Raw genomic sequence first — 56,122 nt, forward strand, 5'->3', positions numbered from 1 at the left:
CGAGCAAAAAGGATGGGCAGAACCGACAATCGTGATCCGGTTCTGGATCATTGCAGTCATTCTGGCCCTTGTGGGACTTGCGTCCCTGAAGTTGAGATAAAACATGATGGAAAGTCGCGCCTACAAGGATAAGAATGTTGCTGTTTTCGGCCTTGGGAAAAGTGGTTTCTCGACGGCTGTTCGGCTTCGGGATGGCGCGGCGCGGGTAACCGTCTGGGATGACAATGAGGGCCGCCGTGCGTCGGCCAGCGCCGCAGGTCTGGACGTTGGCGATCTTGTCGGGGGCGATTGGCAGGATGCCGATTATCTGGTCCTGAGCCCGGGCGTGCCGCTGACCCATCCGGCGCCCCATCCGGTGGTCCTGAAAGCCGAGGAAAACGGCACCGGGATCATTGGCGATATCGAGGTTTTCCTGAACGAGAAGACCGCCGGAAAGATTGTCGGGATTACCGGTACAAACGGAAAATCCACCACCAGTTCCCTGATCCATCATCTTCTTGCCGCCAGCGGGCGGGAGACGGCCCTTGGCGGCAATATCGGAACACCGGTCATGGACTTGCCCCAACTGGCAGGGGATGGCACCTATGTGCTGGAGCTTTCCTCCTATCAGTTGGACCTGACCCCGTCCTGGCACGGGGATATTGCTGTTCTGCTGAATATCACCCCGGATCATCTGGACCGGCATGGGGATATGGACGGCTACCGCGCGGTGAAGGAAAAGATTTTTGCGCGCCAGACCGCATCCGATCTGGCGGTGATCAATGTGGATGATCCGCTGTGTGCGGAGATGGCCCTGCGCCTTAAAACACAAGGCGAGGCCCGGGTTGTTCCCCTGTCCACCACCCGCGTTTTGGAAGATGGTGTTGCCGTTGTGGATGGGGTTCTTGTGGATCACAGCCGCGACGGGCAGGAATGGACTCTGGATATTTCCGGGATCGAGACCTTGCGCGGGCGGCACAACTGGCAGAACGCCGCCGCTGCGGTGGCGGTGGTGCGGGCCCTTGGCCTGACGGATGAGGAAATCGCGGCGGGTCTTGCCAGTTTTGGCGGACTGGCCCACCGGATGGAATTGATCCGAACCCTGAACGGTGTCCGGTTCGTCAATGATTCCAAGGCCACAAATGCGGAGGCCGCAGAAAAGGCCCTTGTTTCCTACGATAACATTCACTGGATTGTTGGCGGTCTTCCCAAGCAGGGGGGCATTGACGGGCTGGCGGATTGTTTCCCGCGGGTGACAAAAGCCTACCTGATCGGGCAATCCTCTGATGCCTTTGCCGCCGCATTGCAGTCCCGTGTCGATTTTGTTCCCTGCGGGGATCTGGAAACGGCGGTTCAGGCTGCTGCAAAAGACGCTTTCAAGGCCATCAATGAAGGGGGCGAGGCCGTGGTCCTGCTGTCCCCGGCAGCGGCCAGTTTCGATCAGTTCGCCAGCTTTGAAGCGCGGGGCGATGCCTTCCGCGAGATCGTGAACCAACTGGATGGGGAGGGCGCATGACAACCTTCACCCGTCTCGACAGATCGGTTGTTGGCAAATGGTGGTGGACGGTTGACCGCTGGACCTTGCTGGCCGTGGGCATTCTGGTGTTCATGGGCGGGATCATGGTTCTGGCGGCAAGCCCCTCGGTGGCGAACCGCATCGGCCTTGAAAATTTCCATTTCGTAAAGCGGCAGTTCCTGTATCTGCCCATGGCGATCACCATCATTCTGGGCATCTCGCTGTTGTCGCCGCTTTGGGTGCGGCGGTTTGCCGTGATCCTGTTTGGCGGGTGCGTTGTCCTGACCATTGCCACGCTGCTGATCGGGCCGGAAGTGAAGGGGGCCAGGCGCTGGCTGCAATTTGGCAGCTTTACCCTGCAGCCCACGGAATTCCTGAAGCCGTCCTTCGCGGTGGTGGCCGCGTGGATGTTCGCCGAGCAACGGAAAAGTGACGAATTGCCCGGCAACCTGATTTCCATGGCCCTGTTTGCGCTGGTGGTCGGGTTGTTGCTGATGCAGCCGGATGTGGGGATGACCCTTGTTGTATCTGCGGTGTGGTTTGCGCAATTCTTTCTGGCGGGCCTGCCGATTTTCTGGGTGGTCCTGTTTATTGCAGTCGGGATTGTGGGGGCGGCGGGTGCCTATGCCCTGTTCCCCCATGTGGCCAGCCGTGTTGACCGGTTTCTGGACCCGTCCGGCGGTGGAAACTACCAGATTGAACGGGCGATGGAGGCTTTCCAGACCGGTGGGTTCCTGGGTGTCGGTCCCGGTGACGGATCGGTCAAGACGGTGTTGCCCGATGCCCATACGGATTTCATCTTTGCCGTGGTGGGTGAAGAGTTTGGTGTGATCGTCTGCCTGATGGTGGTGGCGGTCTTTGCCTTTATTGTCCTGCGCGGGTTCAGCCGTTTGCTGGAAGAAAAGAATTTCTTTGTGGTCTTGGCCGCCGCCGGGTTGCTGACCCAGTTTGGCTTGCAGGCCATTATCAATATCGGGGTAAATCTGCGCTTGATGCCGACCAAGGGAATGACATTGCCGTTCATTTCCTATGGCGGGTCTTCCATGCTGGCCCTTGCGGTTTTGATGGGAATGCTGCTGGCGCTGAGTCGTCGCCGTGCCGGGGCAGGAGATATCTGATGAAAGACGCAGCCAAAAAGCAGACCATTATTCTGGCCAGCGGCGGCACCGGTGGCCACGTCTTTCCGGCGCGGGCCCTTGCGGGGGAGCTGATCGCGCGTGGGTATGATGTGGTTCTGATGACCGATGAGCGGGGCGACCGTTATGAAACCCTGTTTCCGGGGGTGCGGATTGAACAGGTTCCGTCGGCGTCTCCTTCTGTTGGGGGGATTTTCGGGAAACTTCGCGCCGGGTTTGTGATCAGCACAGGCATTGTGAAGGCATGGGCCCGGATGAGCCGCCTGCGTCCTGCGGCTGTGGTCGGCTTTGGGGGGTATCCGTCACTGCCGCCAGTGGCAGCGGGCCGTTTGGCTGGTGTTCCTGTTCTGCTGCATGAACAAAACGCCGTGCTGGGCCGGGTCAACCGATTGCTGGCCCGCTGGGCGAACACCGTTGCCGTGTCGTTTGAAAAGACCATCGGCGGTTCCACAGAAGTGACAGGGCGCATGGTCTTGACCGGGAACCCGGTGCGGGCGGAAATCATGGCCCTGTCCGGTCAGGGATATCAGGCCCCGAAAGAGGGCGAAGACCTGTCGCTGCTGGTTCTCGGCGGTAGTCAGGGCGCGACCATCCTGTCGGATATTTTCCCGGCGGCCATAGCCGCACTTCCCGAAGCGATGCAGGAACGGCTGGTGATTACCCAGCAATGCCGGGCGGAAGACTTGGATCGGGTCCGGGATGTTTATGCCGAAACCCGCGCCCGGACAGTGCTTGCAACCTTTTTTGACGATGTTCCCGGCCTCCTGGCAGGCTGTCATCTGGCGGTGACTCGATCCGGCGCCTCCACCCTGGCGGAGCTTTCCGTGGCAGGGCGCCCCGCGATCCTGGTGCCGTTCAAATATGCCATGGATAACCATCAGCAGAAAAATGCTGAAAATCAGGTGGACAAGGGCGCCGCAGAACTTATCCTGCAGGACGAATTCACCGTTGAGAGAGTTGCAGAGGATCTGACCCGTCTTCTGGCCCAACCGGAAAGGCTTGCCGCCATGGCGGAGGCCGCCGCCGGTAGCGGACAGGGGAACGCAGCAGCGAAACTTGCCGACCTCGTTGAAACATCATTGAAGAACCGGAATACCAAACCGTGCGTTACAGGAAAGGTTGCCGCATGAGAGCGCTCCCACTGGATATAGGAATTGTACATTTTGTCGGGATCGGCGGGATCGGGATGAGCGGGATTGCCGAGGTTATGCATAACCTTGGGTACGAAGTTCAAGGGTCCGACCTGTCTGAAAACGCCAATGTGGAACGGCTCCGCAATCTGGGGATCACGGTTCATGTGGGGCACCGCGCCGAAAATCTGGGCGATTGCCGGGTTGTGGTTGTCTCCTCTGCGGTCAAGGACGACAATCCGGAAGTGAAGGAAGCACGGAGCAACCTGATCCCCGTTGTGCGGCGGGCCGAGATGCTGGCCGAACTGATGCGCCTGAAATGGGCCATCGCCGTTGGGGGGACCCACGGCAAGACCACCACGACCTCCTTGCTGGCGGGCCTTCTGGATGCCGCAGAGCTGGAACCGACAGTGATCAATGGTGGCATCATCAATGCCTATGGCACCAATGCCCGCCTTGGCAATGGTGAATGGATGGTGGTGGAGGCCGACGAGTCCGATGGCAGCTTCGTCAAGTTGCCGGCCACGGTGGCCATCGTCACCAATATCGACCCGGAACATCTGGATTTCTATGGCGATTTTGACGGTGTTCGCGAAGCCTTCCGCACTTTCGTCGAAAACATCCCCTTCTATGGCTTTGCCGCGCTTTGCATTGACCATCCCGAGGTTCAGACCCTGATCGGCAAGATCACCGATCGCCGTCTTGTATCCTATGGCCTGACACCGCAAGCTGATTACCGGGCCACGGATGTCCGCTACGAGGAAGGCGGCGCCCGCTTCAACGTGACCATCAGTGAACGCGTTGGCGGTGAAACCCGTGTCATGAAGGGGTTCGAGCTTCCCATGCCGGGGGCGCATAATGTCCAGAATGCCATGGCCGCGGTGGCTGTTGGCAAGGAAATGGGGCTGGAAGAGGTTGTCCTGAAGCGGGCGCTTCGGGAATTTGGCGGCGTGAAGCGGCGCTTTACCAAGACCGGCATTGTGGATGGGGTCACGATCATCGATGACTATGGCCACCATCCGGTCGAGATTTCCTCCGTTCTGTCAGCGGCGCGTCAGGCCTATGACAAGAAGGTCGTGGCCGTGGTGCAGCCGCACCGCTATTCCCGCCTGCGGGACCTGTTTGACGGTTTCTGCACCTGCTTCAATGATGCGGATACGGTCATTGTCACCGATGTCTATGCGGCGGGCGAGGACCCGATTGAGGGGATTTCGCAGGAAAGCTATGTGGAAGGCTTGAAGATGCGCGGGCACCGGCGGGTGCTGGCCCTGTCCGGGCCGGAGCAACTGGCCGAGATGATCCGGGCTGAAACGGAGCCGGGGGATGTGGTTGTTTGCCTTGGTGCTGGGTCCATTTCGCTTTGGGCCAATCACCTGCCGTCCCAACTGGCAGCCCTTCAGGACATCGAGGAGGCAGAGGCGGAATGACTGTGCATCCCCAGCAGGTAAAGACCCTGGCCGACCGGCTGCCCAAGGTGAAAGGGCGGATCCGGCAGGATGTGGCGCTGGACAAGATCACCTGGTTTCAGGTGGGCGGTCCGGCGGACATTCTGTTCAAGCCGGAGGATGAGGCCGACCTTGCTGCCTTTCTGCAAGGGCTGGCACCGGATATGCCTGTCTTTACGCTGGGTGTGGGATCGAACCTGCTGGTTCGGGATGCGGGATACCGCGGTGTTGTCATTCGCCTTGGTCGGAAATTCTGCCTGATGGAGGTGGATGCGGAAACCCACCGCTTGACCGTTGGTGCCGGCGCGTTGGACCTGAATACGGCCCGCTTTGCGGCAGAGGCCGGATTGACCGGGGCGGAATTCCTGTCCGGTATTCCGGGAAGCATTGGCGGGGCCTTGCGCATGAACGCAGGGGCCTATGGCAGCGAGATCAAGGATATTCTTGTTTCGGCGGTGGCCTATGACCGGCAGGGGCAGCGCCATGAATTGACGCCGGAGGATATGGGCTTTTCCTATCGTCATTCAGACATACCAGGCGACTGGATTTTCACGGAAGCCGTTTTGCAACTGGCACCGGGCGATCGGCAACAGATCGCGGCCGAGATGGACGCCATTGCTAAGGCCCGCGGCGACAGCCAGCCGATCAAGAGCCGGACCGGCGGGTCCACCTTCGCCAACCCGGACGGCAAGAAAGCGTGGGAACTGATCGACGCGGTTGGGGGCCGGGGGCTGAAAATTGGCGGGGCGCAGGTGTCTGAAAAGCATTGTAACTTCCTGATCAATACCGGGGACGCCACCGCTGCCGATATCGAGGCTGTGGGTGAAGAGGTCCGGCGCCGGGTGTTCCGGGATCATGACACACTTCTGCGCTGGGAAATTGTGCGGATCGGGGATGCCACCGTCAATGAGGGAGAGGACGTATGACACATGTTGCCGTTTTGATGGGGGGATGGTCCGCAGAGCGTGAAGTGTCCATGTCCAGCGGGCTGGCCTGTTCGGAAGCCCTGAAACGCTGCGGCTATGAGGTGTCCGCCATTGACGTGGGGCGCAACGTGGCCTCGGTTCTGGAACAGGTGAAGCCGGATGTGTGCTTCAACGCCCTGCATGGCCGCTATGGGGAAGATGGCCTTATTCAGGGTATCCTTGAAATCATGGGCATTCCCTATACCCATTCCGGTGTGCTGGCCTCGGCGCTGGCCATGGACAAGCCGGTGGCAAAGCGGATTTTTGAAGCCGAAGGCCTGAAATGTGCGGATGGGCGGATCATGACCCGGCAGGAAGTGCTGGACGGGGCCACCTATCCGAAACCGTTTGTCATCAAGCCCCTGAACGAAGGGTCCAGCGTTGGTGTGACCATCGTCCTTGAGGATGAAAATATCAGCCTGCAGGATGTCCAGTGGACCTTCGGAAACGAGGTGCTGGTGGAAAGCTTTGTCCCCGGCCGGGAAATCCAGGTCGCGGTGATGGGGGATCAAGCGCTTGGCGCGGTAGAAATCAAGCCGCTGGGCCGGTTCTACGATTACGAAGCCAAGTATACAGAGGGCAAGGCCGATCACCTGATGCCGGCGCCGCTTCCCAAAGACCGCTACGAGGAGGTTCTGGAACTGGGCCTCCGGGCGCACAAGGCACTTGGCTGCCGGGGGGTTAGCCGTTCCGACTTCCGTCTCAATGATGTGGAAGGCGGGGATGGCGAATTCTATATTCTTGAGACCAATACCCAGCCGGGTATGACCGAGCTTAGTCTGGTGCCGGAAATTGCCGGTCATATGGGGATCACTTTTGAGGAACTGGTCCGCTGGATGGTGGAGGATGCCTCATGCGACCGATAGAAATATCAGATCGTGACCGCCCTTTAACGTCAAGGGAGCGGCCCAAGGCAATAAAAACCGGTCGGAGCCGGACCAGCCGGGGGCGGGCAAAGCGCAGTGAAATGCCTTCTGTCCGTGCGTCGCTGTCATCGGCAGCGCGCCGCCTTGCCGGGCTGCGGATTGGTTTTCCATCCATGCCGTCTTTTGCATTGCCGTCCTTGCCGGGCCGGGGGACACGGAAACGTCGTGGGCCGCTGTCTGTATGGCGGGGGCCTGTTGCGCTTGGCGGTGGTCTGGCGCTGGCGGCGGCTTTGCTGGGCGGCACCGGTTATTACGCCACACAGAATAACTGGCCGGATCGGGTGGCCGGATGGTTTGGTGATACCGGCGAGACTGTGGTTGTCGGACTGGGATTGACGGTTCAGGAAATCAGCGTGCTGGGGCGGGATCGGACCCCGGCGGCGGATATCATGAAGGTGCTGGATGTTGAGCGGGGCCAGAGCATCCTTGCCTTTGATCCGGAAGAGGCCCGCGCCCGCGTTGAGGCGCTTGGCTGGGTCGAAAGTGCAGCGGTCATGCGGCGCTATCCCGATGAGATTTTTATCCGCATCAAGGAACGCCGCCCGTTTGCCCGCTGGCAGATCGAGGGGCAGACCTCCATCATCGACCGGCATGGCGAGGTTGTGACCCAAGCGGACGACCCTGAATTCCGGTATTTGCCGAAAGTTGTTGGCAAGGGGGCGAATACAGGCGCGGATGACCTGTTTGACATGCTGGCAGAGACACCGGCCCTGTTTACGCGGTTGAAGAACGCGGTTCGGGTGCGGGACCGTCGCTGGAACCTTGAGTTCGACAATGGCGTGACGGTCCTGTTGCCGGAGGAGCGGGCCAAGGCGGCATGGGCGGAGCTTTATGCCATGCAGACGCGGGACGAGATCCTGTCGCGGGATGTGATGGCCATTGACCTGAGAGCGGCAGACAGGGTTTTTGTCCGTCTGAAGCCGGGTGAGGCGGCAGAGCGGCGCAAGCCGAAGAGTGAAACGTGATCGTAACGGGTAAGGACAGTTAGGAACATGGCAGCGGGGCGGAATGGACCATTGGCGGCACTGGATATCGGCACAACGAAAGTGTGCTGTTTTGTTGCTGTGGAGGAAGCTGGTGGCCTCAGAATAAAGGGGATCGGGCATCAGGTCGCACGGGGAATGCGGGCCGGAACGATCACCAATATGGAAATGGCTGAGGAATCCGTTCGTTCTGCCGTGGACGCCGCCGAACGTATGGCCGGCGAAACCATCCGTGAAGTGTTTCTCGGGGTCTCTGCCGGGCAACCGGTGTCCCAGACCGTCGAGGTGGACATGTCCCTTGGCGGGCAGGAAATCGGTGAAAAGGACCTGCAACGCACCCTGAAAGAGGCCAAGGCCAGTTACAAGCCGGAAAACAGGACGGTCATTCACGCCCTTCCCGTGGGCTACAATGTGGATGGCAATCGGGGCATCCGCGATCCCCGGGGCATGTACGGCGAAAATCTGGGGGTCAGCATGCATATGGTGTCCGTCCAGAACAACCATATCCGCAACATGACCAATCTGGTTGAACGGTGCCATCTGGGCGTTGCCAAGGTGGTGTCCGCGCCCTATGCGTCGGGGCTGGCCACGCTGGTGCAGGATGAAATGGACCTTGGTGTCACCGTGATCGACTTTGGCGGGGGATCGACCTCCTTCGCGGTCTTCTATGATGGCGAGATGGTCTATAACGAGGTGATCCCGGTAGGCGGCGCCCATGTCAGCAATGATATCGCCCGTGGCCTGTCCACGTCCCTTGCCAATGCGGAGCGCATGAAGACCCTGTATGGCAACGCCCTTGCCAGTCAGGCCGATGAAAAGGAAATCATCGATGTGCCGCTGATCGGTGAAACGGATCACGAGGTCGCCAACCATGTGCCCCGGTCCATGCTGGTCGGCATCATCAAGCCCCGGATCGAGGAAATTCTGGAAATGGTCCGGGACCGTCTGTCGGCGTCAGGCTTCGAGAAGGTTGCAGGCCGCCGGGCCGTTCTGTGCGGCGGTGCTTCGCAGCTTGCGGGCGTTCAGGAACTGGCCGGGCGTATTCTCGACAAGCAGGTAAGGCTCGGAAAACCCATACGTGTAAAGTCTCTGGCAGATGCAACCGGTGGTCCGGCCTTTGCAACCGCAGCCGGATTGCTTTCTTTTGCAGTGCGAGAAAATTTTGACGACGACCACGGTCTGTCGGCAGAAGCAAAAACCCCGAAAAACCGCCTTTTGCGAATCGGAAATTGGTTCAAGGAGAACTTCTGATGAAAAAAAATGGTGAAAATCTCATCAATATGTGAGATGCGGGGTTTCAATGTACACAATATTTGGTATTAATTAACTGTTAACAAGCGTTTTGAAGGAGGGTAGTACTGTGGGGATCAATTTATCAGTACCAGATCAAACAGAACTGAAGCCTAAGATCCTGGTTTTGGGTGTTGGTGGCGCCGGCGGAAACGCGGTTAACAACATGATCAGATCAGAGTTGCAGGGCGTTGAGTTCGTCGTTGCAAACACCGATGCACAGGCCCTGAAGCAGAGTCTGGCAGCCGACCGTATTCAACTTGGGGCTGAACTGACCGAAGGTCTGGGTGCCGGGTCCAAGCCGCAGATCGGTGCATCTGCTGCGGAAGAGGCGCTGGACGAGGTCGTGTCTCATTTCAACGGTGTGCATATGTGCTTCATCACTGCTGGCATGGGCGGCGGAACCGGGACCGGTGCTGCGCCTGTTGTCGCACGGGCCGCACGGGAGTTGGGTATCCTGACCGTGGGTGTGGTCACCAAGCCGTTCCAGTTCGAGGGCAACCACCGCATGCGCATTGCGGAAGCCGGCATCGAGGAACTGCAGAAATATGTCGATACGCTGATTATTATCCCCAACCAGAACCTGTTCCGTATCGCCAACGAGAAAACAACTTTCGCTGATGCCTTCAACATGGCCGATGACGTGCTGCATTCCGGTGTGCGTGGTGTTACCGACCTGATGGTGATGCCGGGCCTGATCAACCTGGACTTTGCCGACGTCAACACCGTCATGAATGAAATGGGCAAGGCCATGATGGGCACCGGTGAGGCTTCTGGCGAAAATCGCGCCATCGAGGCAGCCGAGGCCGCTATCTCCAACCCGCTTCTGGATGACGTGTCCATGAAGGGGGCGCGGGGCGTCCTGATCAACATCACCGGCGGTATGGACCTGACCCTGTACGAACTGGACGAAGCCGCGAACCGCATTCGCAGTGAAGTCGATCCGGAAGCCAACATCATCGTGGGTTCCACCTTCAATCCGGATCTGGACGGAACCATGCGGGTGTCTGTTGTGGCGACCGGCATTGATGGGCATGAAGTCCAGCAGCTCGCGCCGAATGTAACATCCCTGCGTCAGGTTGGCGGCGGTGACAGCCGACCGACGGCGTCTGCAGGGTGGACCGGTGCTCGTGAAGCCCCCTCTATCCCCGAGGTTGGCACCACATCTGCCATGACATCCGGTTTCGGTGCGTCTGTTCCCGAAGTTTCCATGGGGCAGCCCATGATGAGCGGTGAAACAGAAAGCGTCGATAGCGGCGAAGTTACCTATGGCACAGCGGAAGCCTCCGTCAGCCAGTCAAATCTGGCGCTGGATACAGACCGTGACCTGCTGACCGGTATTGAAGGCGAAATGGAGCCCAGCGAACAAGCCCTGTCCGAGCCGGAAGGGCGGGACGAGCCGTTCCGCGCACCGCCGGTTATCAAGGTGGAAAAGCGGGCTGAGGACCTTGTCAATCCGGCCGCAAGCCGGAGTGCGGAAGAAGCTGCGCAGCCGCGCAAGCGCCGCAAGGGGCCAAGCCTGTTTGAACGGATGACCGGCGTTGGTCGCCTGTCCCGCAAGACCGAAGAAGAAAAGAGCGAGCCGCGCACCGCGCCGCAGGCGCAGGCCCCTGTCCGGCAGGAGCCGGCAGCCCCTGTCAGTCAGCCTGCCGCACAGCCTGAGGCTCGCCCGGAAGAGGCCCTGTCTTCTTCTGTACGGATCGAGCAGAAACAGGAAGATGAGGACCTGCTGGACATTCCGGCCTTCCTGCGGCGTCAGGCAAACTAGAGAACAGAGTTTCGGGGCCGCTGACCCTGATATCCAAAGTAAAGACCGGGATGACCTTTTAGTTATCCCGGTCTTTTTTGTATATAAATATTACAAATATGGAATATTAGGGGCGGGTATTTGTTTCAGTCAGGAAATAATCGGTAACAAAGAGTGATTTGAGTTGTGGGGGCAGTCTGTTTAGATACAGCATGGAAAATGTAGTTACCGAAAGTGCTGAATTGATGATTACCTATCAGAAGACCTTGCGAAACAGCATCAGTTGTACAGGCGTGGGCGTGCATGGTGGTCAGTTGGTCAAAATGACCCTGAACCCGGCTCCGGCGGACACTGGTATTGTTTTCAGGCGGACAGACGTCGCGCCAGAGGTTGCTGATATTTCGGCACGCTATGACACGGTTTCTGACCTGATCATGTGCACCACGGTACAGAATGAAGCGGGCATCAAGGTTGCAACGGTTGAGCATCTGATGGCGGCCTTTTCCGGTTGCGGCATCGATAACGCCCTTGTCGAACTGGACGGACCGGAAGTCCCGGTAATGGATGGCTCTTCCGCGCCGTTTGTCTTCCTGATCGAATGTGCCGACACGGTGGAGCAGAAATCCCCGCGTCGCTATATCAAGGTCCTCAAAGAAGTTGAGGTTCGCGACGGGAATGCGGTTGCGACCCTGTCACCGGGCGACAACATGTCTTTTGCCTTCGAAATTGATTTTGACAATCAGCGGATCGGCAAACAGCAATGCGGCTTCACCCTTCGGCCGGGGACCTTCAAGAAGGAACTGTGCCGGGCCCGGACCTTCGGTTTCCTGAGCGAGTTGGAAAAACTGAAGGAAATGGGGCTGGCGAAAGGTGGCTCTCTTGAAAACGCCATTGTCCTCAGCGGTCAGGACATCCTGAACGAAGAAGGTCTGCGTTTCGATGATGAATTTGTCCGGCACAAGGCGCTGGACGCTGTAGGTGACCTTTATATGGCCGGTGCGCCGATCATTGGTCAGTTCCAGGGGTATCGTTCAGGGCACGCCCTGAATAACAGCCTGCTGAAGACATTCCTGGCGGATTGGGATGCGTGGTGCTACACGCTGGAAGCGCCGGTACGGTCTTCCAATGTGGGCGGCGCCCATTGGCCGGCCCAGAAAGCGGCGGCACCTGCCACGGCCTGATGGCCGTGTGAGGGAGCAGGGAGCCGGAAGAAAATCTACAGATAGAATTTTTTCTGAAACAAATTCTTTGAAATAAAAAGGCACGGTATGACACCGTGCCTGTTTTTACTATACATTAACTGAAAGTCAGGCTGACTGGCGTTTCCGCTCTTTTCCAGCAAGACTTTTAATAAGGCCGCTAACGGCTGACCGGATGGCCGGTTCTTCGATTTCGCCGTAATTGCGAACCAGTTCAATAGTGGAGCGGTTTTTCCCGCCATGCTCAAGCGGAGCACTGGAGGAAAGAGGCTCAAGGTTTTCAAAAAAATACGCGACGTCAACTTCCAGACGCTGTGCGATCTCGTAGAGACGGCCCGCACTCACCCGGTTGGCGCCAGTTTCATACTTCTGTACCTGTTGGTAGGAAATTTCCAGCGCTTGCGCCAGGTGTTCCTGAGTAAGACCCATCATGGTCCGCCTCTCCCTGATACGCTCACCCACGTGGTCATCAACCCGTTTTGCGAGTTTACTCATTTGCTGGTACCTTTCTGTAGTAAGGACCTCTGGTATGTCCTTCATTAAATAATACTTCAACTTAGCGGTAAGGGTGAAAGGCGCATTCCTGATCGGTCGGATCTCTTCACGTCGAAGAAGATCAGAAAATCCTAATTACCCTTATAAGTAATGTAGCACACAGACTCGAAAAAGAAAATTATCTAATATCACGAGTGTTTGTACACGTGCGATTATATTGAATTTGCCGGTTGGAGAAAATTGTTAAAATCCGATTTTTGCGAGAATGTTGTGAATTCGTTTCACATCTGAAGTGTTTACAACCTGCTTCCCAAGCGACCCCGGTTTATATAGAATGTCCGCTGATTTCCGACTGAGGATTGGACTGTAGGGATTATGGTGAAATTTTTGTCTGTCGTGCGTGCCAGAAATGTGGCTTCTGCCCTGTTGATTACAGCCTTTGTCGGGGCATGTAGTTCAGACACTGTAGACGAGTATCAGGAACAACCGGTTCAGGACCTGTATAACCGGGCGCTGGCGGAATTGAATAGCGAGAATTACGCCGCCGCGGCCCGCGCTTTCGACGAGGTGGAGCGTCAGCATCCATACTCTGTCTGGTCGACCAAGGCGCAACTCATGTCCTCGTTTGCCTATTATCAGCACAACAAATATGATCAGGCCATTCTGGCGGCGGAGCGGTTTATTGAATTGCATCCGGGCAACAAGGATGTGCCCTACGCCTATTACCTGATCGCCATTTCCTACTACGAGCAGATCACCGGCGTGGGCCGGGACCAGAAGGTGACCAGTCAGGCTCTCGATGCGCTTCAGACACTGGTGCGGCGTTTCCCGAATACGGAATATGCCCGGGATGCCAAGCTGAAAATCGACCTGACGCGGGACCATCTTGCGGGCAAGGAAATGGAAATTGGCCGTTACTACCTGAAGGGTGATCACTATATCGCGGCCATTAACCGGTTTCGCATGGTGATTGAGCGCTACCAGACCACCAGTCATGTGCCGGAGGCCCTGCATCGCCTGACCGAGGCGTATCTTTCCCTTGGTATCGAGGACGAGGCGCAGACCGCTGCTGCCGTGCTGGGGCACAACTTCCCGGGCAGTGAATGGTATCAGGACAGTTACGCCCTGCTGGATGCCAATTACCTCCGTCCCGAAGTGAAGCAGGATTCCTGGATCGTCAAAGCCTGGAAATCAGTCTTTTAGGATCGGCATTCATGCTCGCCACTCTGTCCATTCGCAATATTGTCCTGATCGACCGGTTGACCCTGTCGTTTGAGGATTGTCTGTGCGTCCTGACGGGGGAAACCGGGGCTGGTAAATCCATCCTTCTGGACAGTCTGGCACTGGCCCTTGGGGCACGGGCGGATGCGGGGCTTGTACGCGCCGGCGAAGACAAGGCTTCGGTGATTGCCGAATTTATCCTGCCGGACGACCATCCTGTCTTTGATCTGCTTGAGGATGTGGAGGTCACGAAAGGGGAGCCGCTGATCCTGCGGCGGAACCTGAACGCCGATGGGCGCAGCCGCGCCAGCATCAATGATCAGTCTGTCAGTGCGGCCCTGCTGCGGTCGGTCGGCGACATGCTGGTGGAAATTCATGGCCAGAATGCTGAGCGGGGGCTGCTGGATGCCAACGGTCACCGGCGGATTTTGGATCTTTATGGTCGGCTGATACAGGAAGCCCGGCAGGTTGGTACCCTGTATGAGACCATGCGACACACCGCTGCCGAGCTGGAGGAGGCCATTCGCCAGATCGAGCAGGCCCGTGAGGATGAGGAATATCTGCGGCATGTGGTTGGCGAGTTGGAAGAACTGGCCCCGCAGGACAATGAAGAAGAGGAGTTGTCCGAAAAGCGGTCTGAACTGATGCATGCCGAAAAAATTGCCGAGGCTTTGCGCGATGCGGAAAAGGCCCTCAATGACAATGGTGGGATCGAGGGCAAGATCCGCACGGCCGTGCGAGCCATTGAGCGAGTGGTCGAGAAGGCGGGCGGAAAGCTGGATCCGGTTCTGGACGGGCTGGAGCGGGCCTCCATCGAAATGGCAGAGGCAGCCATGACCATTACTTCGGTCGGGCAGGATCTGGATATTGATCCGTCCGGTCTTGAGGCTGTCGAAGAACGCCTGTTCGCCCTGCGTGCCGCCGCCCGGAAACATAAATGTGAGGTGTCGGGCCTGCCGGCGGTCATGGCGGCGTTTCGCGCCAAGCTGAATGCGGTTGAGCATGGCGAGGCCGAGGTTATTCGCCTGCAGGAAGCGGCCACAAAGGCCCGTCAGGATTATATCGTGGCGGCTTCGGCGCTTCGGGAAAAGCGGGTCGCCTCGGGGCAGGGGCTGGATCAGGCGGTGATGGCAGAACTGGAACCCCTGAAACTGGGCAGCGCCCGGTTCGAGACCCTTGTTCATGAATTGCCGGAAGAAAGCTGGTCGCCTGCCGGGATGGACAAGGTGGAGTTTCAGGTGGCAACCAACCCGGGAAGTGCCCCCGGCCCGTTGATCAAGATTGCCTCTGGCGGTGAATTGTCCCGCTTTATGCTGGCCCTGAAAGTGGTGCTGGCCCAATCCGGGTCCGCCCCGACACTGGTCTTTGACGAAGTTGACCGGGGGGTCGGCGGGGCCACCGCCGATGCGGTTGGCGAAAGACTGTCGCGGCTTTCCGAAGGGTTGCAGGTTCTGGTGATCACCCATTCCCCGCAGGTGGCTGCTGCCGGTGTCGCCCATTTCAATATTCGCAAGAGTGCCAGCGACGAGGTGACCACCACCGTGGTTGACCGGTTGACACAGGATGAGCGCAAGGAGGAAATTGCGCGCATGTTGTCCGGTGCCAATATTACCAACGAGGCGCGCGCCGCCGCACAAAGCCTGATAGAAGGATAATCATGATGCAGGACCCTGCCGCATTGTCGCTGGAACAAGCCCGCGACGAGCACCGCGAGCTGTCTGAATTTCTCGCCCAGCAGAACAAGGCCTATTATCAGGAAGATGCCCCGAATGTCACCGATGCCGAGTATGACGAGAAGATGCAGCGCCTCCGGGCGCTTGAGGCAGCCTTTCCATCCCTGATCACAAAGGACAGCCCCAGCCAGACCGTCGGTGCGGAACCCTCAAAGGGCTTTGCGAAAGTCCGCCATTCCGTGCCCATGCTGTCGCTGGACAATGCGTTCAACAACGAGGACCTGCTTGAATTTGAAGGCCGCGTCCGGCGCTTTCTGGGGCTGGACAGAACAGAGGAAGTGGCCTTTTTTGCCGAACCCAAGATTGATGGTCTGTCTGCTGCGCTTCGCTATGAGCGGGGCGAGTTTGTCTTGGGTGCCACCCGGGGCGACGGGCAGGAGGGGGAGGATATCACCACCAACCTGCGCACCGTCAAGGACCTGCCGTTACAGTTGCAAGGACCTGCGGCAGATATCCCCGACAGGTTTGAGGTGCGCGGCGAAGTTTATATGACCGGGCAGGATTTCCAGAACCTGAACGCCGCGCAGGCCGAAAAAGGGGCGAAGATTTTTGCCAACCCCCGGAACGCGGCGGCGGGGTCCATCCGGCAACTGGATGCGCGGATTACCGCGACCCGGAACTTGCGGTTCTTTGCCTATGCGTGGGGGGATGTGTCGGAAGTGCCGGGTAAGACCCAATCAGAGGTTCTGGCCCAGTTCGAGAAATGGGGCTTTTCTGTAAACCCCCTGTCGCGGGTATGCTCCAACATGCAGGAGGCCATTGATGCTTACCGCAAGATTGAGGAACTGCGGGCATCGCTGGATTATGACATCGACGGGGTGGTGTTCAAGGTGAACCGGCTGGACTGGCAGGGGCGGCTCGGGTTTGTCAGCCGCAGCCCCCGTTGGGCCATCGCCCATAAATTCCCGGCAGAGCAGGCCACCACGGTCGTCGAAGGCATCGATGTTCAGGTGGGCCGTACCGGGGCTATTACGCCGGTTGCAAGACTTAAACCGGTTAATGTTGGGGGTGTGGTGGTATCGAACGCCACCCTGCATAACGAGGAAGAGATCGAGCGCAAGGACGTTCGCGTTGGCGATACGGTGGTTGTGCAGCGGGCGGGCGACGTGATCCCGCAGGTGGTTTCCGTTGTTCTTGATAAACGGCCGGATGACAGCGAGCCGTATGAGTTCCCGAAAACCTGCCCGGTATGCGGCAGCCATGCCGTGCGGGAAATCAACCCTGTCAGCGGTAAGGAAGATGTTGTTCGCCGGTGCACCGGTGGTCTGGTCTGTGATGCGCAGGTTGTGGAGCGGTTGAAGCATTTTGTTTCCCGCAACGCCTTTGACATTGACGGGCTGGGCGCCAAACAGATCGAACTGTTTCATAAACGGGGCTGGGTCAAAAGCCCGGCCGATATTTTCCGTCTTGAAGCCGAAGACAGAAACCGGCTTCAGAAGATCAAAAATCTGGAAGGGTTCGGGGACAAGGCCGTTCGCAACCTGTTTGAGGCGATCAATGATCGGCGGCGGATCGATCTGGATCGGTTTATCTTTGCCCTTGGTATTCGTCATATCGGGCAGGGGAATGCCCGCCTTCTGGCCCGGAACTATTTGTCCCTGACTGCGTTGATGGATGCGTTTGACCCTGACAAGAATGATCCGGGCAAGGCCTATGTGGAATTGCTGGGCATTGACGGGATCGGGGCGGCCGTGGCGGACGCGGTGAAGGCCTTCTTTACCGAACCCCACAACAAGGAAATGCTGGCGGCCCTGCTTGCGGAAATCCAGATCATTGATTTTGAGCCCCCGGCTGAAGACAGCGCCGTTGCGGGCAAGACTGTCGTCTTTACCGGATCGCTGGAACTGATGACCCGGGCCGAGGCCAAGGCCAAGGCGGAAAGTCTGGGCGCGAAGGTCAGCGGGTCTGTCTCTGCAAAGACAGATTATCTGGTCGCCGGGGCCAAGGCTGGCTCAAAGCTTAAAAAGGCGGAAGAACTGGGCGTCACGGTGATGACAGAGCAGGCGTGGCTGGACCTTATCGGCGGGTAGCCGATAAGGTCCGTTGTCACTTTATATATAGGGGGGCTTACAAGGGCGCGGTTGCCTGTTTCAGCCAGTCCTTGACCGTGCCTTCCACCTGCGGCGAGATTTTATCCCACACCGCAGCGTGATAATCATTCATCCACTGGATCTCCAATTCATCCATCAGGGACGGATCAATCAGGGCACGATCGATCGGTGCGAAGGTCAGGGTTTCAAATCCGAGCCGGCTCCGCTCCCCGCCGGGGGCAGGGGCAAGTTCCGTAACCGCCACCAGATTTTCAATCCGAATGCCATAGGCGTTGGTCTTGTAGTATCCGGGCTCGTTCGACAGGATCATGCCGGGCCGCAAGGCAACGGTGTTCGGCGCCTTGGAAATGCGCTGCGGTCCTTCATGAACGGAAAGATAGCTGCCCACACCGTGCCCTGTCCCGTGATCATAGTCCAGACCCCGCTGCCACAGGGGCAGGCGGGCAAGGGCGTCCAGTTGGCTGCCGGATGTTCCCTCGGGGAAGATGGCCCGTGCCAGCGCAATATGCCCTTTCAGGACCAGCGTAAAGCGTTCCCGCATTTCATCACTGGGGGTGCCAATGGCGATGGTGCGGGTGATGTCTGTGGTGCCATCCAGATACTGTCCGCCGCTATCGACCAGATACAGGGACCCCGGCTCCAGTTTGCGATTGGTGGCCTCGGTGGCGCGGTAATGAACAACCGCCCCATTGGGGCCAGCCCCTGAAATGGTGGAAAAGCTTACATCCCGGAATTTGTCACCGGTCTGCCGAAAGGCGCGCAACTGGCGTTCCGCCTGCAACTCGTCAATAGTGCCGGACGGGGTTTCCGTTGCCAGCCAGTGTAGAAACTTGACGATGGCGGCCCCGTCCCGAAGGTGGGCACGGCGGGTGCCATCCAGTTCGACGGCGTTCTTGGTCGCCTTTGGCAGCATACAGGGGTCATCCGCCCGGACAACGCGGGCCGCCGCCGCATCCAGCCGGTTAATAATCCACTGACTGGTGACGGAAGGGTCCACCTGTACCGTTTTACCTGCCAGCGCATCCAGACCGGACCCGAAGGCGGCCCGGTTGTGAATCCGCACCGCATTGCCAAGATGGGGGCGAAGGTCCGGGGACAGTTTTTCCTCGTCCATATAAAGGTCGACGGTACTGTCTTGATTAAGGATGGTAAAGCCAAGGGCGAACGGTGTGCTGGGCAGGTCCGCGCCGCGCAGGTTAAGCAGCCAGGCGGTGACGTCCGGCAGGGTGTGGATGACCGCATCCACGCCGGACGGTTTCAGGGCCTCGCAAATCGCCTGTCTTTTTTCGGTGGAGCTTTGCCCCGCATATTGAAGCGGATGCGGCACCACAAGGGCCAGCGGTTCCGGCGGGTGATCCGCCCACACCGTATCCACCGGGTTGGGGTCCGCAAAGGCCAGCGTGACATTCATGGCCTCACACAGCTTGCGGAGGGTGTTGACGTTGCTTTCCGTATGCAGCCACGGATCAATCAGCAGAACCTGTCCAGCCGTCATGTTTTCTTTCAGCCAATCGGAGAGGGGTTCGTCCGACACATGGCGGGGCGTGAACAGGTCTGCTTTTACTTCCTGCCGGACCTGCAAGGTATATCGACCGTCCACAAAGATGGCCGCTGTGTCCTGCAGAACGGCGGCCATCCCGGCAGAACCGGTAAAGCCTGTCAGCCATTTCAGGCGTTCCGATGCCGCAGGGGCGGCTTCGCCATGAAACTCGTCATTCAGCGGAATGATAAAACCATCGGCATTCTGCTTTTTCAGGGCGCCGCGAAGGGCTGTCAGCCGCTCTTGGGACTTTTCCCGGTCAAGGACAGAGGACTGAATGACCTTCCGAAGCGAATCTCGTGCGGCCTTCATCAGCCCCAGAAGCTCGCCGGGTGCGTCCGGAGCGATTTTTGACAGGACAAGATCGTTATCTTCCCGTTCGGGGGCCGCAGCGGCCGATTTAAGGGATGCAAGAAGCGCATCATAGGTCGGCGCGTTGTGCATGACTGCCAAATAGCCCTTCAGATCGTCCAGGGCGGGGATATTCATTGAAGACAAGGGAATTCCTCACTTTTCGAGCTTTTCTGCTGTTGAATATGGCGTATTTGGTTCCGGCTTGCAATCCAAGCTATGCGTTTTCTGCAATGCACCATTTCCTACATAGCGGGCTAATATGCCCTTTAAGTCATTGTTTTTTCACATGTGCGGTGCAATATAAGGAACATCAAGAACACTTGGTGAGGAGAGTAGCATGTTCAGTCGCAATGAAAAATATGGTCAAGCCCTGCATTTGCCGTATGGCTTCGACATCCCGGCTTCAAAAAGCGTTAAGGGCACGGACGGCCTGTTCGCAAAAATCCGGTCATTTTTCACAGCCGGTATGAATGTGAACCATGTTGCCGACCTTACCCCGGTGGTTGAAGTGGATCTGGATCGCAACGTGATCGAACAGGCCATTCTCACCGAACTTAGAAACACTGAATCAGCCGCCAACGAAAACCGGCTGCAAGGTATCAAGGGCAGAACTGCCTGACTGTTTAAAAGGAGCCCGCAAGGCTCAATCTGATCTTAGGAGGATTGGAAAATGATGAGTTTTACGAAAAAAGACATTGAATCCATTGCCATGCTGTACCCGACAATCGTCACCAATGACGATGTTCTCAACTATGATGTTGAAGAAGTCATGGCACAGGCTCGCCGGGCCCGCAGCGAATATATCGTGGGCATGATCAAGGGTGTGTTCGCAGGGATGACCAACACCATTCGGACCCGTTCTGAAAACCGCCGGGCCCTGAACGCCCTGTACAGCATGAGCGACCGCGAACTGTCTGATCTGGGCGTTTCCCGCAGCGAAATCAAGCATGCCGTTCTTGGCGAAGCCGCTGCGAAGACTTCAGTCTCTGCCGGTTTCAAAGGCAAGATTGTTGCTCCGCTGGTTGCCAAGTTCAAGGCATGGCAGAGCAGCCGCGCCGGTCTGGCCCAGCTGATGGCCATGGATGCCCGTCAGCTGAGCGACATTGGCCTGACACGGGGCGATATCTTCGCTGCGTCAAAGGGTGAAGGCCGCTTCGCCAACGACAACCGCGGTGCGGCTGTCAGCGGTAAAGGTCGGATCGCTTCCTGATCTTGTATCAATACCCCTGAAGCGGCCTCCGGTTCAGGGTAATCCTCCGAAAGCGCCTGTGCGATCCGATCGCACAGGCGTTTTTTTGTTATCGCTGCAGTATCAGGGTGTGCCATTCCCCGATGGGGATGCGCTTTACCAGATGTAGTCCTTGCTGCCGGTAGGCATTACGGACCATGTTTTCCTGTTTTCCCAGCAGGCCAGACAGGACCAGAACCCCGTCTGTTGCCAGACTGCGGGCAATATCCGGGGCCAGTTGTACCAGCGGGCGGGCCAGAATATTGGCTGTGATCAGGTCGAATGGCGCGGCTTTTCGCAGTTGCTGGCTGTTGAGGCCCGTTGCCTCACAGGCCCGGATCAACGGGGCAAGCTGGTTTTTGATGGCGTTCTCACGGGTGACCGTGACGGCATCCGGGTCAATGTCACTGGCCAGTACCGGACGGCCCCACGCCTTTGCGGTGGCCAGCGCCAGAACGCCGGACCCGCAGCCAAGGTCGAGGGCGTTGAAGATTTCCCGCGATTTGTGAATTTCATCGATGGCCTGCAGACAGCCAAACGTGGTTTCGTGTAGGCCCGTTCCAAACGCCCGGCCCGCATCAATGGTCAGGTCGTGCATGGAACTGACCTTGTGGGGGGCATCGTGGGACCCGTGTACATAAAACCGACCGGCACAGACAGGCGGCAGGCGTTTCTGGCTTTCGGAAACCCAGTCTTTCTGTTCCACCGTTGAGACAGCGATATCATATCCTTCCGGAATCCGGTCCAGATAGGCTTTCGGGGGTTCGGCCTCGAAGAACAGGATCAGTTCCCAAAGACTTCCATCCGGGACCGCCTCCGCCAGAGAGGAGGAGAGGGTGATGTCCTCGAACAGGGTTTCGAAAATATCCGACTCGGGCAGGGGCAGGGTGACAGCAAGCTGCCAAAGGGTGACATCAGACGGCTTTGACAAAATTTTCCATCACTTTCTTGATACCGGCCTTATCAAAGGCAATTTCCAGTTTGTTTCCATCCTTGGCGACGACGCGGCCATAGCCGAATTTCTGGTGAAAGACCCGATCGGCAAGCTGAATGCCGCCGCTGTCTCCCTTAACCGGTTTGCTGCTGTTATCCACCATCTGCCGGTTCTGGCGGGACCGCTTTTCCAGAATGCTGGCAAGATGCGATGTCTCGCTTGAGCTTCGCCATGCCGGGGTGGCGGTGTCGCTGTCCTGCCGCTGGCTGGAATAGACGCCCCGTTCGCTGTGCTCGATGATATGCTCGGCGGGCAACTCGTCCACAAACCGGCTGGGCAGGGCGGATTGCCACTGACCATGAATGCGCCGGTTGCTGGCATAGGAAATAAAACACCGTTTCTTGGCGCGGGTGATCCCCACATAGGCAAGACGGCGTTCTTCCTCAAGGGCCTGCTGGCCGTTCTCGTCAAGGGCACGCTGATGGGGGAACAGGCCTTCTTCCCATCCGGGAAGAAAGACGCTGTCATATTCCAGGCCCTTCGCCGAATGCAGGGTCATGATGCTGACCATATCGGCACTTTCGTCCGCGGTGATTTCCATGACCAGGGCCACATGCTCCAGAAACTGGTCCAGCGTGTCATATTCCGCAAGGGCCTTGACCAGTTCTTTCAGGTTTTCCCGCTTGCCTTCCGCTTCGGAGGTCTTGTCCTGTTTCCACATTTCAAGATAGCCGCTGTCATCCAGCACCGTTTCCACCAGTTCATCGGGGGGAATGATGTCCTTCTGTTCGCGCCACGAGGTGAAGCAGTCCACCAGATCGGACAGACCCTTGTGGGCCTTGCCTTTCATGACCTCGTTCTCGACGACAAATTCCGCCGCCTTGGACAGCGGCAGATGCAGGTCGCGGGCAATGGTTCGGAGCGTATCAAGGGCCTTGGCCCCAAGGCCCCGCTTTGGCAGGTTGTAGATCCGTTCAAAAGCCAGATCGTCGTTGGGCTGGTTGATCACCCGAAGATAGGCCAGAACATCGCGGATTTCGCGGCGTTCATAGAACCGAAGGCCGCCGATAACCCGGTACTTGATCCCCATGTTGAGGAAGCATTCTTCGAAGTCACGGGTCTGGAAGCTGGCCCGGACCAGAATGGCAATGTCCTGAAGGCTGGCCCCCTTGCGCTGCAGATTTTCGATCTCGTCAGCGATCCAGCGGGCTTCGTTCTGGCCGTCCCAGACGCCCTTGACGGTGACTTTTTCACCGCTGTCATCCTCGGTCCAGAGGGATTTTCCAAGCCGTCCCTCGTTATGGGCGATCAGGCCTGCCGCCGCACCCAGAATATGGGGCGTGGATCGATAGTTCCGTTCCAGACGGATGATGTCGGCACCGGGGAAGTCGTCCTCAAACCGCAGGATGTTGCCAACCTCGGCGCCGCGCCAGCCATAGATGGATTGGTCGTCATCGCCCACACAACAGATATTCTTGTGCTTCTGGGCCAGCAGGCGCAGCAGCAGATATTGCGCCACGTTGGTATCCTGATATTCGTCCACCATGATGTAGCGGAAGCGATTCTGGTAATAGGCCAGAATATCGGGATTGGCCTGAAGCAGGGTCAGCGGGTGAAGCAGCAGGTCGCCAAAGTCGCAGGCGTTTTGATCCAGAAGGCGTTCCTGATAGATTTTATAAAGTTCCGCCGCCCGGCCATGGGCAAATCCGTTTGTTTCCAGATTGACCACCTGATCCGGGCGCAGGCCCTTGTCTTTCCAGCGGTCGATCACGGCGGCAAGGCCCCGCGGCGGCCATTTCTTGGTGTCGATTTGCTGTTCGGTCAGGATTTGCTTGAGAAGTCGGAGTTGATCATCCGTATCCAGAATGGTGTAGCTGGGGCCAAGGCCGACAAGTTCCGGGTGACGGCGCAGCATCCACACCCCGATGGAGTGGAAGGTGCCAAGGCGGATATCGGCTGCAGTGGGGCCGACAAGGCCCGCGGTTCTTTCGCGCATTTCCGCCGCTGCCTTGTTGGTAAAGGTTACGGCAAGAATTTCCCACGGCTTGACGGGGCGGGTATTCAGGATATGCGCAAGGCGGGTGGTCAGGACGCGGGTTTTTCCCGTCCCGGCGCCAGCAAGCACAAGCACAGGGCCGTCCACGGCCTCAACCGCGGCGCGCTGCCCTTCGTTCAGCCCGTCAAGATAGGAGGTATCCACCGTCTGCTGAGGGGCAGGGTCGGTGTCGAAATTTGCAAAGTCAAAAGGATCAACCATGGGCCAAGATATAAAGCAACGGTCTCGGGGAAACCAGTCTTCTTAAACGAAATCAGGGAAACATTTTTCCGCTGGTTTCATCCTGTGAATTCAGCAACGCCTGATTATATTCCGACAGCAGTTTTCGGTAGTGAAGAAGGCCGACAATCCGGGCATCGGCGGCACTGTCAATCACCGGCAGGCATTCCAGACCCGACTTTTCCATGATCATCAGGGCGGATTTCAAACTGGATTCCGGAAAGATGACCGGAATATCCCGGGAGGTGATATCGGCCACCGTCAGGTCGCGGTCGATTTCATCGGCAAGGATATGGGCCTTCAGGTTGGAAAAATTGATCATGCCGACAAACGCCTTGTTGGTCGGGTCCACGGCAACCAGTTTCTGGTGCGGCAGTTGGCCAATGATCTTTCGGACCTCGGATAGCGGGCTGCTGGTCGGGATTTCTGAAAATTCCTTGTCCATGATACCGCGCACCTGACGGAACTTGAGATACCGAAGGGCGCGGCTTTCCCATACATCCACGTTGCGCCGCGCCAATTGGGTCTGAAAGATGCTGCGCCCGTAGATCTGCTTTGTGATCAGGGTTGCAACGGAAACGGCAACCATGACGGCAATCCCGATTTTATAATCCCCGGTCAGCTCAAAGACGATCAGGATGGTCGAGATCGGCGCCCCAAGAACGGAAGAGGCCACCGCCGTCATCCCGATAATGGCATAGAGACCATGACTGGCCGACAGTTCCGGAAAGACCGAGGTGGCGATAATGCCAAACGCGCCGCCGGTCATGGCACCAATGAACAGGGACGGGGAAAAGAACCCGCCGCCAAACCGGCTGCCCATGGTGATGCCGACAGCGATTGTCTTGATGATGATCAGGGACAGCAGCAGCAACAGGTCGTAATTTTCATTGAGGGCGTTGTCTGTGGCCTCATAACCGACACCGATGATCTGCGGAAAGAAAACGGCAATGCCGCCAAGAACCAGACCGCCCGAGGCCGGACGCAGGATTTCCGGAATCTTGAACCGGTCAATGGTGCGTTCGGCAAATCCCATGCTCCAGATGAACAGCAGGGCAACAATCGCGGAAACGATGCCAAGAATGGCAATCGCCGGTAATTCCCACCACGAAACGATGTTGTAGTTCGGAATGATAAACGCCGGGAAGTCGCCCACATGAATACGGCTGACCACCGTTCCAATAACCGAGGCCAGAACAATGGGGGCCACGGCCTGTGTGGCGAGCGAGCCGATCACCACCTCAAGGGCGAAGAACATTCCGGCGATCGGCGCGTTGAACGAGGCCGCAACGCCGGAGGCCACACCGCATCCGATCAGGGTCAGGTAATAGCTGGAGGGCAAACGCAGGCGTTGCCCAAGCTGGCTGGCCATTGTGGCGCTCAAGTGCACGACAGGGCCTTCCCGTCCGCCGGATGTCCCGGCCCCAAGCGACAGGGCGCTGACAAAGAAGGCGGCGATCCCGGGCCAGAGTTTCATCTTGCCCCGCTTGATCATGACCGCCTCGATCACGTCGGCCACGCCCTGACCGCGCTTGCCGGGCATACAATATTGCAGGAACAGCCCGACAATCAGTCCCCCGATGACCGGGGCGGCGACAATCTGCCACCACGGCAGTTCGGCAACGCCGGATACGACCAGTTCACTGTCGAAACCGTAAAACAGGTTCTGGATTTCCCCGATGGCAAAACGGAAGGCCAGCGCACCATATCCGCCAAGAAGGCCAGCGATCACGGCACAGATCATCAGCTTCAGCGAGACATTGCCGCCCGCAAGCCGGATGGAAGACAGAACCCCTTTTTTGGGAAGATTGTCGGATGAAAAAACCATTATTCAAGCATCCTGCCTAACTGCCTGTTTTCAGTTGTTTTTTACGGCGTCCTATCCGGTGTATACCTTTTATCAGGTTAGTTCAACCGAGCGGCGTTTGATTGGCAAGAAATTCCGTCGCCCAGCCAAGACTGGCCGTCATCGGGCGTGTTGGTTTGTATTCGCAGCCGATCCAGCCGTCATATCCCGCCTGATCGATCTGGTTCAGAAGAAAGCGATAGTCCAACTCCCCTGTATCCGGTTCGGCGCGAAGGGGTGGGTTGGCAATCTGCATATGGCCGGTTTGCCCAAGATGGCGTTCCAACCGGTTCGACAGGTTTCCATGGATTCGCTGGCAATGATAAAGATCGAACTGCAAGCGGACGTTCGGATGGGCAAGGGTGGTCAGGATATCGGCGGCCAGATCGAAATCATCAAGGAAATATCCCGGCATGTCGCCGGTGTTGATCGGTTCTATCAGAAGGGTGATGCCTTCCGGTGCGGCCAGCGCCGCCGCGTGGGAGAGAGAGGCAATAAACTGTTCTTTCTGGGCGTCATGGGAAAGGTTCCCATCCCGGAGGCCAGCCATGACATGCAATCGGCGGCACCCGAGCCGGGCGGCATATTCGAGGGCCTGATCAACAGAGGCCCGAAACGCATCCTGCCGGGAGGGTAGGGAGGCAAGGCCCCGCTCTCCGGTGTCCCAGTCTCCCGGTGACAGGTTGAACAGGACCTGCTGTAGATTGGTATCGGCAAGACGGGCGCGCAGGTCTTCCGGCGCCCAGTCATAGGGGAACAGGTATTCCACCCCCTTGAACCCTGCCTTTGAGGCCGCCGCGAACCTGTCCGGCAATGCCAGATCCTGAAACAGGAAAGACAGGTTTGCGGCAAGGCGGATCATGGCTTAGCGATGTTCCTCAACGATCGGCTTGGCGAAGGACGGGGCCTGATCCCACGGGAACAGGATCCATGTATCCTGACTGACCTCGGTAATGAAGGTGTCCACTCTCGGGCGGCCTTTCGGTTTCGCGTAAATGGTCGCGAAATGGGCTTCCGGAATCATGTCGCGGACATATTTGGCGGTGATGCCACTGTCCACCAGATCGTCAACGATCAGCCAGCCTTTGCCGTTGTTGGGAATGTCCAGCCCCTTGATGATGTTGACTTCGCCAACAGATTTATCGCTGCGATAGGCGGCGATACAGACGGTTTCAATGTTGCGGATGTCCAACTCGCGGGCAACGATCGCCGCCGGAACAAGACCGCCGCGGGTGACAGCGACAATGCCCTCGAACGGGCCCAGTTCCATCAGGCGCCATGCCAGGGCGCGTCCGTTGCGGTGGAGTTCTTCCCAGGAAACTGGAAAGTATTTCTGATAGCCTGCGTCTTCCGCCATCTGGGTATGTCCTTCGTTAATGTCAGATTTCTGTTTCTTTAGACCGCTCGTGCGGCTTTGAAAAGTCCCCGGCTGTCAAAAAAATGAAAAATGCGGTATTCTGCGTACCATGGGTCGTAAAAGTCCAACGCAGTCTCAATTGGAATACCTGTCCTTGGGGGTCGGACAACCGGGCGGGAAGTTGCCCCTGTTCGATCGGGAGGGACAGCAAATCCGAAAGGCAACCATCGAAAGCTGTATTCGGAACGGCTGGGCTGCGCCGTGGTTCGACAACCCGATCAAGCCGGACTGGCTGGTGTGCCGCCTGACCGACGAGGGATATGCCCTGTTGGGGGAGGGGGCCTTCCCGATCCAAAAGACGTGATCGCGGTAACATTCAGGAAAGGTTGTAGAAAATCGATCTGGCCATGATTGGCGGTTCGTGCCACATTTTCGCCGTCTGATAGAACAGGGGGAAAATCATGACCGGGACAATGTCTTCGCTTTGGCTTGCCAGCATTGCCTTTTTGGCGCTTCACATCATTCCATCCAGTTTTCTGCGGGAAAAACTTGTCTCCGGTATGGGGCTGAGGGCGTATCTGATCGGGTACAGTCTTTTGTCCGGCGCCGCGTTTGTGTGGATGATCATGGCCTTTGTCGCCGCCCCTTATGGCGATCTGCTGTGGCAGGTTGGCAACTGGGGGCGCTATGGTGCGATCGGGATCATGGTTGTGGCATCCATCCTGCTGGTATCTGCCTATGCGACCCGCAGCCCCACGGCCATTGGCGGGGAAAAGGCCCTGCAGGCCGATGCCGCCCGGCACGGGATGCACGCGGTGACACGCCATCCCCTGATGTGGTCCCTGGTGTTGTGGGCAGTGGCGCATTTGCTGAATAACGGGGATGTGAAATCCGTCATTTTCTTTGTTACCCTTGGTGGGCTGGCGCTGGCCGGAACTTTTCTGATTGATGTCCGGCGGGCGCGGGACCTTGGGGCGGATTGGCAGGATTACGCAGCCCATACCTCCAACATTCCGTTTGCCGCCTTGCTCACAGGGCGGGCCAGTATCTCCGTTCGGCGGGTCTGGTGGCAGGTGTTGTTGGGCCTTGTGGTCTTCATGGCCTTTTTCCACTTGCATACCCTTGTGATCGGGGTGTCGCCGTTCCCGCTGTAATCGTTACAGGATGACACAGGTGGTGTTACCGTGGGCGTAGATCTTGCCATCTTCGCCCACCAGACGGGCCTCGGCGGTGGCGATTTTGCGCCCCTTGTGGACGACCTCGCCGCGGCAGGTAACCTTGCCCATACCCGGCTTCATGGCACGGATATATTTCACGTTAAGATCGACGGTGGTGTAACTTTCCCCGGCTTCCAGCATGGTGTGGATGCTGCAGCCAAGGGCACTGTCCAGAAGGGTGGCGGCATATCCGCCATGGATGCTGCCAATCGGGTTCATGTGCTTTTCTGACGGATTGCCTTCAAAAACAGCCACGCCCTTTTCCACGGAGACCAGATCGAAATCCAGCGTTTCCCCGATTGAGGGGCGGTTTCCCTTGTGCTGGAAGGCCATCTGCATCTGCTCCAACCCGTTCAGGTTGGCATAGAGCTGATTGATATTCGGTTTGGAAACTGTTTTTGTCATGGTTCTTGTTCCGTTGCCAGAAAGATAGGGGGCCCAAAAGGCGCTGGACCTAAACTATCGAATATTCGATCAAACAAAAATATGCTAAAAATTTATAGCCTTCATACAAAAATGAATAAATATGAACTGGGATCAATATCGATATTTTCTTGCGGTGGCCGAGCTGGGCAGCCTGTCAGCGGCGGCGCGGGCCCTGTCTGTCAGTCAGCCGACTGTCGGCCGCCAGATCAGTGAGCTTGAGGGGCGGCTTGGAACTCGTCTGTTTGATCGCCTGTCCCATGGGTATCGGCTGACCCCGGCGGGGGAGCGTATTCTGGGCAAGGTCCGGGCCGTGGGGGATACGCTGCTGGGGCTGGATCAGCAACTGAAGGGTATCGATCAGGAATTGTCGGGGAATGTACGAATTTCCGCGACCGAGGGGTTCGGGGCCTATTGGCTGACCCCGCGACTGGCCCGCTACCAGCAGGACCATCCCCGGATTCGTTTCGACCTGATACTGGATGTGGCGGTGATGGATGCGCGGCACCGGCAGGCCGATATCCTGATCCGGCTTGCCGACCCCAAATCTGACAATCTGGTCGGGCGCGTGGCGGGAACGGTTGGCTTCGGGCTGTACGGATCAGAAGCCTATTTCAAGCGTTTTGGTCGTCTGCAGACCCTGGAGGATATCCCCCGTCACCGCTTTGTGGACTGGCAGTCCGTGAACGCGCCGAACCTGATGGCGTCTTTTGTCGGGCAATTCACAAGGGGGAATGCGGTCCCGTTTCGCACCAACACGGTGGCCGCCCAGATTGCCGCCGTGCAGCAGGGGATCGGCATGTTGTTTGCCCCGCATTATATGGCGGCGGCCACGGAAGGGCTGGTGCGTCTTCTGCCGGATGAAGTGGATGAGGCGGTCGACCTGTGGGTTCTGACCCATCGGGACCTTGTGGATGTGGCCCGTATCCGGTCGGTTATGGATTATCTTGTGGTGACCATTCGGGCGGAGGGGGAGAATTTGCGAAACGGGGGGCGGGGACCTGTTGGTCCGGGCCTGTGATCCCGTTTCGCAAAGATGGTGATTAGGCGTGTTCCAGCAGGGTCTTATTGCAGGAAATACTGGATAACCAGGAAAATGCCCCCTGCCAGCAGGGCCGCGCAGGGAACCGTGATGACCCACGCCGCCGCAATGGTCAGCATGTGGGACCGGCGCACCAGTTTCTTGCGCTTGTTGTTCTGGCTATTTTCCTCCGGGGTGGCGGGCAGGTTACTTTCCGGGTGCAGCTTCGTTGCCTGCTGTTCGGCACGGAACGCACGGGCGCGCTTTTCCGTATACCATTCCCGGAAGAAGCCGACGCCGAAAACCGCGCCAACCGCAATATGGGTGGAACTGACAGGCAGGCCAAGGGCAGACGCCAGAAGAACCGTGATCCCCGCTGACAGGGCCACGCAATAGGCCCGCATGGGGTTCATCTTGGTGATTTGCTCACCCACGGTTCTGATCAGTTTCGGGCCGAACAGGAACAGGCCCGCGCTGATACCCGTGGCACCGATCACCATAACCCAGAGCGGAATACCGACAGAGCCTGACACAGAGCCGCTTGAGGTGGTGCTGACAATGGCGGCCAGTGGGCCTACCGCGTTGGCAACGTCATTGGCGCCGTGGGCAAATGACAGCAGGGCCGCCGAGAAAATCAGCGGGATGGTGAACAGGCTTCGGATTGACCGGTTCCGGTTTTCCATGCCAATGGCGGCGCGGGCAACGATGGGCTTGACCGCCAGATAGGTGCCGACAAAAATCGCAATGGATAGCAGGGCAATGGTCTGCCAGTCCGGGCGCCAGATTTTCTTCAGCCCCTTCATGATCAGATAGGCGGAAAAGACACCGGACATGATGGCGACAAGCAGGGGGACCCAGCGTTTGGCCGCGGCAACCTTGTCCTCGGTATAGATGATGTTCGCCTTGATGAAGGCAAGGAAGATCGCTGCAATAACGCCGCCCATGACGGGCGAGATTACCCAGCTTGCGGCAATTTTCGACATGGTGACCCAGTCAACGACACCGAAGCCGGCCGCCGCAATGCCGGCCCCCATGACACCGCCAACAACGGCGTGGGTGGTGCTGACCGGGGCGCCGATCCAGGTGGCGATATTCACCCACAGGGCCGCTGCAAACAGGGCGGACATCATGGCCCAGATGAAAACGTCACTGTCGGCCATGGCGGCGGGATCAATGATGCCGTTCTTGATCGTATTGACAACATCCCCGCCCGCAAGGATCGCGCCTGCTGCCTCGAAGACGGCGGCGATAATCAGGGCGCCGAACATGGTCAGGGCGCGGGAGCCGACGGCGGGGCCCACATTGTTGGCCACATCGTTGGCGCCGATATTCAGGGCCATGTAGCCACCGATGATGGCTGCTGCGATGATCAGGGTGGAGTGTTCGCCGGACCCGACGACACTGGCCGAGAAGACCCAGACAATCAAAAGGAAAAGAAGGGCGATAGCCAGAGCCTTGTAGGTCTGAGCTGCCTGAAAAGTCTGGCTTTCAATCTGAACCAGCCGATCGAGGTCTTTATCTAGGGTTTGTTTTACCACAAAAACTACCTGCGATTGTTCCGCGGCGTGAAGTGTCGCAGAACTGTCATATTTCAGTTGCAGCCGAGTCTTAGAAAGAAAGCCTCGGAAACGCAATATCTGATTTCTTTTTTTAATAATTCATTATGTTTTTCTTTTAAATGTAAATTTCTTAGAATATTTTTCGGTATTGTTTGATTTTATCGGTAAATTTAACAGTCCTTTGGTTTGGGGAGGAAATAATGAAGGCGACCCTTGATGATCTGGATGCGCGGATATTGAACCTGCTGCAGGAAGACAGCCGCCGGGCATATGGCGATATCGGGCGGCAGGTTGGCCTGTCCACAACTGCGGTGAAAGACCGGATCGACAAGTTGCGGGACAGGGGGGTGCTGGAAAATTTCTCGGTTTCCGTCTCGGTGGGCAAGGCCGGGTTTGATGTGGTTGCCTTCATTCTGGTGGGCATCGATCGGCCTGCTGATTGCGCCCTGTTTGAAAAGCAGGTGCTGGCCGTGCCGGAAATACAGGAGTGCCACCATGTGGCCGGGGCGTTCAATTACCTGCTGAAGGTGGTGACCCGAAACCTGTCTTCCCTTGAACATCTGTTGTCCACACGGATCAAGATGCCGGATGTGGTCAGCCGGACAGAAACCACCATTGTTTTCTCAAGCGTGAAAAGCCGCGGGATGCTGGATTGTACCCTGGCGCTGGAGTAGGCCGCCATGGAGCTGATCTATCTGTTTCTGAAAGGGCTTGGGATCGGGCTTGCGGTGGCGGCCCCGGTTGGGCCTGTTGGTGTGCTCTGTATTCGGCGCGCGGTCAGCGATGGCCGTCTGGCGGCCATTTCCTCGGGGCTTGGCGCGGCGCTTGCCGATGCTTTTTATGGTGGGGTTGCAGCGTTCGGGCTGACAGCGGTCTCCGCCTTTCTGGTTGAGTACCAGAAAGTGGCCTCGGCCGTCGGGGGTGTTTTCCTGCTGTGGTTGGCGTGGCGGATCCTTCGGTCCGGCGGGGAAGGGGGCGGAACGCGCCTTGGGTCCGGCATCCGGTCAAACTGGAGTGCTTTCATGACGACCTTCGCCCTGACCATGACCAACCCGGCCACGGTCCTGTCCTTTGCCGCGATTTTTGCCGGAATCGGTTTTGTCGGAACCGGCGGGGGCGGCGCCGGGGCGATCCTGCTGGTGTCGGGTGTGTTTCTGGGGTCCACCCTGTGGTGGTTGTTTCTGGCCTTCGCGGCGACAGCCTTGCAGAAACGCCTCGGGGATCGTTTCTCCATTCTGGTAAATGCGACATCGGCGGCAATAATTGGCTTGTTTGGTGTCGCCGCCTTGGTTAGCCTGCTGTTCCAATAAGTCGATGAATAGCGGTTGGGCCGGTTGGCCCGTAACCGCGGCAACAGGTAACAAGGGACACCAGATGAACATTATTCCTGCAATCGAACAGATGCACCGCGAAATGACTGAATGGCGGCATCGCATTCACATGTATCCGGAAACGGCGTTCGAGGAATTCAAGACAGCCGATTTCGTTGCGGAAAAGCTGGAGAGTTTCGGGATTGAGGTTCATCGCGGACTGGCCAAAACCGGCGTTGTCGGGACCCTGAAATGCGGCAACGGGAACCGGGCAATCGGTCTGCGGGCCGATATGGATGCGTTGGACCTGCAAGAGTTGAACGAGTTTGAGCACCGGTCCCGGATCGACGGAAAAATGCATGGGTGCGGTCATGACGGTCATACGGTCATGCTGCTGGGCGCGGCCAAATATCTGGCGGAAAGCCGGAATTTTGATGGCACCGTCCGCTTTATCTTCCAACCCGCCGAGGAAAACGTGGCCGGTGGCCGTGTGATGATTCAGGATGGGCTGTTCGATCTGTTCCCGGTCGACAGCGTTTATGGCATGCACAACATGCCGGGGTTTGAGGTTGGCGAGTTTGCGGTTCGCAAGGGACCGCTGATGGCTTCTGCCGATTTCTTCGAGGCCCGGGTCATCGGTGTTGGCGGTCATGGTGCTTTCCCGCACCGGGCTGTGGACCCTGTTCTGGTCGCCGCCGAGGTGATCGGCGCCTGGCAGCAGATTGTCAGCCGCAATGTGGACCCGCTGCAGGCAGCGGTGATTACCGTGGCCCAGATTCACGGCGGTCATACCACCAATGTAATCCCGGAAGATGTGGTGATGAGCGGGACAACCCGTGCCTTTGATCCGCGGGTTCAGGGCCTGATCGAGACCCGGATGGAACAGATTCTGAAGGGAATTTGCGATGCGTATGGCGCAACCTGCGAATTTACCTATGATCGTCGCTATGCGCCGACAATCAATACCCCGGACGAAACAGACGAAGCCATCGCAACGGCTATCGAACTGGTGGGCGAGGACAAGGTTGACCCGGATGTGGCCCCGGTGATGGGCGCCGAGGATTTCTCATGGATGCTGCAGGAACGCCCCGGCTGTTATCTGATGATTGCCAATGGTGCTGGCGAGGGAAGTTGCCATATCCACAATCCGAATTATGACTTCAATGATCAGATTCTGCCGCTGGGTGCCAGTTACTGGGCACGGTTGACTGAACGCATTCTTGCCAAGGATGCGGCGTGATACTCCTGTAAAATGGGGAAAATGTGATCAGGGGGAGTGACGAAGAGCACAAAAACGTGAATTAGTGTTTTGCGCTTTTCTGTATTCTCCCCCAAATTCATTATACCTAAAAACTAATGTTCGGGAGTTGGTAGGTAAATATGAGTATCAAGGTAAAGTTCTGGGGGGTTCGCGGTTCCATCGCAACGCCGTCTGTCGACCACATGAAATATGGTGGCAACACGTCGTGCGTGGAATTGTTGATCAATGACAGGATCATCATTCTGGACGCAGGCACTGGCGTTCGAATGCTCGGGAATTGCCTGCTGAGCCGCAACATGAAGGATTACCTGTTCCTGCAATCCCATACCCATTGGGATCATATCAACGGTTTCCCTTTCTTCGCGCCTATTTATCGGGATGATGTGAATATCCAGATTTATGCCGGCCATCTGGCCCATACCTGTGGCATCCAGCATGTTCTCTCCTCCCAGATGTGCCAACCGACCTTCCCGGTCCCGTTCTCCGAACTTGCTGCCAATCTCAGTTTTGAGGATTTCCAGTCAGGTGAGAGTTTCTCCCTTGGGGACGGGATCAATGTGAAAACAGCCCCCCTCAACCACCCGGATGGTGGGACAGGATATCGGATCGAGCATGACGGGGTGTCCGTTTGCTATGTGACCGATACGGAACATGTGATCGGTGAGACCGACGAGAATGTCCTTGGCCTGATCGAGGGGGCGGATCTGGTGATCTATGACAGCACCTACACCGAAGCGGAATATCCGCAGTTTGTCGGTTGGGGGCATTCCACGTGGCAGGAAGGGGTTCGGCTGTGTCAGATGGCAGGCGTGCGCAATCTGGCCATTTTCCACCATGACCCGTCCCATGATGATGATTTCATGGATCAGGTGGCCAAAGACGCCGCCGACGCATGGCACGGGGCTTTTGTGGCGCGGGAAGGGATGGTTGTGGATGTCACCCGGACCGAGACACGGGCCCTTGAAACGGTTGGCTGCTAAGGGCGCCGGCTGGCCGGTCCCTTTTTCTTAACCTGCCTTTTCCCGTAAACAACGCTTTCCCGGATTTTATCCCGTCCCCTTTCCCCTTGTGGATTGGGAAGCCTTGCCGCTATGCTGGCCGAAAAACGGGCCGGTTGAGCCCTTGAATATGGGGGCAGACATGCCAAGAATTTTTCTGGTGCGCCATGGTGAGGCGTCAGGGTCATGGGACAAGGCAACCGATCCGGGGTTAAGCCCTCTTGGGCAGCAGCAGGCCCGGCAGGCCAGTGAGCGCCTGCAAGGGATGACGCACCCTGTGGCAATTCTTTCAAGCCCCTTGTTGCGGGCGCAGGAAACAGCCCATCCGTTGGAACAGGACTGGGGCCGCCAGCGCAGCATTCACCCCGAGGTTAGCGAAATCCCCTCTCATGGTGTTCCCTTCGATCAGCGACGATCGTGGCTGGACCGGATCATGAAGCAGGGATGGACCGGGCAGGAGGACGCGCTGGTACGCTGGCGGGATGGTATTCTGGGGTTCTTGTCCGGCCTTGAAGAAGATGCGGTAGTGTTCACCCATTTTGTGGTCATCAATACGGTGGTTGGCGCCATTCAGCAGGATGACAGAATTATCAGTTTCCGACCGGACAATTGCTCAATTACCACGATTTTATCAGAAAATGGTCAGTTGAAGTTGATTGAGCAGGGTGGGGAAGCTATTACACTGATAGGATAGCCTGACGTAAACAGGACGCGCTGCTGAATGTCAGCGGCCCGTCCATCACGGGAACGACAGATCATATGCAGCAAGGTACGGCACCCAACACCCCTTCCGAGGCATATCGCGTAGAGACACAGATCGGTCATCTTCTTCGCAAGGCCCATCAGCGTGCCAGTTCCATATTCCAAAGTCACTTTTCCGACTTCCAGATCACCCCGACACAGTTCGCTGCCCTTGCCAAATTGCAGGACGAGGGTGAGTTGTCCCAAAATCACCTAGGGCGGTTGACCGCCATGGACCCGGCCACCATTCAGGGCGTGACGCGGCGCCTGATTGACCGGGGACTGGTCGCGACCCGTGCAGATGAAAGTGATCGCCGCCGGATGTTGCTGCGCCTGACAGAACAGGGACAGGAACTGGTCAGGGAACTGGTGCCGAAAGCGGTCTCTGTCAGCAGCATGACGCTGGCCCCTCTCTCCGAAGAGGAAGAGCGGCAGCTTCTCGACCTGTTGTCCAAACTGGGGTGAGGGGATCAATGCGGCCGCTGGATCTTTCCGGGTTCACCGTGATGGTGGTGGATAACAATACTGAAATTGCCTCTCTTCTTAAGCAGGCACTGGAAGCCCTTGGTGTTGGCAGTGTCAGGACCTTTGGCACCGGGGCGGATGCCATCCGGTTTTTGCAGCAGGTCCGGGACAACCCGGATCAGGCCGGTGTCATGCAGGTGGATTTTGTCATGGCAAACTGGCAGGCCGGCACGGAAGACGGGCCGGATGTCCTGACATGGACCAGAAACCATTCCGACCCAATTAACCGGTTTATTGGATTTATTGCGGTTTGTCAGTCCGGGGATTTGCAGACAGACAAAGACCCGCGGCAGGCAGGGGCTGATGAAATACTGGAAAGCCCCTTTACCGTGGACAGTCTGGCAGCGGCGCTGGTCCGGCTGATTGCCTTTCCCCGTCAGTATGTGCAAACACCGACTTATTTTGGACCCGACCGCCGTCTGGAAGCGAAAGCCTTGTCAGAGCCGGACAGGCGCCGGCTGACGGATAAAAGTACCGGTGTAAAAGTGATTTACGGGTAAGCCCCATGACGCATCATCCCCCTATAAAGGTTCGATATTACCGGACACGGAACCGTCTGTTGGAAAAGGCCGCCGGGGTTGGCGCCGATCCGCAGCAGGTCGGTTTTTCCGATCCCCGTCTGCAGGAAGCCGGGCGGGTTTTCAGGCAGCAACGGGAAGAATACCCGGACCATGTTGACCGGACCTTTAACAAGCTGACCGCCTTGCTGGCGGTGTGCGAGAATTTTGAAAGCAGGCGGGCCATGACCGCCGGGCAGATCCGGGATATCGCCAATGGTTTGAGCCGGCAGGGTGTCCAGTTTGGATATCCCTTGCTGTCGGCCATTGCGGACAGCCTTGCGCAGTACTGCGACGCCACGGCCGGACAGAGTGATCGGCATCTGCGTGTTGTCAGCGCCCATGTGGATGCCATGCGCGCCGTTGTAACCCGCAACCTTTCAGGGGATGGTGGTGCGGTGGGGCAGGCGCTGATGGGGGCCTTGTCCGGTGCAATCCGTAAATTCTGAAATTGGCTGAACTGACAGACCTCTGTTTCCCGTCACGGGCCCACCCATAGACTGAAAATCCGGCAACCCCGGCCTCGCCTGACAGGGTTTGTATGTCACGGCTTCCACTCCCGGTTCGTTTATCTCAGAAATAGCGAAGGTGGAAGGAAGTCACGATGAAGATTTTGTCGGGGATAGGCAAGGTACTGGGATCAGCTGTTCTGGGGGCGCTGGTTTTGGGGGGACTGCCCGGGGGCATGGACGTTGCTGCCAAGGAACAGGAACAGCAGGATGGCGCAAAGGGGCAAGAGAGACTTGAAAAGCCCATCGCAATGCCTGCGAAACTCCCAAAATGGAAAGGCAAGGGGGACAAGCCCCCTCGTCTTGCGCTGGCCGTGGTGGGAAAGGCCACCCTTCATCTCGGAAAACCGGACGAAAACGCCCTGCATGTGAACGGGGCAATGGGGACCGCCGCTGTCCGGGTTCCGATTGAGGTGCCGCCAGGGGTTGCCGGGTTCGAGCCGTCCCTGCATCTGGTGATCGGAAACCGGCGGGGTGTGCAGCGATATCTGGATGTGGCCGGTATATCTGTTCTGGAACCTTGCCGCGATGCGGCGCTGTGTCTGGATGGCATCCCCCTTGTTGCCGCCCCGGAAGGCAGCGCGGGTGAATTCCGCCTGAAAGTGGACCCCCGGACATGGGTTCGTCAGAACGGGGCTGATTATCACGTTGGGGATGGCAATGGCCTTCTGCAGATATTCGAAGCCGCGGGTGCAGGCCGCTGGCATCTTGTCCGGGCAGAGGACCGGTTCGGCAACTTTATCCAATACGATTATTCAGCAGAAACCGGCAAGATTGACCGGATCGGTTACGGGTATGCGGGGGAAGGGGCAGCCCCCTTGCGGCAGGTTCATTTTTATCATGACCGGGAAACAGCCGCGCTGGTGCAGGTTTCCACCCGTGTAAGCGGCCGGGCGGTCCGCCATTATTTTATTGAGTATGACAACAGGGGCTTGCCGCGCCATCTTCGGGACTGTGGGCAGTCGGGGGCAGGCAGTCTTATCTGCCGTCCTTCAAAATCCTATATTTGGGAAAAACAGGGCGCTGCGGATGGGTATTGGTTGTCGTCTGTTGAAAACGGCACCGGCGGTCGAACTGATATTGAGTATCGCCTGCTGGGCGGAGAGCCGGTGGTTACGCGCTTTTCATTGTTTGCAGGCGAGCAGCGGATGCAGACCCGCGAATACGAGCATCTTTCGCCGGTCCTTGAAAATGGAAAGCTGACCGGATTTAACGAATTTCGCGAATGGTCCCCCTTGCGGGGCAGCGGGGAATTTACCCGCTTGGGGGTTGGGCCGCAGAAGGGTCTGGTTGTCGCCCGCGGGATGTTCATCAAGCCAAAGGGGCGCCGCACATTAAACCGGGACCTGATAAAGGTAACCGAGGAGCAGTTTACCTACAGTCCGTTGGGAGGCAGGAACGGGGCCCCTGTGGTTCTGACGGAAATCCGCTCTGTCCTGTTTGATGGGGACGGCGAAGAACAGAAAGCCAGCATTGAAACCCGCAAGTATGATCCTGCGGGGCGCGTGAAATGGGTATCTTCCGACAAGGGGACGGATCATCTTGAGTATCTGGATGAGACCGAGCCTGACTGGAGAGGAACGGCAATCGGAAATCTGGTGACAGCGCGTAGCCACACCGATCGCGGGACAGGTGCACGTCAAACCAAGCAATGGACCTATCAGTTTACAGAAGGTCGCCTGACGTCGTCTGTCATTCGCGGCTTTGAAAATGATGAAGAGCAGGAAAGCCGCTATTCCGTGCAATGGCTGGACCGCCAAGGCAACATCATTCGCATCCGAAAAGACAATCAGGAAAGCCGCTTTTCCTACGACCCTGAATTGAGAACCTTTCCCACCCGTCTGACACTGGGGCAGGAGGAAGGCGAACAGATTGTGCGTCTTATCCATGATCCGGGGACCGGGGAAATGGTTCGGGAGTATCTTGAGAACGGGGCGGAAACCGTCCGCGAACTGGATGCCTTCGGACAGGAAATCAGCCGGACCGAGCGGATTGCCGATCCTGATAATCTGTCCGGTTTGGCCAAGGATGGAACCCTTTTGGTTGTTCGGGAGGAAAGCCGCCATCATCGCTTGCCGGATGGTCGTATCCAACGGCGCGTTCTGACAACCGTCAGTGCGGTTGGATCAAATGACAAATACCAAAAAGAGGCGGTGGTCACCTATGATGCGCTTGGCCGCATTGGGGGCATGGCGCGCTGGGAAATTCAGCCTGACGGCAGCAAGACGCTGGAGACATCCCTGACACGAAGGTTCCGCGAGGACGGAGAGGATATCCAGATTACAGACACGGCAGGCCGGGAGCAGAATATCCGCTTCGATGCCTTTGGCCGTGTGGTGCGAGAGGCGCTCGCGGGATATGGCGTTTCCGAATTTTCCTATAATGATCGGGGTCAGGTCTCCGAAATCATTCGAAACGGGGAGCGGGTCGGCCTTGCCCATGATGGAGAAGGGCGACTGTCCGAGAAGCATCTGCCGGGCGGAAAATCCTATCGTTATCGGTATTTTGATACCCGGACCGACAGACTTGCAGAAGTCAATCTGCCTTCGGGAAAAGTTGTTTCCTATGAATATACGGAAAATGGGCAATTGAAGGGCAAGAGGGTTCTGATCCCGGACGGGCCGGAAGACTTCTTTGAGTTTGGGATCGATTTTGAATACCGGAATGACCAGCTTTCCCGCGTTCTCTACCCGGATGGGTCCGTGGTCGGGTATGAGTATGAGGGGGACCGCCTTGCCGCCATTCGCTGGCTAAAGGGGGCGCCGGATAATTTTGGCGACCCGGACAAGGCGATTATCCGCTACGACGCGGATGCAGACCACCCTCAAGGCCCAGCCTTGCAAAGGATACTGGGCAATGGACTGACGGAAGCCTTCCAGTGGTCAGATGACGGGGCGCTGCAATCCATTCGCCTCGGGCGCAATGGTGCGCTGGATAGGGCGGCGGACGATGGGCTGGACAGTCTTGCCTATGAATTTTCAAACCAGAATGGGAAGATCAGCCGGGAAAGCCGCCGCGCCCTGCTTCGGGATGGGCCTCAACAGTATGAACGGGCCTATGATTATGACAGCGAAGGACGCCTTGCCGCCGCAGGGAGTGAGTATTCATTTTTAAACCGGTTAATAGTTAAAAATAAGGATAAGGTTGTTCGGCAGGGGGCTGCTATTGATCTCGCCTATGACCGGCATGGGAATGTATCCCGCAAGGTTCAGGGGAACCGGCATGCCCGGTATCAGTTCGATGTGGAGGACCGACTGGTGCAGGCGGTACAGACGGACCGGGGCCGGGAAACGGAACTTCGCTTTGATTATGGTCCCTTTGGCGAACGGATTGAGAAAGCCGTATCGGGCGGCAGCCAGACCTTCTACATAAGTCCGTTCTTTGAATTCACCCGCCATGCGGATGGGCGTATGCAGGCCACGCGTTATGTCTGGGACCATATGGGGCGTGTCGCCGCTTTCACATCCGCGATCACCGAAGACGAACTGGCCGGGATGTTGCCGGGCTTTGCTGCGGGCCGGAATGATATGACAGGGGGGATGCTTTCTGTTCTGGGTGGCCTGTCCTTTTCGCATCAAAACCTGCTGGGATTGCTGGCGGTGATGATGGGGTGCTTTGCCATCCTTGTCCTTTTCGAAAAGGTTACAGGCAGAGAGGAACGCCGCACTGGTGCTGGTTCTGCCTCACGCTCTCTCGCGCTCCGGGCATCGGTTGACGGGGGAGGGGGAAAGATATCCCGTTTTCGGCAGGCTGTTACGATCAGTGTGATGGTTGCGTTTCTGGGGGCAGGTTTGGCCCCGACAGCGCAGGCGGCTCTGGAAAACGGGGATGGCACACCGAAAGCGGACCAGATTACCTATTTCCATCAGGATGGGAGGGGGAGTTCCTATGCCGTTTCCGATGAAGCGGGGAACCAGACCGCCGCCGTGTCCTATAGTCCGTTCGGACGGGTGGAGCAGGGCGGCTTTACTGCGGGGAACAATAATTTCCGTCACAAGTTTGCCGGGCTGGAACTGGACGAGGAAACCGGCCTCTATTATGTCGGGCAGCGGTACTATGATCCCGAACTGGGTCAATTTTTAAGCGTAGATCCAGCCCGTGACGGTCGGGAACCTTATGAATATGCCGGGAATGATCCGGTGAATTATGTGGATACGGATGGCCGTATGCGGCAACCGGCGCCTTTTGTCCATCCTTTCTCTCCGAGGTCGCTGCCCATCTTCCAGCGCGCCATAGGGGCGGGTAACAGGGAGGCACGATTGGCTTCTACCTTCAGTCCGTCCCACGCCTCGACACTGGAGCTTCTTGGTAGGAACCAGCGGCAACAGGAAAGCGAACCTGATGAGGGGGCGGAAGAGCAGGCGGAAGGATCACTCGACTGGGTTCGCTATCCCACATTCTGGCGCTGGACATTTGGTGTGAAGGAAGGAAGCCGCCCGCCCGCGGCCGCTGTGGATCGTCAGGTTCGCCCAACCGCTGAAGACAGGGCGGAATATAACCGGACCGTCCGGTCTGGTTATATGTCAGGATTGACACGTTTTGGTGGGTTCCTACAAAGCCTTCTTGGCTCTGGCTTGCTGGCCTGGTGGTTCCCAACCTCGTTCACCTATCATAATGGGAATACATCTACCCCCGGTTTCTGGACCGATCTGGGTGTGTATTCCGCCAGTCTGGCCGCCTTCATCGGTTTTGGCTACGGCTATTCCGGGAATGAAGCGCTTTACTGGCAGGGTAAGGCCAACAAGGGCGCGAATTCGCGGGACTATCTGGAAATGGGATTGCGCCGGATATTCTGGAAAGCGGCGGTACAGGTTATCGCCTTGTCCGGATTTACCTTGCTTTCCAGATGGATGAGAGGGTTTCCCGTCTTCGAGGATGAGAATTCCACCTTGCAGGAAGGGTTGGCGGAAGTGGGCTATCTGATGTTGAAGAACGGGGTGTACAGTATTACCGGGTCTTTGGCATTGATCCCCTTATTCTCTGCCTCCAAGGCACCGTCTGCCACCTATGATAGCGATATCACGACAGAGGAACTGGATGCCATGCCGTGGTGGCGCCGATGGGCCATCAAGGGGTCGCTTTCCCTTCGTGGGTTTCATGCCCAACGTGGGTTCTGGGCACGGGATGCGGCCCCCTGGTCGCGGGATGCGTTTCTGCAATCGCTTTGGTACCCCATCTATATTGTGGAAATCTATCTTTGGTTCCTCATTGCCTCGCTTGGCTATTATAGCGGGTTCGCCGCGATCCTGCCCGCATTGCCAATTTTCTCGACCCGGGATTTCTTCACCGCATGGCGACAGAACCTGACCCTGATCGTGTTGGCAACGCCTGCAAGCCCGCTGGCCTATCTGAATTATTGGGCTCGCAAATCCATGACCCTGATCCGCAGGCGCAGCGCCACCAACCCAAGAACCAGTGGATTGTTGTTCAAGATCCTTGGTCCGGTGGATGGATTGCGGATCGCCGGCTTCAATGACGCGTCCTATATGGCAGAGGAGGATTGGTACAACAGCCTGCTGGCCCACCGGGCACGGGATGCGGCACAGGAAGGGGGAAGCCTGGAAGAAGAAAGTCGGAGCCGGAGCAGTAGCAGTCGCAGTCGCAGCGGGCAGGGTTCCGGCGGTTCCTCGCCCGCGGATATTGAAAGCCAGTAAATGCTCATCCCCGGCGGAAAGCCTTCGGGTTCATCCGCCGGGGTGTCTGATTTTTGTGACAAGCCAGCGGCTTTTCGGGTAATCATGACCCGTGGATTTAATCGGGGAATAGGCTGGATCATGCATTGGTTGGTAGAACGGACGCTTGTCGGACGGACAGGAAAGCAGACAATCGCGAAATACGCGGCGGGACCGGATCGCTTTCACGGGGTTCTGATCATTGCTTCGGCGGCGCTGCTAGGGGTGGGGATTGCCGCCCCGTTTGCAACGGTAGACGGGTTCTTTGGGCTGACCGGTCAGTTTTCCCTGTTTCAGGCCATTCTGGAACTGATGAAAGCGGGACAGGGCGTTTATGCTGTTGGCGTGGCGGTGGTCTTTATGGTTGTGCCGGTGCTGATTGTCGCCACCAATTTTGACCTTTGGTACAAGATTGAACTGACCAGCGACAAGTTCGAGAAATACCAGCGGCGGCTGGCCTTGTGCGGGCGCCTTTGGTTCTTTGTCATGCTGGCGACCATTGCGCTGGTCTTTTATGTCAGGACCTCCGGGGCGGGGGGCGTCCTTCATGCCTCGGTCTATTACCTGCTTCTCAGCGTTATTTTACAGAAGCTCAATCACGGCCGGATCACCCGCCTGCTGGCAACGGTCAAGTTCGTCGATTAGAGCGCCCAGAGAGGCGCTGGGGAGAGAGGCGCTAGGGCGAGAGAGGGAAGAAGAGCCGGCTTACCGGCTCAACTCTTTCATGGCATCTTCAAGACCGTGAATGGTCAGGGGATACATCCGATCCCCCATCAGTTGCTTCATCATCTGCAGGGACGGGGTATATTCCCAGTATTTTTCGGGAACCGGGTTCAGCCAGACCGCCTTGCTGTAGATGTTGAGAATCCGTTCCATCCACGCGGAACCGGCTTCCTCGTTCCAGTGTTCCACACTGCCGCCGGCATAGGCGATTTCGTACGGGGACATGGTCGCATCGCCGACGATGATCAGCTTGTAATCCGCCGGGTAGGTATGCAGCACATCCCATGTGGGTTTGAAATCCGCATGGCGGCGGCGATTGTCTTTCCACAGCTTTTCATAAACGCAGTTATGGAAATAATAGAATTCCAGATGCTTGAATTCATTCCGGGCTGCTGAAAACAGTTCCTCGCACGACTTGATATGGTCGTCCATGGAACCGCCAATGTCGAACAGGATCAGGACCTTGACCGCATTGTGCCGTTCAGGACGCATTTTCAGGTCCAGAAAACCGGCGTTTCGGGCGGTGGACCGGATGGTGTCTTCAAGGTCCAGTTCATCGGCCGCCCCTTCACGGGCAAACTGGCGAAGCCGTTTCAGCGCCACCTTGATGTTCCGGGTCCCCAGTTCCACATCATCGTCCAGGTTCTTGTATTCCCGCTTGTCCCAGACCTTGACAGCGCGGCGATGGCGGCTTTCCTTCTGGCCGATACGCACCCCTTCCGGGTTATAGCCATAAGCCCCGAAAGGAGAGCGGCCGGCAGTGCCGATCCACTTGTTGCCACCCTGATGACGCTTTTGCTGTTCCTTCAGGCGCTCCTGAAGGGTTTCCATCAGCTTTTCCCAGCCACCCAAGGCCTCAACCTGCGCCTTTTCCTCGTCCGTGAGGGACAGTTCGGCCAGCTTTTTCAGCCACTCGTCCGGCAGTTCCACCGTTTTATCGTCGCCGATAAACTCGATGCCGTTAAAGCAATGACCGAAGACCTGATCGAACTTGTCCAGATTCTTTTCATCCTTTACCAGCGTGGTGCGCGCCAGATAATAGAAATCGTTCACGTCATATCCGGCGCAACCGGCTTTCAACGCTTCGATCAGGGTCAGGTACTCACGCAAGGTGACAGGAAGTTTGGCTTCCTTCAGGGTGAAAAAGAATTTCACAAACATGTCGGCCTACCTCCTAGCGCTGCTCCCGGCGGGACAGGAAGGCCAGTCGTTCGAACAAATGCACATCCTGCTCGTTCTTCAGCAAGGCACCATGCAGCGGCGGGATCAGTTTGGACGGATCCTTTGATCTCAGGACGTCTTCCGGCAGTTCCTCGTTCATCAGAAGTTTCAGCCAGTCGAGAAGTTCACTGGTGGACGGCTTCTTCTTGAGGCCCGGTGTCTCCCGCACATCGAAGAAGACCTTGAGCGCATCGCGGACCAGTTCCTGCGTTGCGTTCGGGTGATGCACCTCGACAATCTGTTGCATGGTTTCCGGGTCGGGGAAGCTGATATAATGGAAGAAACAGCGACGCAGGAACGCGTCAGGCAGTTCCTTTTCGTTGTTTGACGTGATGATCACCAGCGGACGGTTCACGGCCTTGATGGTTTCCTGTGTCTCATAGACAAAGAATTCCATCCGGTCCAGTTCCTGCAACAGGTCGTTGGGGAACTCGATATCAGCCTTGTCAATCTCGTCGATCAGCAGAACCGGGCTTTCGTCCGCCGTAAAGGCTTCCCACAGTTTGCCGGGGCGGATGTAGTTCTTGATGTCATGCACCTTGTCATCGCCGAGCTGGGAATCCCGAAGGCGAGAGACGGCATCATACTCATAAAGACCCTGTTGCGCCTTGGTGGTGGATTTGACGTTCCATTCGATAAACTGCTTGCCAAGGGCGCGGGCCACTTCCTGGGCCAGAACAGTTTTACCCGTGCCGGGTTCACCCTTGATAAGCAGGGGACGCTGCAACGTCATGGCCGCGTTCACGGCGATCATCAGGTCTTCGGTTGCAACGTAGGAGTCAGTACCTTCAAATTTCATGCTGTACTCTCAAACTTGTCGTTTCTTGTTTCTTATATGGCGTCACGCCTTTGCCAAGAAAGGTATGCGCAGAAACGGTAATGATCAAGGTAAATTGACAAAAAGTCATTTTAGGAAGGGGGGATAAACCGGGCCTTGGGCGGCGGTTCATTTCTCTGGCGGGGACGCTGCCGGACAAGCAACCGTGCAAGCAGTGGTTTTGCAATTGCCATTTGACAAAACCGGATTTTGGGCGGAATTTTAAAAGAAAAGAAAGAAAACAACCAATGTCCATGGATGCAAGGCCATCAGACGTCCGGCGCCGGGCCTTCTATATTTTCATTGTCAGCGCGACCCTGTTTGGTTTGGGCCAGTTTCACCGCCTGTCGGGGGCCGTGACATTGCCGCCGATCGCGGCCGATCTGGGGCTGGGGATCGAAAGTCTCGGGTTTGTTGCGGCGGCCCTGTTCTTTACCTCGGCGTTCCTGCAAATTCCAAATGGCCTGCTGCTGGACCGATACGGGGCCCGGCGGGTCATGCCGGCCTTTGTCGGGTTCGCGGTCATCGGGTGCCTGATGCTGGCCTGGGCCACCACCTATGAAGAGGTGCTGATCTCGCGCATGCTGCTTGGCGGCGGGTTTTCCGTTACCATGATGTCGGCCTATGTGCTGTTCGCGAAATGGTATCCGGTGGAAAAATTTGCCACTGTTGCCTCCTGGATGATGGCGGCGTCCAGTCTGGGCAGCATCCTGTCCTCGTGGCCCTTGGCTTACTTTATTGACCAGTTCGGGTGGCGCCCGGCCTATCTGATCGTGGCCGGGGTGACCGTTGTGGCCATGATCGTTGCGGTGCTTGTTATTCGGGATGCACCTCCCGGCTATCGCAAAAGCAACAAGCAGCCCACAACCTTGCGGGAAAGCCTGACCGGCTATAGTGCGGTTTTGAAATTCCCGCGGTTTTTCTTTCTGCTGGCCATGGGTTTTGTTGCCTTTGCCCCGGCAACGGCGTTGCTGGGCATGTGGGGCGGGCCGTATCTGGCCAGTCAGTATCAGCTTGACGGGGTCGAGGCCGGGCAAATCCTGTTTGCCATGGTGGTCGCCATTCCGGTGGGGGCGCTGGTATTCGGTCCCATGGATCGCTTTATCCCCAGCCGCAAGGTCATTGTCCTGACAGCGGTGGCGGCCGAGATTGTCGCTTTCCTGATTCTGGGGCTGACCGAAAACCTGCCGCTTTGGGGGGCGGTTATCCTGCTGATCGCAATTGCCTTCCTGCAGCAACATTACGTGGTGCTGGCAGCCCATTGCCGGGCGGCCTTCCCGGATCATCTGGTCGGGCGTGCCAATTCGACCCTGAACCTGACCAGTATTCTGGGCGTGGGGTTCTTTCAATCCATGTTCGGGTGGGGGCTTGCCCTGTTTCCGGACCGGGGATACGCCATATCGTTTCTCTGTTTCGCGGTTTTTCTTGGCCTGGCGTCGTTTCTTTATCTCTGGTCGGCGGAAACATTGGCCGAAGAGGAGGAAACGGCTCTTGATGGCAAGGCCTGAACATAGAGGGCACAGATTTTCAGAAGGTCGGAATGGTTCAGGGGCTCCCGCGCCATCCGGCAGGTGCCTGCCGCCGTGCCGCCCTTTCTGTTTCGCCTGAAATGCTTGCAATGCAGGCAATAGCCAAACTGGCGGTCCGTATCGTTCCCCTTGACCAGCCACAGAAGTTTTTCAAGGCTGGCCAGCAAGGCCTCTTTTTCTTCGCCGGCTTGCTGCTCCATATGCTCAAGAACCCGGAACAGCGGGTCCGATGACAGCTTGTCCCGCCCGGCGACCGTCAGCGTCAGGTTGATGCCGCGGCGGTCCTTGGGGTTGGGGATGCGCCGCAGATATCCCTTGCTTTCAAGCGCCCGCAAGGTTTGCGATGCGGTTCCCTTGGTCGTGCCAAGAAACCGGGCCACATTACCGGGTGTCGTCGAATAGCGGTTCGCCCACGAAAGGTAGCGCAAGGCTTCCCATTGGGCGGGGACCAGATCTTCATGAAACTGAATCTCGCGGGCCGCACGCACCAATTGGTCCAGTGTCAGCGACAACGAATAAGCTGTGCTCATGACGCCGTCATCACATTAATATTAGCGAATCGATAATGAGCTTGTATTCTGCTAGAAAAAGGCTCATAGTTTAGAAAAATATAAATTAGTGCAGTGTCCAGGGAATCCAACACTTCGTCGAAAAGGAAGGTGGAACCGCAAATGCCCACAAAAGACGCTACAAACACCGTAAAAAGAAACAGAGCGTTCATTTCATCAGCGATGTCTGTGCCAATGCTGACCCGCGAGAGGGAGTTTGAATTGGCCAGGCGCTGGCGGGATGAAGAAGACGAAAAGGCGTTGCATGAGCTTGTATCGGCTTATGTCCGTCTGGTTGTCTCTATGGCTTCGAAATTCAACAATTATGGCCTGCCTCTTGGGGATCTGGTACAGGAGGGTAATATCGGATTGATGCAGGCGGCGTTCCGGTTCGAGCCGGAACGTGAGATCAGATTCTCGACCTATGCAAGCTGGTGGATCAAGTCCGCCATGCAGGATTACATTCTTCGCAACTGGTCCATCGTGCGTTCCGGGACCAGTGCCTCTCAGAAATCCCTGTTTTTCAATCTTCGCTGGCTTCGCGCCAAGATTCAGAATTCCGAGGAAGGAAACCTGTCATCGGATACCCTGAAGACCATTTCCCAAAAGCTGAGTATCGGCCTCAAGGAAGTGGAGAATATGTCCAACCGTCTGGCCAGTCGGGACCAGTCCCTGAGCGCCCCGATCGGGGAGGAAGGGGATGACAGTCTTGAGGACTTTCTTCAGGACACCAAACCGTCGCCCGAGGAAATGGCCATACGGATCTGTGATGGGGAAATCCGGGGGAAATGGCTGCGGACAGCGCTTGAGGAATTATCAGACCGGGAACAGATGATTATCCGGGAACGCCGTCTGACAGATGACAAGATGACGCTGGAGGCGCTGGGCGAACAACTGGGGATCACCAAGGAACGGGTTCGCCAGATTGAACACAAGGCGTTTGAAAAGCTGAAGGTATCGGTTGTCCGGATCAGTCGGGAAGCCATTACCATCCAGCAGCAATCCCGTCACTGACAGAAAGAACCGGCGGGCATCAGAACAGGGCTTGCTGTTTCGGTGCCTGCGGCTTGTCCGTCAGGGAAACCGGGTTCATAAGGTCGGGACTGTCATTTTGCACATTCCCGACCTTATTACTGACAGGATAACAGGCAAGGGGGATTTGCCGGGCTGGTCCGGGCAGGCTGTCCCGATCGTTGCCGGAAAGCCAGGTGCCGAACAGGTCCGGTTGGACCGTTACCGGCATTCGGTGATGAAGGGCCCGGATGGGGCCCGCTGCGGGCATGGTCAGGATCGTGCAACTTTCCACAAGATCGTTATCCGGGGATTGCCACCGTTCCCAAAGCCCGGCAAGGGCAAAGGTCTCCTGCCCCTGTTGATGAATGAAATAGGGCTGCTTCTGGCCGTTATCCTCTGTCTTCCATTCATAAAAGCCGGTCACGGGGATCAGGCATCGATGGGCCTTGAAGGCACCGCGAAAGGCCGGTTTTTCTGACACGGTTTCCATGCGGGCATTGATCATGCGGGCGGAAAGGCTGCTGTCTTTTGCCCAGGACGGGATCAGCCCCCAACGGGGAAAGAAAAGCTGATTACCGGTTTCGGTCGGGTGGGGATGCTTGCGAACCGCCGCGATGGGGGTCGAGGGGGCGATATTGTACCGTGGGAACAGATTGGGGCTTTCACTGAACCCGAATAATTTCCGCAGGGCCTCAATCGGGGTTGTCAGGCTGAAACGGCCACACATGATCATTTTCCCTTGTTGAACATCGGGGCAAAAGGCGTTTGTAACGGGCCGGGCGCGGATAAAAGGCGATGATTGCGGCCCCGTCGGATACCCTTTCAGTATAGGGAGGGGAGGGGCCTCTCGAAAGGGGAATTGGGATAAGGCTGCTTCTTCCCTTGACGATGCCGGGGAATGGAGGGACGATCGGGGAAGTTGGGTCCAGGGGTGTTTCGACTATACCCGAAGGGAAAGCGTAGCAGGAAAAGGCAGTGATCATGACAGAAGACATTCATGCGAATTCCGGGAAAACGGCGGAAACCCGGCCGGGGCAGACGACATTTGCACCCCTTGCGGATGGTCTGCGCCAGCGGGAAGTCCGTATCCGGGAGAGGCTGGCTGTCCATCATCACTGGCTTGCCGGTGACGAGGGCGGAGAGCGGGTTGATTTCAGCCATGAAAACCTGTCCGGCCTGCCGTTGAGGGGGGCGAATTTTCAGGATGCCCCGCTGTCCGGGGCCAATCTGGAAGGGGCGGACCTGTCGGGGGCGAACCTGACCAATGCAAACCTGTCCGGTGCCAGCCTTGCCAACGCGAACCTGCGGGGGGCGGTGCTGGTCAATGCGGATTTGAGCGATGCCGATCTCAGGGGCGCCGATTTGAGCGGGGCAGACCTGTCCTTTGCCGATTGCTGGCGCGCCAATTTCAAGGGCAGCCGGATTGATCCGGCGGCGCTGCATCGGGCCTTGCAGTGCGAGACCCCCTGACATCCTCTTTATATCATATTTTTATGTGATTATGGTTACAAAGCCTGCATGAGAGGGGGCCAGAAAGGGCGGCTTGTTATTGAATGCCCGCCCTTTTGCGCCATATCTCGTCAAGACGGAACGGTTTCCTTCCGACAGGAATGGTGGGATCGTTTCTACATCGAAAGCAGGTATTACAATGAAAGAAAAACTTGCAGGAAGCTGGCTGTTGGCGGGGATGGTGATCGCCCTGATGGTCATGTTCTCCGTTCTTTTTCCTCCCTCGGAAGGAACGGCCACAGGAAATCAGTATCATGATACCCTGACCCTGGAGGGGGATAGCCTCTCTGGTGCTGTCCCGCGGGACAGCAAAACATAACCATCGAGATAAGTGTCTTTTATTCTAAATTAGAAATTAACCGAGTGTGGCAAGGCCGGGGAAGAGTTCCAGGAACCAGTAGGCAAGAACCTGAAACTGGCCTGAGAAAATCAGAACGCCCGTTCCAATCAGAACAGCACCGGTTGCAATCTCAACCTTGTGCATGTGTCGGCGGAATTTCCGCATAAATCCAAGAAATGGCTTGATGGCCAGTGCTGCCGCCAAAAACGGTATCCCAAGTCCGAGTGCATAGACCCCCAGCAGGCTAACCCCATATCCAAGGGAGCTTTCACTGGCTGCAATCGCCAGAATGGTGCCAAGGATGGGGCCGATACAGGGGGTCCACCCAAAACCAAATGCCAAACCGATAATATAGGCGCCAATCCAGTTTTGCGGTTTGTCGATATTGTTGAACCGTGCCTCCCGGTACAGGATCGGAATACGGATCAGGCCCGTCATATGGACCCCGAACAGAATGATCACGGCGCCTGCGATCTTGGACAGGATATCCAGATGCTGCAGCAGCAGGCGGTTGATAAAGGATGCGCCCGCCCCCAACAGGATGAAAACCGTTGAAAAGCCGAGCACAAAGACGAGGGCCATGGTCACGACCTGCAGATCGACTTTCTTTTTCTTTTCGTCCAGTCGTTGTTCAAGTTGATCAAGGGAGGTGCCGGCAACAAGGCAAAGATAGGCCGGAACAAGGGGCAGGACACACGGGCTCAGGAAGCTGACGATCCCGCCGCCCGCCGCCGCGAGATAAGAAATTTCCGATACAGCCATAATCAACCTGTCCCCTTGAAACACATAAGACTGTCTTCACTTAATCCTTTCACAGGAAATATTCCAGTCACAAGATCGTAGGGTGCCTTATGGGATGGCCTTCAGGACAGATCAGGAGACGGATTTCGGGAACGCCTTGAAACCGGTGCCGGGACAGGTCAAAGTGGATACGGGAAAAAATATCCGTGTGATAACAAGAACAGGGGCATACCCGCCAATGAACAGAAGCGCCGTTTGCAGCAGCCTTGAGGGACCGGACCGGATCCGTATTGAAGAACAGTCGCCGGGACTATTGGCCGCAGGGGCGGTGCGCATCGCGGTGAGGGCCGCAGCCCTCAATTTCCCGGACCTGCTGATGACCTATGGGAAATATCAGTATCGTCCGCCGCTTCCCTTCGTGCCGGGGATGGAAGGGGCCGGGGTCATTCAGGACCTGGGGGCAGGCGTGCAGGGTTTCCGGGTCGGTGATCGGGTCTTGTTTCGCGGTAAGACCGGAGCTCTTGCAAGTCTTGCCGATGTGCCGGTTGATCATGTTTCTGCCCTGCCAGAGCGGCTGTCCTTTGAAGAGGGCGCGGCTTTCGGGGTGACGTTCAGCACGGCCTATATCGCGCTGGCAAGGCGGGGGCAGCTTGCGCCCGGCGAACGGGTTCTCGTGCTGGGGGCGGGCGGCGGCGTCGGGCAGGCGTCGGTGGCTGTGGGCGCGGCCCTTGGGGGGCATGTGATTGCTGCGGCCAGTACAACAGAAAAGCTGGATATTGCCCGGCAGTCGGGAGCCGGTGATTGCATCAATTACAGGCAGGATGACCTTCGGCAATCCGTGGCGGCACTAACGGATGGGGAAGGTGTGGATATGGTGCTTGATCCTGTAGGGGGCCGGTTGCTGGAGGATAGTCTGTATTGCCTGCGGCCGGGAGGGCGGCTTTTGACCGTCGGGTTTGCCAGCGGATCGTTTGGAAACCTGCCCTTGGCCGATTTGCAGGCGAGGGAAATTAGCCTGCTAGGGGTTCGGGCAGGTGAGTATGGGCGCAGAAACCCTGATGCCGGCAAAACGGCACAGAGGGAACTGTTTGAACTTGCGGATCGGAAGGTTTTGCGCCCTTACGTCGGAAAAATCTGGGACCTTGTTCAGGTAACCCAGGCATTGAAAGCGATGGAACTTGGAAAAGTTCTTGGAAAACAGGTGGTTCGTATCGACTGTTAGATGTCAGTTGTTACGCCTGTTTAATTTACCGCTGCCAATCGTTGGAAAATAAAGACAGGTTTAAGCAACCTCTGCCAGTGACTCATCTTCGCCAAGGAAGATATCGTACAGGACTTCGAGAACGTCGATAACGCTTTCGTCGTCGAGGGAGTAGTAGATAGTCTGTGCTTCACGGCGTGTCTTGACGATTTCTTCCTTGCGAAGACGTGCAAGATGCTGTGACAGAGCAGACTGGCTCAGGCCGACGATCTTCTCGAGTTCACCGACTGAGCGTTCAGTATCAACAAGATTACACAGGATCAACAACCGGTGCTTGTTGGACATTGCTTTCAGAAAGCGGCTTGCTTCAAGGGCTTTACCCTGGAGAGATGTGATATCCATAATACTCAACCATTTACTAAGAAGGACAATCGAAAATTCCTATCCGCTGATATAACGAAACGGATCATTGATGCAAGCAAAACAATTCAAAATATTCAAAAAAAGTGTGCCTTTTGCAGCAACTGAACAAAATTCATGATCAAATAACGTACTGGTTTCTAATATTAGTCACTCCGGCATATGCAAAAAGTATTATTGAAAAAATTAGTAAAGTTGTTTTCTTCTTATCTTTTCGGGTGATTCTCTCAAGGGGGTCGGGTGACTGTTTCCGTCATCGCCGGACCATACACTGATGGGTGGAAAATATTGCTTCTGTGAACGCTTGTCATGGCGGGAAGCAGGAGGGGGGAAAGCGCCTGTTTTTCAGGGACTGCGGTGCGAGGGGGCTCTCAATCGATGGTTTATCAGGTGAAAACGGGCGGCGGCGGGCGGAAAAACAGATAGCGATTGGCCTCCAGATTCGTTAACATTTTCGCTTAAAGGATGGAAAAATTCGTCGATACCTTAAATGTATGAGAAGCAGAAAAACCAGTCCGACCGGGTGCCATTCCTATCTTTATTCTTCTTAGTAAATTGATTTTAATCGGGTTTTTGTTTTCCGTGAACAAAGCGTGATCGGGGTCACGACCACTGTAACAAGGTTAATTGGTTAATAGGCAAGGTTAATAATTTGTTTAAATTAACCGGTTTCTCCCTATGTTTGGGGGATGCTAAGGGAAAAGACCCTTTGTTATACTAACGGCATTGAAAGTCAGTCCTGTTGTTTGCCGGACAGAAGACGACAATGTATCGGGATATGCAAATGAACAAAGAAATATCAACACCAACAATGACGAAGCGCCGCAATCTGGGGGTGGTGTTTGCGGGTGTCGTGATTTTCTTGCTTTCGGTTGTCAGTATCATGCTGCTGGTCCAGGTGGGTCAGGTGGATACGGACGTCCGGGAACAGTATCTTGCGCGAAACTACAAGGCTTTGAAAAGCCGTGAACTGGAAACAAAGTTCACATCCATGGGGGAACTGGCGGGTCCGGCCCTCTCCCAGTTGAAGGATCTGGACATGCCGGACTACCACAAGGTACAGCAAACCTATCAATCCGTTGATCTGTTTGACCGGGTTTTCTCGCAACAGGAATTGTGTCTGGCGCAGGCCGTCTATTTTGAGGCCCGCGGTGAACCGCTGATCGGTCAGGTGGCCATTGTCGAGGTTGTGCTGAACCGCATGGCCAATCCGCGGTATCCGAACAAGGCCTGTGAAGTGGTGTTCCAGAACAAGCATCTGAAGAACCGCTGTCAGTTCTCGTTCGCCTGTGATGGCAAGTCGGACCGGCCCAAGGACCTTTATGCGTGGGAAAAATCCCTGAAGGTGGTGGCACTGGTGCTGGACGGTGAAAGAAGCGGCGTGGCCAAGAACGCCACCCATTATCATGCGTCCTATGTGAGCCCGTTCTGGCGCGAGCATTTCAACAAGGTCGGTGAAATCGGCCGGCACATTTTTTATCAGGATACCTCAATTTAGCAGGGCATCCTGGATGCTTATATGAAAAGGGCCCCGTTTCGGGGCCCTTTGTCGTTTCAGGTCAGGCCGGGGCCTGAACGGGTTTTGCCTTGCGGAACCCCAATATGCCGTGGGTAATCAAGGTGGCGAAGACCAGGCCGCCCCCGATCAGGGTTGCCCGGTCCGGTGTTTCCGCCAGAAAATACCACACCCAGACCGGCCCAAGGAAGGTTTCCAGCAGCATCAGCAGGCTGACTTCGGGCGCAGGAATGAAGCGGGTGCCGTAGGTAATCAGGCCAAAGGCCACCGGCAGGATCACCAGTCCCAGAAACAGCAGGGTCCCCATGGAGGAGGCCGGTACGGTGGCGGGCGTGGCAAACGGGATCATGACCAACGCAACCATGAGGCCGCTAAGACCGAGGGAGGGAACCATATCCACATTCCGGGCAAGGCGAACGGTTGAAATCTGGCTGGCGATGGAAAGGGCGGCACCAAGCGCGGCCACATCACCCAGCAGGTTTCCGCCGCCAATGCTGTCCATGAAGATGATGGCAATGCCCCCGCAACTGACAAGAATGGCAATCCATGTATTGCGGGAAATCCGCTCTTTCAGGAACAGCCATGAAATAATGGCAGAGAAAAGCGGTGCGGTGGCAATGATGACGAGGGTGTTGGCAACCGTGGTGTTGGTCAGGGCGGTTACAAAGCAAATGGTGCTGCAGGCAAAGAACAGGGACGCCTGAAGCCCGCGCCATCCCATGGCCCTGAGGATCCCGAATACGGCCAGTCGGTACCGAAGACCATAGAATCCCAGAATGCCCGTTGCGAACAAAAGCCCGCGCCAGAACAGCAGGGTCCATGTATCGGCGTCGATCAGGCGGACAAGCAGGGCATCCGGTGTCAGCACAAGAACGCCAAAGGCTGTGACAAGGGTGCCATAGAGATGGGGGGAAAGTTTGGACATGGAAAAGCGACTCATTCTAGGATTTGGGCTTAATCCGGCACTTAAAGGAAAAACCGGGCGCGGACAAGCAGGAAGTCGCCAATTGCGGGGGGAGGCGGGCGAGGGCGATCTTGAGATCGCCCCCACCGGAAGATTAGAAAATACCGTTTGCCGACTGCACGGTGCGGACATAGCGGATGATCAGGGCAATCTCCTGATCAGAGAGGCCTTCGATGGCGGGCATGTTGCCGAACGTCCAGTGATGCTGCCGAACCCCGGCCCGGACGGCGCGGAAGAAGGCCCCATCCCCGTGATGGCCGGGTTCGTATATTTTGTGAATAAGCGGCGGGGCGAGACCGTTCTTGCCGGATGCGGATTGGCCGTGGCAACTGGCACAGTTTTTATTGAAGACCATTTTGCCGGCCTCGGCGGTTCGGTCAAGGGTAGGCTCGGTGACGTTGATCATGGGGCCGCCCGCCGTGTTTTGTGGGGCGGG

Annotated in this window: 53 protein-coding genes (2 of these 53 cut by a window edge); 35 read left to right on the forward strand and 18 right to left on the reverse strand. The window is 57.1% G+C overall.

Annotated elements, in window-relative coordinates:
* The 11 genes from mraY to lpxC all read left to right on the forward strand — a co-directional run.
* Nucleotides 1-100: the 3' portion of a phospho-N-acetylmuramoyl-pentapeptide-transferase gene (gene mraY, locus FQB27_RS06170; protein ID WP_169559954.1), read on the forward strand. The gene continues 989 nt to the left of window position 1, outside the view; 100 of the gene's 1,089 nt are visible here — the last part of the coding sequence; the start codon falls outside the window, past its left edge; it ends in the stop codon at nt 98-100.
* 3 nt (nt 101-103) lie between these two features.
* Complete coding sequence (murD, locus tag FQB27_RS06175) at nt 104-1,495, forward strand: UDP-N-acetylmuramoyl-L-alanine--D-glutamate ligase (protein WP_169559955.1); 1,392 nt, start codon at nt 104-106, stop codon at nt 1,493-1,495.
* The gene (gene ftsW, locus FQB27_RS06180; protein ID WP_169559956.1) at nt 1,492-2,613 is read left to right on the forward strand and encodes a putative lipid II flippase FtsW; all 1,122 of its coding nucleotides are present in this window, start codon (nt 1,492-1,494) and stop codon (nt 2,611-2,613) included. The genes murD and ftsW overlap by 4 nt, the downstream gene beginning before the upstream one ends.
* Complete coding sequence (gene murG / locus FQB27_RS06185) at nt 2,613-3,761, forward strand: undecaprenyldiphospho-muramoylpentapeptide beta-N-acetylglucosaminyltransferase (protein WP_169559957.1); 1,149 nt, start codon at nt 2,613-2,615, stop codon at nt 3,759-3,761. Before ftsW ends, murG begins: the two co-directional genes overlap by 1 nt.
* Entirely contained in the window at nt 3,758-5,188 is a 1,431-nt protein-coding gene (gene murC / locus FQB27_RS06190; protein ID WP_169559958.1) for a UDP-N-acetylmuramate--L-alanine ligase, read from the forward strand. Before murG ends, murC begins: the two co-directional genes overlap by 4 nt.
* On the forward strand, nt 5,185-6,132 hold the full coding sequence (gene murB, locus FQB27_RS06195) for a UDP-N-acetylmuramate dehydrogenase (protein WP_169559959.1): 948 nt from the start codon (nt 5,185-5,187) through the stop codon (nt 6,130-6,132). Before murC ends, murB begins: the two co-directional genes overlap by 4 nt.
* A complete protein-coding gene (locus tag FQB27_RS06200) occupies nt 6,129-7,037 on the forward strand; it encodes a D-alanine--D-alanine ligase (RefSeq protein WP_169559960.1) in 909 nt (302 codons plus the stop codon). The genes murB and FQB27_RS06200 overlap by 4 nt, the downstream gene beginning before the upstream one ends.
* A gap of 101 nt (nt 7,038-7,138) precedes the next feature.
* Nucleotides 7,139-8,062, forward strand: coding sequence for a cell division protein FtsQ/DivIB (locus FQB27_RS06205; RefSeq protein ID WP_169559961.1), 924 nt, complete (start codon nt 7,139-7,141; stop codon nt 8,060-8,062).
* 27 nt (nt 8,063-8,089) lie between these two features.
* Nucleotides 8,090-9,331: a cell division protein FtsA gene (gene ftsA / locus FQB27_RS06210; RefSeq protein ID WP_169559962.1), complete on the forward strand. Its 1,242-nt coding sequence runs from the start codon at nt 8,090-8,092 to the stop codon at nt 9,329-9,331.
* A gap of 109 nt (nt 9,332-9,440) precedes the next feature.
* A complete protein-coding gene (ftsZ, locus tag FQB27_RS06215) occupies nt 9,441-11,138 on the forward strand; it encodes a cell division protein FtsZ (RefSeq protein ID WP_169559963.1) in 1,698 nt (565 codons plus the stop codon).
* Between the two features lie 191 nt (nt 11,139-11,329).
* Nucleotides 11,330-12,298: a UDP-3-O-acyl-N-acetylglucosamine deacetylase gene (gene lpxC, locus FQB27_RS06220; protein ID WP_169559964.1), complete on the forward strand. Its 969-nt coding sequence runs from the start codon at nt 11,330-11,332 to the stop codon at nt 12,296-12,298.
* Between the two features lie 126 nt (nt 12,299-12,424).
* Here lpxC and FQB27_RS06225 read toward each other — a convergent pair whose 3' ends face one another.
* Nucleotides 12,425-12,811 (reverse strand): helix-turn-helix domain-containing protein, encoded by a 387-nt coding sequence (locus FQB27_RS06225; protein ID WP_169559965.1) that lies wholly within the window; start codon nt 12,809-12,811, stop codon nt 12,425-12,427.
* A gap of 375 nt (nt 12,812-13,186) precedes the next feature.
* On the opposite strand from FQB27_RS06225, the gene FQB27_RS06230 reads away from it, so the two are divergent.
* From FQB27_RS06230 to ligA, 3 genes are read left to right on the forward strand one after another with little or no spacing between them, the layout of a single operon-like run.
* Entirely contained in the window at nt 13,187-14,014 is an 828-nt protein-coding gene (locus FQB27_RS06230; RefSeq protein ID WP_169559966.1) for an outer membrane protein assembly factor BamD, read from the forward strand.
* 11 nt (nt 14,015-14,025) lie between these two features.
* Nucleotides 14,026-15,687 (forward strand): DNA repair protein RecN, encoded by a 1,662-nt coding sequence (recN, locus tag FQB27_RS06235; RefSeq protein WP_169559967.1) that lies wholly within the window; start codon nt 14,026-14,028, stop codon nt 15,685-15,687.
* A 2-nt stretch (nt 15,688-15,689) separates the two neighbouring features.
* Complete coding sequence (ligA, locus tag FQB27_RS06240) at nt 15,690-17,795, forward strand: NAD-dependent DNA ligase LigA (RefSeq protein ID WP_169559968.1); 2,106 nt, start codon at nt 15,690-15,692, stop codon at nt 17,793-17,795.
* A 37-nt stretch (nt 17,796-17,832) separates the two neighbouring features.
* On the opposite strand, the gene FQB27_RS06245 is transcribed toward ligA, so the two are convergent.
* A complete protein-coding gene (locus FQB27_RS06245) occupies nt 17,833-19,845 on the reverse strand; it encodes an aminopeptidase P family protein (RefSeq protein ID WP_206374363.1) in 2,013 nt (670 codons plus the stop codon).
* 202 nt (nt 19,846-20,047) lie between these two features.
* Here FQB27_RS06245 and FQB27_RS06250 point away from each other — a divergent pair, with 202 nt between their 5' ends.
* Together FQB27_RS06250 and FQB27_RS06255 are read left to right on the forward strand one after the other, a co-directional pair.
* Nucleotides 20,048-20,329 (forward strand): hypothetical protein, encoded by a 282-nt coding sequence (locus FQB27_RS06250; protein ID WP_169559969.1) that lies wholly within the window; start codon nt 20,048-20,050, stop codon nt 20,327-20,329.
* 51 nt (nt 20,330-20,380) lie between these two features.
* Complete coding sequence (locus FQB27_RS06255; RefSeq protein WP_169559970.1) at nt 20,381-20,920, forward strand: YjiS-like domain-containing protein; 540 nt, start codon at nt 20,381-20,383, stop codon at nt 20,918-20,920.
* An 88-nt stretch (nt 20,921-21,008) separates the two neighbouring features.
* Here the strand turns inward: FQB27_RS06255 and FQB27_RS06260 are convergent, their stop codons facing one another.
* The 5 genes from FQB27_RS06260 to gpt all read right to left on the reverse strand — a co-directional run bounded on the left by FQB27_RS06260 (nt 21,009) and on the right by gpt (nt 27,350).
* Nucleotides 21,009-21,869 carry a 50S ribosomal protein L11 methyltransferase gene (locus FQB27_RS06260; RefSeq protein WP_169559971.1) on the reverse strand — a complete coding sequence of 287 codons (861 nt, stop codon included), beginning with the start codon at nt 21,867-21,869 and terminating at the stop codon, nt 21,009-21,011.
* Nucleotides 21,853-24,129 (reverse strand): ATP-dependent helicase, encoded by a 2,277-nt coding sequence (locus FQB27_RS06265; RefSeq protein ID WP_169559972.1) that lies wholly within the window; start codon nt 24,127-24,129, stop codon nt 21,853-21,855. Before FQB27_RS06265 ends, FQB27_RS06260 begins: the two co-directional genes overlap by 17 nt.
* A gap of 52 nt (nt 24,130-24,181) precedes the next feature.
* On the reverse strand, nt 24,182-25,975 hold the full coding sequence (locus tag FQB27_RS06270) for a chloride channel protein (protein ID WP_169559973.1): 1,794 nt from the start codon (nt 25,973-25,975) through the stop codon (nt 24,182-24,184).
* 82 nt (nt 25,976-26,057) lie between these two features.
* Nucleotides 26,058-26,855 carry a 2-oxo-tetronate isomerase gene (otnI, locus tag FQB27_RS06275; RefSeq protein WP_169559974.1) on the reverse strand — a complete coding sequence of 266 codons (798 nt, stop codon included), beginning with the start codon at nt 26,853-26,855 and terminating at the stop codon, nt 26,058-26,060.
* A gap of 3 nt (nt 26,856-26,858) precedes the next feature.
* Nucleotides 26,859-27,350: a xanthine phosphoribosyltransferase gene (gpt, locus tag FQB27_RS06280; RefSeq protein WP_169559975.1), complete on the reverse strand. Its 492-nt coding sequence runs from the start codon at nt 27,348-27,350 to the stop codon at nt 26,859-26,861.
* Between the two features lie 109 nt (nt 27,351-27,459).
* Here gpt and FQB27_RS06285 point away from each other — a divergent pair, with 109 nt between their 5' ends.
* Nucleotides 27,460-27,714, forward strand: coding sequence for a hypothetical protein (locus tag FQB27_RS06285; RefSeq protein ID WP_169559976.1), 255 nt, complete (start codon nt 27,460-27,462; stop codon nt 27,712-27,714).
* A 97-nt stretch (nt 27,715-27,811) separates the two neighbouring features.
* Nucleotides 27,812-28,504 carry an NnrU family protein gene (locus FQB27_RS06290; RefSeq protein ID WP_169559977.1) on the forward strand — a complete coding sequence of 231 codons (693 nt, stop codon included), beginning with the start codon at nt 27,812-27,814 and terminating at the stop codon, nt 28,502-28,504.
* A 3-nt stretch (nt 28,505-28,507) separates the two neighbouring features.
* Here FQB27_RS06290 and FQB27_RS06295 read toward each other — a convergent pair whose 3' ends face one another.
* Nucleotides 28,508-28,972, reverse strand: a complete 465-nt coding sequence (locus tag FQB27_RS06295) for a PaaI family thioesterase (RefSeq protein WP_169559978.1) — start codon at nt 28,970-28,972, stop codon at nt 28,508-28,510.
* Between the two features lie 121 nt (nt 28,973-29,093).
* Here FQB27_RS06295 and FQB27_RS06300 point away from each other — a divergent pair, with 121 nt between their 5' ends.
* The gene (locus tag FQB27_RS06300) at nt 29,094-30,011 is read left to right on the forward strand and encodes a LysR family transcriptional regulator (RefSeq protein WP_169559979.1); all 918 of its coding nucleotides are present in this window, start codon (nt 29,094-29,096) and stop codon (nt 30,009-30,011) included.
* A gap of 44 nt (nt 30,012-30,055) precedes the next feature.
* Here the strand turns inward: FQB27_RS06300 and FQB27_RS06305 are convergent, their stop codons facing one another.
* Nucleotides 30,056-31,549, reverse strand: coding sequence for an inorganic phosphate transporter (locus FQB27_RS06305; RefSeq protein WP_169559980.1), 1,494 nt, complete (start codon nt 31,547-31,549; stop codon nt 30,056-30,058).
* A gap of 221 nt (nt 31,550-31,770) precedes the next feature.
* Here FQB27_RS06305 and FQB27_RS06310 point away from each other — a divergent pair, with 221 nt between their 5' ends.
* From FQB27_RS06310 to FQB27_RS06355, 10 genes are all read left to right on the forward strand, one after another.
* On the forward strand, nt 31,771-32,244 hold the full coding sequence (locus tag FQB27_RS06310; RefSeq protein ID WP_169559981.1) for an Lrp/AsnC family transcriptional regulator: 474 nt from the start codon (nt 31,771-31,773) through the stop codon (nt 32,242-32,244).
* 6 nt (nt 32,245-32,250) lie between these two features.
* Nucleotides 32,251-32,880 (forward strand): LysE family translocator, encoded by a 630-nt coding sequence (locus FQB27_RS06315; RefSeq protein WP_169559982.1) that lies wholly within the window; start codon nt 32,251-32,253, stop codon nt 32,878-32,880.
* 64 nt (nt 32,881-32,944) lie between these two features.
* The gene (locus FQB27_RS06320; RefSeq protein ID WP_169559983.1) at nt 32,945-34,120 is read left to right on the forward strand and encodes a M20 aminoacylase family protein; all 1,176 of its coding nucleotides are present in this window, start codon (nt 32,945-32,947) and stop codon (nt 34,118-34,120) included.
* A 140-nt stretch (nt 34,121-34,260) separates the two neighbouring features.
* Nucleotides 34,261-35,121, forward strand: coding sequence for an MBL fold metallo-hydrolase (locus tag FQB27_RS06325; protein ID WP_169559984.1), 861 nt, complete (start codon nt 34,261-34,263; stop codon nt 35,119-35,121).
* A 160-nt stretch (nt 35,122-35,281) separates the two neighbouring features.
* Nucleotides 35,282-35,833, forward strand: coding sequence for a histidine phosphatase family protein (locus FQB27_RS06330; RefSeq protein WP_169559985.1), 552 nt, complete (start codon nt 35,282-35,284; stop codon nt 35,831-35,833).
* 65 nt (nt 35,834-35,898) lie between these two features.
* Nucleotides 35,899-36,345, forward strand: coding sequence for a MarR family winged helix-turn-helix transcriptional regulator (locus FQB27_RS06335; protein ID WP_169559986.1), 447 nt, complete (start codon nt 35,899-35,901; stop codon nt 36,343-36,345).
* Nucleotides 36,346-36,353: 8 nt separating this feature from the next.
* Complete coding sequence (locus FQB27_RS06340) at nt 36,354-36,905, forward strand: response regulator (RefSeq protein ID WP_169559987.1); 552 nt, start codon at nt 36,354-36,356, stop codon at nt 36,903-36,905.
* 5 nt (nt 36,906-36,910) lie between these two features.
* Nucleotides 36,911-37,411, forward strand: a complete 501-nt coding sequence (locus tag FQB27_RS06345) for a hypothetical protein (RefSeq protein ID WP_169559988.1) — start codon at nt 36,911-36,913, stop codon at nt 37,409-37,411.
* Between the two features lie 155 nt (nt 37,412-37,566).
* Nucleotides 37,567-43,125, forward strand: coding sequence for an RHS repeat-associated core domain-containing protein (locus FQB27_RS06350; RefSeq protein ID WP_169559989.1), 5,559 nt, complete (start codon nt 37,567-37,569; stop codon nt 43,123-43,125).
* Between the two features lie 120 nt (nt 43,126-43,245).
* Complete coding sequence (locus FQB27_RS06355) at nt 43,246-43,788, forward strand: hypothetical protein (protein ID WP_169559990.1); 543 nt, start codon at nt 43,246-43,248, stop codon at nt 43,786-43,788.
* A 60-nt stretch (nt 43,789-43,848) separates the two neighbouring features.
* On the opposite strand, the gene FQB27_RS06360 is transcribed toward FQB27_RS06355, so the two are convergent.
* From FQB27_RS06360 to FQB27_RS06370, 3 genes are read right to left on the reverse strand one after another with little or no spacing between them, the layout of a single operon-like run.
* On the reverse strand, nt 43,849-45,027 hold the full coding sequence (locus tag FQB27_RS06360; protein ID WP_169559991.1) for a vWA domain-containing protein: 1,179 nt from the start codon (nt 45,025-45,027) through the stop codon (nt 43,849-43,851).
* A gap of 13 nt (nt 45,028-45,040) precedes the next feature.
* Nucleotides 45,041-45,886, reverse strand: a complete 846-nt coding sequence (locus FQB27_RS06365) for an AAA family ATPase (RefSeq protein WP_169559992.1) — start codon at nt 45,884-45,886, stop codon at nt 45,041-45,043.
* The gene (locus FQB27_RS06370; protein ID WP_169559993.1) at nt 45,876-46,160 is read right to left on the reverse strand and encodes a hypothetical protein; all 285 of its coding nucleotides are present in this window, start codon (nt 46,158-46,160) and stop codon (nt 45,876-45,878) included. Before FQB27_RS06370 ends, FQB27_RS06365 begins: the two co-directional genes overlap by 11 nt.
* Here FQB27_RS06370 and FQB27_RS06375 point away from each other — a divergent pair.
* Complete coding sequence (locus FQB27_RS06375; RefSeq protein WP_169559994.1) at nt 46,153-47,412, forward strand: MFS transporter; 1,260 nt, start codon at nt 46,153-46,155, stop codon at nt 47,410-47,412. The genes FQB27_RS06370 and FQB27_RS06375 overlap by 8 nt on opposite strands.
* Here the strand turns inward: FQB27_RS06375 and FQB27_RS06380 are convergent.
* The gene (locus tag FQB27_RS06380) at nt 47,349-47,963 is read right to left on the reverse strand and encodes a MarR family winged helix-turn-helix transcriptional regulator (RefSeq protein WP_169559995.1); all 615 of its coding nucleotides are present in this window, start codon (nt 47,961-47,963) and stop codon (nt 47,349-47,351) included. The two genes, FQB27_RS06375 and FQB27_RS06380, sit on opposite strands and share 64 nt — an antisense overlap.
* A 201-nt stretch (nt 47,964-48,164) precedes the next feature.
* Between FQB27_RS06380 and FQB27_RS06385 the strand changes: the two genes are divergently transcribed.
* Entirely contained in the window at nt 48,165-48,995 is an 831-nt protein-coding gene (locus FQB27_RS06385) for an RNA polymerase factor sigma-32 (RefSeq protein ID WP_206374365.1), read from the forward strand.
* Nucleotides 48,996-49,014: 19 nt separating this feature from the next.
* On the opposite strand, the gene FQB27_RS06390 is transcribed toward FQB27_RS06385, so the two are convergent.
* On the reverse strand, nt 49,015-49,722 hold the full coding sequence (locus FQB27_RS06390; RefSeq protein WP_169559997.1) for an SOS response-associated peptidase: 708 nt from the start codon (nt 49,720-49,722) through the stop codon (nt 49,015-49,017).
* Nucleotides 49,723-49,976: 254 nt separating this feature from the next.
* Between FQB27_RS06390 and FQB27_RS06395 the strand changes: the two genes are divergently transcribed.
* Both FQB27_RS06395 and FQB27_RS06400 read left to right on the forward strand, forming a co-directional pair.
* Nucleotides 49,977-50,465, forward strand: a complete 489-nt coding sequence (locus FQB27_RS06395; protein WP_169559998.1) for a pentapeptide repeat-containing protein — start codon at nt 49,977-49,979, stop codon at nt 50,463-50,465.
* A 178-nt stretch (nt 50,466-50,643) separates the two neighbouring features.
* Complete coding sequence (locus tag FQB27_RS06400; protein WP_169559999.1) at nt 50,644-50,823, forward strand: hypothetical protein; 180 nt, start codon at nt 50,644-50,646, stop codon at nt 50,821-50,823.
* Between the two features lie 36 nt (nt 50,824-50,859).
* Here FQB27_RS06400 and FQB27_RS06405 read toward each other — a convergent pair whose 3' ends face one another.
* Complete coding sequence (locus FQB27_RS06405; RefSeq protein WP_169560000.1) at nt 50,860-51,606, reverse strand: cytochrome c biogenesis CcdA family protein; 747 nt, start codon at nt 51,604-51,606, stop codon at nt 50,860-50,862.
* 217 nt (nt 51,607-51,823) lie between these two features.
* Between FQB27_RS06405 and FQB27_RS06410 the strand changes: the two genes are divergently transcribed.
* Nucleotides 51,824-52,807 carry an NADPH:quinone oxidoreductase family protein gene (locus FQB27_RS06410; protein WP_169560001.1) on the forward strand — a complete coding sequence of 328 codons (984 nt, stop codon included), beginning with the start codon at nt 51,824-51,826 and terminating at the stop codon, nt 52,805-52,807.
* A 60-nt stretch (nt 52,808-52,867) separates the two neighbouring features.
* Here the strand turns inward: FQB27_RS06410 and FQB27_RS06415 are convergent, their stop codons facing one another.
* Nucleotides 52,868-53,188 (reverse strand): ArsR/SmtB family transcription factor, encoded by a 321-nt coding sequence (locus FQB27_RS06415; protein WP_169560002.1) that lies wholly within the window; start codon nt 53,186-53,188, stop codon nt 52,868-52,870.
* Nucleotides 53,189-54,017: 829 nt separating this feature from the next.
* Here FQB27_RS06415 and FQB27_RS06420 point away from each other — a divergent pair.
* On the forward strand, nt 54,018-54,704 hold the full coding sequence (locus FQB27_RS06420) for a cell wall hydrolase (RefSeq protein WP_169560003.1): 687 nt from the start codon (nt 54,018-54,020) through the stop codon (nt 54,702-54,704).
* A gap of 61 nt (nt 54,705-54,765) precedes the next feature.
* Here the strand turns inward: FQB27_RS06420 and FQB27_RS06425 are convergent, their stop codons facing one another.
* Nucleotides 54,766-55,647 carry a DMT family transporter gene (locus tag FQB27_RS06425; RefSeq protein WP_169560004.1) on the reverse strand — a complete coding sequence of 294 codons (882 nt, stop codon included), beginning with the start codon at nt 55,645-55,647 and terminating at the stop codon, nt 54,766-54,768.
* A 133-nt stretch (nt 55,648-55,780) separates the two neighbouring features.
* Nucleotides 55,781-56,122: the 3' portion of a c-type cytochrome gene (locus tag FQB27_RS06430; RefSeq protein ID WP_206374367.1), read on the reverse strand. It continues 78 nt past the right edge of the window; 342 of the gene's 420 nt are visible here — the last part of the coding sequence; the start codon falls outside the window, past its right edge — the gene reads right to left on this strand; it ends in the stop codon at nt 55,781-55,783.

The organism is Sneathiella chinensis, from assembly GCF_012720115.1.
Taxonomy (GTDB): domain Bacteria; phylum Pseudomonadota; class Alphaproteobacteria; order Sneathiellales; family Sneathiellaceae; genus Sneathiella; species Sneathiella chinensis.

What these genes read in the sequence shown, in the direction of transcription:
- murC (WP_169559958.1), top strand. Translation starts at nt 3,758, where the DNA reads ATGAGAGCGCTCCCACTGGATATAGGAATTGTACATTTTGTCGGGATC.
- FQB27_RS06230 (WP_169559966.1), top strand. Translation starts at nt 13,187, where the DNA reads ATGGTGAAATTTTTGTCTGTCGTGCGTGCCAGAAATGTGGCTTCTGCC.
- FQB27_RS06380 (WP_169559995.1), bottom strand. Translation starts at nt 47,963, where the DNA reads ATGAGCACAGCTTATTCGTTGTCGCTGACACTGGACCAATTGGTGCGT.
- FQB27_RS06335 (WP_169559986.1), top strand. Translation starts at nt 35,899, where the DNA reads ATGCAGCAAGGTACGGCACCCAACACCCCTTCCGAGGCATATCGCGTA.
- FQB27_RS06290 (WP_169559977.1), top strand. Translation starts at nt 27,812, where the DNA reads ATGACCGGGACAATGTCTTCGCTTTGGCTTGCCAGCATTGCCTTTTTG.
- FQB27_RS06340 (WP_169559987.1), top strand. Translation starts at nt 36,354, where the DNA reads ATGCGGCCGCTGGATCTTTCCGGGTTCACCGTGATGGTGGTGGATAAC.
- FQB27_RS06375 (WP_169559994.1), top strand. Translation starts at nt 46,153, where the DNA reads ATGTCCATGGATGCAAGGCCATCAGACGTCCGGCGCCGGGCCTTCTAT.
- ligA (WP_169559968.1), top strand. Translation starts at nt 15,690, where the DNA reads ATGATGCAGGACCCTGCCGCATTGTCGCTGGAACAAGCCCGCGACGAG.
- FQB27_RS06395 (WP_169559998.1), top strand. Translation starts at nt 49,977, where the DNA reads ATGACAGAAGACATTCATGCGAATTCCGGGAAAACGGCGGAAACCCGG.
- FQB27_RS06365 (WP_169559992.1), bottom strand. Translation starts at nt 45,886, where the DNA reads ATGAAATTTGAAGGTACTGACTCCTACGTTGCAACCGAAGACCTGATG.
- FQB27_RS06245 (WP_206374363.1), bottom strand. Translation starts at nt 19,845, where the DNA reads ATGAATATCCCCGCCCTGGACGATCTGAAGGGCTATTTGGCAGTCATG.
- FQB27_RS06205 (WP_169559961.1), top strand. Translation starts at nt 7,139, where the DNA reads ATGCCTTCTGTCCGTGCGTCGCTGTCATCGGCAGCGCGCCGCCTTGCC.
- FQB27_RS06325 (WP_169559984.1), top strand. Translation starts at nt 34,261, where the DNA reads ATGAGTATCAAGGTAAAGTTCTGGGGGGTTCGCGGTTCCATCGCAACG.
- recN (WP_169559967.1), top strand. Translation starts at nt 14,026, where the DNA reads ATGCTCGCCACTCTGTCCATTCGCAATATTGTCCTGATCGACCGGTTG.
- FQB27_RS06200 (WP_169559960.1), top strand. Translation starts at nt 6,129, where the DNA reads ATGACACATGTTGCCGTTTTGATGGGGGGATGGTCCGCAGAGCGTGAA.
- FQB27_RS06315 (WP_169559982.1), top strand. Translation starts at nt 32,251, where the DNA reads ATGGAGCTGATCTATCTGTTTCTGAAAGGGCTTGGGATCGGGCTTGCG.
- ftsA (WP_169559962.1), top strand. Translation starts at nt 8,090, where the DNA reads ATGGCAGCGGGGCGGAATGGACCATTGGCGGCACTGGATATCGGCACA.
- FQB27_RS06285 (WP_169559976.1), top strand. Translation starts at nt 27,460, where the DNA reads ATGGGTCGTAAAAGTCCAACGCAGTCTCAATTGGAATACCTGTCCTTG.
- FQB27_RS06360 (WP_169559991.1), bottom strand. Translation starts at nt 45,027, where the DNA reads ATGTTTGTGAAATTCTTTTTCACCCTGAAGGAAGCCAAACTTCCTGTC.
- FQB27_RS06410 (WP_169560001.1), top strand. Translation starts at nt 51,824, where the DNA reads ATGAACAGAAGCGCCGTTTGCAGCAGCCTTGAGGGACCGGACCGGATC.
- FQB27_RS06320 (WP_169559983.1), top strand. Translation starts at nt 32,945, where the DNA reads ATGAACATTATTCCTGCAATCGAACAGATGCACCGCGAAATGACTGAA.
- FQB27_RS06415 (WP_169560002.1), bottom strand. Translation starts at nt 53,188, where the DNA reads ATGGATATCACATCTCTCCAGGGTAAAGCCCTTGAAGCAAGCCGCTTT.
- ftsW (WP_169559956.1), top strand. Translation starts at nt 1,492, where the DNA reads ATGACAACCTTCACCCGTCTCGACAGATCGGTTGTTGGCAAATGGTGG.
- FQB27_RS06345 (WP_169559988.1), top strand. Translation starts at nt 36,911, where the DNA reads ATGACGCATCATCCCCCTATAAAGGTTCGATATTACCGGACACGGAAC.
- FQB27_RS06255 (WP_169559970.1), top strand. Translation starts at nt 20,381, where the DNA reads ATGATGAGTTTTACGAAAAAAGACATTGAATCCATTGCCATGCTGTAC.
- FQB27_RS06310 (WP_169559981.1), top strand. Translation starts at nt 31,771, where the DNA reads ATGAAGGCGACCCTTGATGATCTGGATGCGCGGATATTGAACCTGCTG.
- FQB27_RS06295 (WP_169559978.1), bottom strand. Translation starts at nt 28,972, where the DNA reads ATGACAAAAACAGTTTCCAAACCGAATATCAATCAGCTCTATGCCAAC.
- FQB27_RS06270 (WP_169559973.1), bottom strand. Translation starts at nt 25,975, where the DNA reads ATGGTTTTTTCATCCGACAATCTTCCCAAAAAAGGGGTTCTGTCTTCC.
- FQB27_RS06300 (WP_169559979.1), top strand. Translation starts at nt 29,094, where the DNA reads ATGAACTGGGATCAATATCGATATTTTCTTGCGGTGGCCGAGCTGGGC.
- FQB27_RS06250 (WP_169559969.1), top strand. Translation starts at nt 20,048, where the DNA reads ATGTTCAGTCGCAATGAAAAATATGGTCAAGCCCTGCATTTGCCGTAT.
- murD (WP_169559955.1), top strand. Translation starts at nt 104, where the DNA reads ATGATGGAAAGTCGCGCCTACAAGGATAAGAATGTTGCTGTTTTCGGC.
- FQB27_RS06355 (WP_169559990.1), top strand. Translation starts at nt 43,246, where the DNA reads ATGCATTGGTTGGTAGAACGGACGCTTGTCGGACGGACAGGAAAGCAG.
- gpt (WP_169559975.1), bottom strand. Translation starts at nt 27,350, where the DNA reads ATGGCGGAAGACGCAGGCTATCAGAAATACTTTCCAGTTTCCTGGGAA.
- FQB27_RS06385 (WP_206374365.1), top strand. Translation starts at nt 48,165, where the DNA reads ATGTCTGTGCCAATGCTGACCCGCGAGAGGGAGTTTGAATTGGCCAGG.
- FQB27_RS06390 (WP_169559997.1), bottom strand. Translation starts at nt 49,722, where the DNA reads ATGTGTGGCCGTTTCAGCCTGACAACCCCGATTGAGGCCCTGCGGAAA.
- FQB27_RS06400 (WP_169559999.1), top strand. Translation starts at nt 50,644, where the DNA reads ATGAAAGAAAAACTTGCAGGAAGCTGGCTGTTGGCGGGGATGGTGATC.
- FQB27_RS06225 (WP_169559965.1), bottom strand. Translation starts at nt 12,811, where the DNA reads ATGAGTAAACTCGCAAAACGGGTTGATGACCACGTGGGTGAGCGTATC.
- FQB27_RS06420 (WP_169560003.1), top strand. Translation starts at nt 54,018, where the DNA reads ATGACGAAGCGCCGCAATCTGGGGGTGGTGTTTGCGGGTGTCGTGATT.
- FQB27_RS06405 (WP_169560000.1), bottom strand. Translation starts at nt 51,606, where the DNA reads ATGGCTGTATCGGAAATTTCTTATCTCGCGGCGGCGGGCGGCGGGATC.
- FQB27_RS06265 (WP_169559972.1), bottom strand. Translation starts at nt 24,129, where the DNA reads ATGGTTGATCCTTTTGACTTTGCAAATTTCGACACCGACCCTGCCCCT.
- FQB27_RS06350 (WP_169559989.1), top strand. Translation starts at nt 37,567, where the DNA reads ATGAAGATTTTGTCGGGGATAGGCAAGGTACTGGGATCAGCTGTTCTG.
- lpxC (WP_169559964.1), top strand. Translation starts at nt 11,330, where the DNA reads ATGGAAAATGTAGTTACCGAAAGTGCTGAATTGATGATTACCTATCAG.
- murG (WP_169559957.1), top strand. Translation starts at nt 2,613, where the DNA reads ATGAAAGACGCAGCCAAAAAGCAGACCATTATTCTGGCCAGCGGCGGC.
- FQB27_RS06370 (WP_169559993.1), bottom strand. Translation starts at nt 46,160, where the DNA reads ATGGACATTGGTTGTTTTCTTTCTTTTCTTTTAAAATTCCGCCCAAAA.
- otnI (WP_169559974.1), bottom strand. Translation starts at nt 26,855, where the DNA reads ATGATCCGCCTTGCCGCAAACCTGTCTTTCCTGTTTCAGGATCTGGCA.
- FQB27_RS06425 (WP_169560004.1), bottom strand. Translation starts at nt 55,647, where the DNA reads ATGTCCAAACTTTCCCCCCATCTCTATGGCACCCTTGTCACAGCCTTT.
- murB (WP_169559959.1), top strand. Translation starts at nt 5,185, where the DNA reads ATGACTGTGCATCCCCAGCAGGTAAAGACCCTGGCCGACCGGCTGCCC.
- FQB27_RS06330 (WP_169559985.1), top strand. Translation starts at nt 35,282, where the DNA reads ATGCCAAGAATTTTTCTGGTGCGCCATGGTGAGGCGTCAGGGTCATGG.